The 57,046-nt window shown below is 62.9% G+C and carries 51 protein-coding genes and 1 tRNA gene (2 of these 52 cut by a window edge); 21 read left to right on the forward strand and 31 right to left on the reverse strand.

Translation table 11 applies throughout. From position 1 onward, the window contains the following. From ACSQ3I_RS11380 to ACSQ3I_RS11425, 10 genes are all read left to right on the forward strand, one after another. A protein-coding gene (locus ACSQ3I_RS11380; RefSeq protein ID WP_435998890.1) for a bifunctional 5-dehydro-2-deoxygluconokinase/5-dehydro-2-deoxyphosphogluconate aldolase crosses the window boundary here: on the forward strand, positions 1-547 show its final stretch. It extends 1,370 nt beyond the left edge of the window; the window shows 547 of its 1,917 coding nt (coding positions 1,371-1,917); its start codon lies off the left edge, out of view; it ends in the stop codon at positions 545-547. Then, positions 544-2,364 (forward strand): 3D-(3,5/4)-trihydroxycyclohexane-1,2-dione acylhydrolase (decyclizing), encoded by a 1,821-nt coding sequence (gene iolD, locus ACSQ3I_RS11385; protein ID WP_435998891.1) that lies wholly within the window; start codon positions 544-546, stop codon positions 2,362-2,364. The genes ACSQ3I_RS11380 and iolD overlap by 4 nt, the downstream gene beginning before the upstream one ends. A gap of 4 nt (positions 2,365-2,368) precedes the next feature. Further along, positions 2,369-3,274, forward strand: a complete 906-nt coding sequence (gene iolE, locus ACSQ3I_RS11390) for a myo-inosose-2 dehydratase (RefSeq protein ID WP_435998893.1) — start codon at positions 2,369-2,371, stop codon at positions 3,272-3,274. Continuing rightward, positions 3,274-4,083, forward strand: coding sequence for a 5-deoxy-glucuronate isomerase (gene iolB / locus ACSQ3I_RS11395; protein ID WP_435998894.1), 810 nt, complete (start codon positions 3,274-3,276; stop codon positions 4,081-4,083). The genes iolE and iolB overlap by 1 nt, the downstream gene beginning before the upstream one ends. Positions 4,084-4,358: 275 nt before the next feature. Next, complete coding sequence (locus tag ACSQ3I_RS11400) at positions 4,359-5,480, forward strand: Gfo/Idh/MocA family protein (RefSeq protein ID WP_435998896.1); 1,122 nt, start codon at positions 4,359-4,361, stop codon at positions 5,478-5,480. Between the two features lie 21 nt (positions 5,481-5,501). Further along, positions 5,502-5,711, forward strand: coding sequence for a hypothetical protein (locus ACSQ3I_RS11405; RefSeq protein ID WP_435998897.1), 210 nt, complete (start codon positions 5,502-5,504; stop codon positions 5,709-5,711). Between the two features lie 136 nt (positions 5,712-5,847). Next, complete coding sequence (locus ACSQ3I_RS11410) at positions 5,848-6,777, forward strand: sugar ABC transporter substrate-binding protein (protein ID WP_435998899.1); 930 nt, start codon at positions 5,848-5,850, stop codon at positions 6,775-6,777. A gap of 76 nt (positions 6,778-6,853) precedes the next feature. Then, positions 6,854-8,395, forward strand: a complete 1,542-nt coding sequence (locus ACSQ3I_RS11415; protein ID WP_435998901.1) for a sugar ABC transporter ATP-binding protein — start codon at positions 6,854-6,856, stop codon at positions 8,393-8,395. Between the two features lie 35 nt (positions 8,396-8,430). Continuing rightward, positions 8,431-9,456, forward strand: coding sequence for an ABC transporter permease (locus tag ACSQ3I_RS11420; RefSeq protein WP_435998903.1), 1,026 nt, complete (start codon positions 8,431-8,433; stop codon positions 9,454-9,456). Positions 9,457-9,548: 92 nt separating this feature from the next. Continuing rightward, on the forward strand, positions 9,549-10,361 hold the full coding sequence (locus ACSQ3I_RS11425) for a TIM barrel protein (RefSeq protein WP_435998905.1): 813 nt from the start codon (positions 9,549-9,551) through the stop codon (positions 10,359-10,361). Positions 10,362-10,377: 16 nt separating this feature from the next. Here the strand turns inward: ACSQ3I_RS11425 and dhaK are convergent, their stop codons facing one another. The 15 genes from dhaK to ACSQ3I_RS11500 form a co-directional block, all read right to left on the reverse strand. Next, entirely contained in the window at positions 10,378-11,373 is a 996-nt protein-coding gene (dhaK, locus tag ACSQ3I_RS11430; protein ID WP_435998906.1) for a dihydroxyacetone kinase subunit DhaK, read from the reverse strand. Positions 11,374-11,487: 114 nt separating this feature from the next. Next, positions 11,488-11,898: a hypothetical protein gene (locus tag ACSQ3I_RS11435; protein WP_435998908.1), complete on the reverse strand. Its 411-nt coding sequence runs from the start codon at positions 11,896-11,898 to the stop codon at positions 11,488-11,490. 1 nt (position 11,899) lies between these two features. Then, positions 11,900-13,789, reverse strand: coding sequence for a putative PEP-binding protein (locus ACSQ3I_RS11440; RefSeq protein WP_435998909.1), 1,890 nt, complete (start codon positions 13,787-13,789; stop codon positions 11,900-11,902). Further along, complete coding sequence (locus tag ACSQ3I_RS11445; protein ID WP_435998910.1) at positions 13,773-14,114, reverse strand: HPr family phosphocarrier protein; 342 nt, start codon at positions 14,112-14,114, stop codon at positions 13,773-13,775. The genes ACSQ3I_RS11440 and ACSQ3I_RS11445 overlap by 17 nt, the downstream gene beginning before the upstream one ends. Beyond that, a complete protein-coding gene (dhaM, locus tag ACSQ3I_RS11450) occupies positions 14,114-14,512 on the reverse strand; it encodes a dihydroxyacetone kinase phosphoryl donor subunit DhaM (RefSeq protein WP_435998912.1) in 399 nt (132 codons plus the stop codon). Before dhaM ends, ACSQ3I_RS11445 begins: the two co-directional genes overlap by 1 nt. After that, complete coding sequence (dhaL, locus tag ACSQ3I_RS11455; RefSeq protein WP_435998913.1) at positions 14,509-15,105, reverse strand: dihydroxyacetone kinase subunit DhaL; 597 nt, start codon at positions 15,103-15,105, stop codon at positions 14,509-14,511. The genes dhaM and dhaL overlap by 4 nt, the downstream gene beginning before the upstream one ends. A 40-nt stretch (positions 15,106-15,145) precedes the next feature. Beyond that, entirely contained in the window at positions 15,146-16,780 is a 1,635-nt protein-coding gene (locus ACSQ3I_RS11460) for a dihydroxyacetone kinase subunit DhaK (protein WP_435998915.1), read from the reverse strand. A gap of 58 nt (positions 16,781-16,838) precedes the next feature. Beyond that, entirely contained in the window at positions 16,839-17,846 is a 1,008-nt protein-coding gene (locus ACSQ3I_RS11465; RefSeq protein ID WP_435998917.1) for an ABC transporter ATP-binding protein, read from the reverse strand. Further along, the gene (locus tag ACSQ3I_RS11470; protein WP_435998919.1) at positions 17,839-18,936 is read right to left on the reverse strand and encodes an ABC transporter ATP-binding protein; all 1,098 of its coding nucleotides are present in this window, start codon (positions 18,934-18,936) and stop codon (positions 17,839-17,841) included. Before ACSQ3I_RS11470 ends, ACSQ3I_RS11465 begins: the two co-directional genes overlap by 8 nt. Positions 18,937-18,939: 3 nt before the next feature. Next, the gene (locus ACSQ3I_RS11475; RefSeq protein WP_435998921.1) at positions 18,940-19,152 is read right to left on the reverse strand and encodes a hypothetical protein; all 213 of its coding nucleotides are present in this window, start codon (positions 19,150-19,152) and stop codon (positions 18,940-18,942) included. Continuing rightward, positions 19,149-20,102, reverse strand: a complete 954-nt coding sequence (locus tag ACSQ3I_RS11480) for a carbohydrate ABC transporter permease (RefSeq protein ID WP_435998923.1) — start codon at positions 20,100-20,102, stop codon at positions 19,149-19,151. Before ACSQ3I_RS11480 ends, ACSQ3I_RS11475 begins: the two co-directional genes overlap by 4 nt. Beyond that, positions 20,099-21,067, reverse strand: a complete 969-nt coding sequence (locus ACSQ3I_RS11485; RefSeq protein ID WP_435998925.1) for a carbohydrate ABC transporter permease — start codon at positions 21,065-21,067, stop codon at positions 20,099-20,101. Before ACSQ3I_RS11485 ends, ACSQ3I_RS11480 begins: the two co-directional genes overlap by 4 nt. A gap of 279 nt (positions 21,068-21,346) precedes the next feature. Further along, entirely contained in the window at positions 21,347-22,672 is a 1,326-nt protein-coding gene (locus ACSQ3I_RS11490; RefSeq protein ID WP_435998927.1) for an ABC transporter substrate-binding protein, read from the reverse strand. A 216-nt stretch (positions 22,673-22,888) separates the two neighbouring features. After that, entirely contained in the window at positions 22,889-23,161 is a 273-nt protein-coding gene (locus tag ACSQ3I_RS11495; protein WP_435998928.1) for a hypothetical protein, read from the reverse strand. A gap of 97 nt (positions 23,162-23,258) precedes the next feature. Continuing rightward, positions 23,259-23,498 carry a YdcH family protein gene (locus ACSQ3I_RS11500; RefSeq protein ID WP_435998930.1) on the reverse strand — a complete coding sequence of 80 codons (240 nt, stop codon included), beginning with the start codon at positions 23,496-23,498 and terminating at the stop codon, positions 23,259-23,261. A 366-nt stretch (positions 23,499-23,864) separates the two neighbouring features. Between ACSQ3I_RS11500 and ACSQ3I_RS11505 the strand changes: the two genes are divergently transcribed. From ACSQ3I_RS11505 to ACSQ3I_RS11515, 3 genes are all read left to right on the forward strand, one after another. After that, on the forward strand, positions 23,865-25,511 hold the full coding sequence (locus ACSQ3I_RS11505) for a phosphoethanolamine transferase (protein WP_435998932.1): 1,647 nt from the start codon (positions 23,865-23,867) through the stop codon (positions 25,509-25,511). A gap of 65 nt (positions 25,512-25,576) precedes the next feature. Continuing rightward, positions 25,577-26,230, forward strand: a complete 654-nt coding sequence (locus ACSQ3I_RS11510) for a response regulator transcription factor (protein WP_435998933.1) — start codon at positions 25,577-25,579, stop codon at positions 26,228-26,230. A 5-nt stretch (positions 26,231-26,235) separates the two neighbouring features. Further along, complete coding sequence (locus tag ACSQ3I_RS11515; RefSeq protein ID WP_435998934.1) at positions 26,236-27,576, forward strand: sensor histidine kinase; 1,341 nt, start codon at positions 26,236-26,238, stop codon at positions 27,574-27,576. 342 nt (positions 27,577-27,918) lie between these two features. Here the strand turns inward: ACSQ3I_RS11515 and ACSQ3I_RS11520 are convergent. Together ACSQ3I_RS11520 and cpdR1 are read right to left on the reverse strand one after the other, a co-directional pair. Beyond that, positions 27,919-27,993 (reverse strand) — tRNA-Val (locus ACSQ3I_RS11520). 82 nt (positions 27,994-28,075) lie between these two features. Continuing rightward, the gene (gene cpdR1 / locus ACSQ3I_RS11525; RefSeq protein ID WP_435999009.1) at positions 28,076-28,438 is read right to left on the reverse strand and encodes a response regulator CpdR1; all 363 of its coding nucleotides are present in this window, start codon (positions 28,436-28,438) and stop codon (positions 28,076-28,078) included. A 204-nt stretch (positions 28,439-28,642) separates the two neighbouring features. On the opposite strand from cpdR1, the gene ACSQ3I_RS11530 reads away from it, so the two are divergent. Both ACSQ3I_RS11530 and hisN read left to right on the forward strand, forming a co-directional pair. Beyond that, complete coding sequence (locus ACSQ3I_RS11530) at positions 28,643-29,518, forward strand: N-formylglutamate amidohydrolase (RefSeq protein WP_435999011.1); 876 nt, start codon at positions 28,643-28,645, stop codon at positions 29,516-29,518. Between the two features lie 276 nt (positions 29,519-29,794). Then, positions 29,795-30,568 (forward strand): histidinol-phosphatase, encoded by a 774-nt coding sequence (hisN, locus tag ACSQ3I_RS11535; RefSeq protein ID WP_435998935.1) that lies wholly within the window; start codon positions 29,795-29,797, stop codon positions 30,566-30,568. 6 nt (positions 30,569-30,574) lie between these two features. Here the strand turns inward: hisN and ACSQ3I_RS11540 are convergent, their stop codons facing one another. Next, entirely contained in the window at positions 30,575-31,543 is a 969-nt protein-coding gene (locus ACSQ3I_RS11540; protein WP_435998936.1) for an alpha/beta fold hydrolase, read from the reverse strand. Between the two features lie 408 nt (positions 31,544-31,951). Between ACSQ3I_RS11540 and ACSQ3I_RS11545 the strand changes: the two genes are divergently transcribed. Continuing rightward, the gene (locus ACSQ3I_RS11545; RefSeq protein ID WP_435998938.1) at positions 31,952-32,434 is read left to right on the forward strand and encodes an Hsp20 family protein; all 483 of its coding nucleotides are present in this window, start codon (positions 31,952-31,954) and stop codon (positions 32,432-32,434) included. A gap of 56 nt (positions 32,435-32,490) precedes the next feature. On the opposite strand, the gene ACSQ3I_RS11550 is transcribed toward ACSQ3I_RS11545, so the two are convergent. Continuing rightward, complete coding sequence (locus ACSQ3I_RS11550) at positions 32,491-33,486, reverse strand: bile acid:sodium symporter family protein (RefSeq protein ID WP_435998940.1); 996 nt, start codon at positions 33,484-33,486, stop codon at positions 32,491-32,493. Between the two features lie 93 nt (positions 33,487-33,579). Between ACSQ3I_RS11550 and ACSQ3I_RS11555 the strand changes: the two genes are divergently transcribed. After that, positions 33,580-34,446, forward strand: a complete 867-nt coding sequence (locus tag ACSQ3I_RS11555; RefSeq protein WP_435998942.1) for a LysR substrate-binding domain-containing protein — start codon at positions 33,580-33,582, stop codon at positions 34,444-34,446. A 196-nt stretch (positions 34,447-34,642) separates the two neighbouring features. Here ACSQ3I_RS11555 and ACSQ3I_RS11560 read toward each other — a convergent pair whose 3' ends face one another. Next, positions 34,643-35,695 (reverse strand): threonine aldolase family protein, encoded by a 1,053-nt coding sequence (locus ACSQ3I_RS11560; RefSeq protein WP_435998943.1) that lies wholly within the window; start codon positions 35,693-35,695, stop codon positions 34,643-34,645. A gap of 536 nt (positions 35,696-36,231) precedes the next feature. Between ACSQ3I_RS11560 and gltB the strand changes: the two genes are divergently transcribed. Next, complete coding sequence (gltB, locus tag ACSQ3I_RS11565) at positions 36,232-40,956, forward strand: glutamate synthase large subunit (protein ID WP_435998945.1); 4,725 nt, start codon at positions 36,232-36,234, stop codon at positions 40,954-40,956. Between the two features lie 175 nt (positions 40,957-41,131). Further along, positions 41,132-42,586, forward strand: coding sequence for a glutamate synthase subunit beta (locus ACSQ3I_RS11570; protein ID WP_435998946.1), 1,455 nt, complete (start codon positions 41,132-41,134; stop codon positions 42,584-42,586). 303 nt (positions 42,587-42,889) lie between these two features. Here ACSQ3I_RS11570 and ACSQ3I_RS11575 read toward each other — a convergent pair whose 3' ends face one another. After that, positions 42,890-44,023 carry an SGNH/GDSL hydrolase family protein gene (locus tag ACSQ3I_RS11575; protein ID WP_435998948.1) on the reverse strand — a complete coding sequence of 378 codons (1,134 nt, stop codon included), beginning with the start codon at positions 44,021-44,023 and terminating at the stop codon, positions 42,890-42,892. A 72-nt stretch (positions 44,024-44,095) separates the two neighbouring features. Continuing rightward, positions 44,096-45,313, reverse strand: coding sequence for a lytic murein transglycosylase (locus tag ACSQ3I_RS11580; RefSeq protein WP_435998950.1), 1,218 nt, complete (start codon positions 45,311-45,313; stop codon positions 44,096-44,098). Positions 45,314-45,522: 209 nt separating this feature from the next. Here ACSQ3I_RS11580 and galU point away from each other — a divergent pair, with 209 nt between their 5' ends. Beyond that, entirely contained in the window at positions 45,523-46,410 is an 888-nt protein-coding gene (galU, locus tag ACSQ3I_RS11585; RefSeq protein ID WP_435998952.1) for a UTP--glucose-1-phosphate uridylyltransferase GalU, read from the forward strand. A gap of 163 nt (positions 46,411-46,573) precedes the next feature. Here the strand turns inward: galU and ACSQ3I_RS11590 are convergent, their stop codons facing one another. Further along, the gene (locus ACSQ3I_RS11590) at positions 46,574-48,118 is read right to left on the reverse strand and encodes an outer membrane beta-barrel protein (protein WP_435998953.1); all 1,545 of its coding nucleotides are present in this window, start codon (positions 48,116-48,118) and stop codon (positions 46,574-46,576) included. Between the two features lie 152 nt (positions 48,119-48,270). Between ACSQ3I_RS11590 and ACSQ3I_RS11595 the strand changes: the two genes are divergently transcribed. After that, positions 48,271-49,266 carry a KpsF/GutQ family sugar-phosphate isomerase gene (locus tag ACSQ3I_RS11595; RefSeq protein ID WP_435998955.1) on the forward strand — a complete coding sequence of 332 codons (996 nt, stop codon included), beginning with the start codon at positions 48,271-48,273 and terminating at the stop codon, positions 49,264-49,266. Positions 49,267-49,305: 39 nt separating this feature from the next. Here the strand turns inward: ACSQ3I_RS11595 and ACSQ3I_RS11600 are convergent, their stop codons facing one another. From ACSQ3I_RS11600 to ACSQ3I_RS11635, 8 genes are all read right to left on the reverse strand, one after another. Beyond that, on the reverse strand, positions 49,306-49,728 hold the full coding sequence (locus tag ACSQ3I_RS11600; protein WP_435998957.1) for a YciI family protein: 423 nt from the start codon (positions 49,726-49,728) through the stop codon (positions 49,306-49,308). Between the two features lie 104 nt (positions 49,729-49,832). Then, positions 49,833-50,291 carry an NfeD family protein gene (locus tag ACSQ3I_RS11605; protein WP_435998959.1) on the reverse strand — a complete coding sequence of 153 codons (459 nt, stop codon included), beginning with the start codon at positions 50,289-50,291 and terminating at the stop codon, positions 49,833-49,835. Positions 50,292-50,295: 4 nt separating this feature from the next. Further along, on the reverse strand, positions 50,296-51,297 hold the full coding sequence (locus ACSQ3I_RS11610; protein WP_435998961.1) for an SPFH domain-containing protein: 1,002 nt from the start codon (positions 51,295-51,297) through the stop codon (positions 50,296-50,298). Between the two features lie 110 nt (positions 51,298-51,407). After that, positions 51,408-52,442, reverse strand: coding sequence for a ferrochelatase (gene hemH / locus ACSQ3I_RS11615; protein WP_435998962.1), 1,035 nt, complete (start codon positions 52,440-52,442; stop codon positions 51,408-51,410). Between the two features lie 132 nt (positions 52,443-52,574). Next, entirely contained in the window at positions 52,575-54,593 is a 2,019-nt protein-coding gene (locus tag ACSQ3I_RS11620) for a 5'-nucleotidase C-terminal domain-containing protein (protein WP_435998964.1), read from the reverse strand. Between the two features lie 250 nt (positions 54,594-54,843). Then, entirely contained in the window at positions 54,844-55,212 is a 369-nt protein-coding gene (locus ACSQ3I_RS11625) for a hypothetical protein (RefSeq protein WP_435998966.1), read from the reverse strand. Positions 55,213-55,377: 165 nt separating this feature from the next. Further along, a complete protein-coding gene (locus tag ACSQ3I_RS11630; RefSeq protein WP_435999013.1) occupies positions 55,378-56,826 on the reverse strand; it encodes a homospermidine synthase in 1,449 nt (482 codons plus the stop codon). A gap of 148 nt (positions 56,827-56,974) precedes the next feature. Continuing rightward, positions 56,975-57,046 carry the end of a heme-dependent oxidative N-demethylase family protein gene (locus ACSQ3I_RS11635; RefSeq protein WP_435998967.1) on the reverse strand. 831 nt of this gene lie beyond the right edge of the window, so only the last 72 of its 903 coding nucleotides appear in the window; the start codon falls outside the window, past its right edge; it ends in the stop codon at positions 56,975-56,977.

Raw genomic sequence — 57,046 nt, forward strand, 5'->3', positions numbered from 1 at the left:
GCTGGAACACGTCGTCAAGGTGCTTGCTTTCTATCATCCTGAAGACCCGCCGGAACTGAGGCTAGAGCAGGAGCAGACCGTGCTCCGGCTGTTCACCGCCGCCCGCCGAAACCGGCTGGAAATGCTGCTGGAAGTGATCCCCAGCAAGGTCTCCGCCTGCGACGATCAGACGGTGGCGAAGATCATCGAGCGTTTTTACGAGATCGGCGTCTATCCCGACTGGTGGAAGCTGGAGCCGATGGTGAGCGCGGCCGCCTGGGCGAATGCCTGTTCCGCCATCGCCCGCAACGACCCTTATACGCGCGGCATCGTCGTGCTCGGGCTCGATGCGCCGGCGGCGGAGTTGGAGGCGAGTTTTGCCACGGCGGCGCAGTTCGACCTGGTCAAGGGTTTCGCCGTCGGCCGGACGATCTTCGGCGAGGCGGCGCGCAAATGGCTTTCGGGCGTGATCGGTGATCAGGAGGCGATCGATGACATGGCCCGCAAATATGGCGACCTCTGCGAGGTCTGGGACCGGGCACGCGCCCGGAAGGGAGAAGCAGCATGAAAACCGTAAGACTGACGGCGGCGCAGGCCACCGTTCGTTATCTTGCGAACCAGATGAACGGCGAGGGCGAAACCTTCATCGCCGGCGTCTGGGCGATCTTCGGCCACGGCAATGTCGCGGCACTCGGTGAGGCGCTGTACGGCATCCGCGAGGAGCTGCAGACGTTCCGCGGCCAGAACGAGCAGACGATGGCGCATGCGGCCATCGCTTATGCCAAGCAGCTGCGCCGCCGCCGCACCATGGCCGTCACCTCGTCCATCGGCCCCGGCGCGCTGAACATGGTGACTGCGGCGGGCGTGGCGCATGTCAACCGCCTGCCGGTGCTCTTCCTGCCCGGCGACGTCTTCGCCAATCGCGGCCCCGATCCGGTGCTGCAGCAGATCGAGGATTTTGGCGACGGCACGGTGAGCGTCAACGACTGCTTCCGTCCGGTCAGCCGGTATTTCGACCGCATCACCCGGCCGGAACAGCTGCTCACCGCTCTGCCCCGCGCCATGCGGTTGATGACCGATCCGGCTGAATGCGGCCCGGTGACGCTCTCCTTCTGCCAGGACGTCCAGGCGGAAGCCTATGACTATCCGGAAAGCTTCTTTGCCAGGAAGGTCTGGGGTGTTCGCCGACCGGAGCCGGATGCGGCGGAGTTCGAGGCAGCGGTCGCGGTGCTGAAGGGGGCGAAGAACCCGGTCATCGTCGCCGGCGGCGGCGTGCATTTTTCCGGCGCCACCGAGACGCTGAAGACCTTTGCCGAACAACACAAGATCCCGGTGGTGGAGACGCAGGCCGGCAAGTCGGTGCTTGCCTGGGACCATCCCTTGAATTTTGGCGCCGTCGGCGTCACCGGCACGGAATGCGCCAATATCGTTTCGGAAAAAGCCGACCTGGTGTTCGGCGTCGGAACGCGGTTCCAGGATTTCACCACCGGCTCCTGGGGCCTGTTCAGGAACCCATCGCGAAAAATCCTGGCGCTGAACGTTCAGCCCTATGACAGCCACAAGCACGATGCGATCCCGCTGGTGGCCGATGCCAAGATCGGGCTGGAACGCCTGTCGACCGCCCTCGGCAGCCACGTCTTCGGCGCGCCGGATGCTGCCATCAAGGATGGCTGGTTCGCCAAGGCGGATGCGGTGACGGCAGCACCCAAGGACAGCAATGCGCTGCCGACCGACATGCAGGTGATCGGCGCCGTGCAGCGTGCCTCGCGCGACAACACGGTGGTGATGTGCGCCGCCGGCACCATGCCGGGCGAATTGCACCAGCTCTGGAAGGCGAAGCTGCCGCTCTCCTACCACATGGAATACGGCTTCTCCTGCATGGGGTACGAGATCGCCGGCGGGCTCGGTATCAAGATGGCGGAGCCGGAACGCGACGTCATTGTCATGCTCGGCGACGGTTCCTACATGATGGCCAACTCGGAACTGGCCACCGCCGTGGCGATGGGCAAGAAGATCACCGTCGTCATCACCGACAACCGCGGCTACGGCTGCATCAACCGGCTGCAGATGGGCACCGGCGGGGCGGAGTTCAACAATCTCTACGCCCACACCAACGTTCACCCGATCGCCATCGATTTTGCCGCGCACGCGGCGGCGATGGGCGCCAAGGCGCACAAGGTGACGACCGTCGCCGAACTGGAAGCCGCGCTCGAAGCGGCGCGCTCGGCGAGCGAGACGACGGTGATCGTCATCGACACCGATCCCTATCCGACGCCAGGGGCCGGCGGTTTCTGGTGGGACGTCGCGGTTCCCGAGGTCTCCGACCGCAGCCAAGTCAACGATGCCCGCGCCCGCTACGAGGCGGCGCTGAAGGAAAGAAGCTGATCCGATGATTTTTTACGGCACCAATCCGATCGCCTGGTCGAACGATGACGACCGTTCGCTCGGCGCTCATATCTCGCTCGACCAATGCCTGGATGAGACCGCGAAGATCGGCTTCGACGGCATTGAGAAAGGCCACAAGTTCCCCGAGGACGCCGCCGGCCTCAAGGCGGTGCTGGAGCCGCGCGGGCTGCGTTACGTCTCCGGCTGGCATTCGCTGAACCTGCTGACCCAATCCATCGAGGACGAGAAAAAGGCGATGCAGCCGGCGCTCGACCTGTTGAAGGCCATGGGCTGCAAGGTCATCATCGTCTGCGAAACCTCCAACGCCATCCATGGCAACGATGCCGTGGCGCTGAAGGACCGGCCGAAGCTCGATGAGGGCCGCTGGGCCGAGTTTGGGGCCGGCGTCGAGGCGCTGGCGGCGTTCGCGGCGGAGCAGGGCATCCAGCTCGTCTACCACCATCACATGGGCACCATCGTCGAAAGCGAGGATGAGATCGACCGGTTGATGCGCCATACCGGCCCGAAGGCGAAGCTGCTGCTCGATACCGGCCATTGCCTGTTCGGCGGCGGCGATCCGGAGCGGGTGGCGAAGAACCACATGGCGCGCGTCGGCCATATCCACGCCAAGAACGTCCGTCCGGCGATTGCCGAGCAGGTGGCGGCGGAGGGCCTGTCCTTCCTCGAAGGCGTGCGGCGCGGCGTCTTCACCGTGCCCGGCGATGCCGAGGGCGGCGTATCTTTCGAACCGGTGCTGACGGTCGCCGCCGAGCATGGCTATCAGGGCTGGCTGGTGATCGAGGCGGAGCAGGACCCGGTCGTGCGCAATCCCTTCGAGTATCAGAGTCTTGGCCTGACATCGCTGAAGGCATTTGCGCAATCGGCCGGCCTCGACAAGGGGGATCGCTGATGGCGAACCTCCTGCGCAAGCCGACGGGCACAAGCGGCAAAGTTCACGACATCACGCCGGAAAGCGCCGATTGGGGTTATGTCGGTTTTGGCCTCTACCGGTTGAAGGCCGGCGAACGCGCCACCGAGGCGACGGGAGAGACGGAAGTCATCATCGTGCTGGTCGAGGGCAAGGCTGAGATTGCGGCGGCGGGCCAGGACTTTGGTTTGCTCGGCGACCGCATGAACGTGTTCGAACGCAAGGCGCCGCATTGCGTCTATGTGCCGGCAGGCGCCGACTGGTCGGCGGTCGCCGCCACGGATTGCACGCTGGCCGTCTGCACCGCGCCGGCAAAACCCGGCCGCGAGGCGCAGGTGATCGGCCCGGCCGGGCTGAACCTGGTTGAACGCGGCAAGGGCGCCAACACGCGCTACATCTTCCCGATCGCCATGGAGGAGCGCGATGTCGCCGACTCGCTCTTGGTGACGGAGGTGTTCACGCCTTCCGGCAACTGGTCTTCCTATCCGCCGCACCGGCATGACGAGGACAATTTTCCGGATATGACCTATCTGGAGGAAACCTATTACCACCGGCTGAACCCGGCGCAGGGTTTCGGTTTCCAGCGGGTGTTCACCGAGGACGGGTCGCTGGATGAAACGATGGCGGTCTCGGATGGCGACGTGGTGCTGGTACCGAAGGGGCATCACCCCTGCGGCGCGCCGTATGGCTACGAGATGTATTATCTCAACGTCATGGCCGGGCCACTGCGCAAGTGGCGCTTCAAGAACCATCCGGATCACGACTGGATTTTTCGGCGGGATAATCCTTGAGCCCTAACCTTCGCCCGCTTGCGGCAGGGTAGTCGTAAATGGAACGAGAGGGTGCCGTCTGCCCCTTCTGCCCAGCGGGGAGAAGGTCGCGGCAGCGGGATGAGGGGGCGCCACACGGCAAAACCTGTCCGTTTGGCCTCCCCCTCATCCGACCCTTCGGGCCACCTTCTCCCCCAGGGGAGAAGAGGAGGAGGCGTCGTCGCACCACAAGAAGGGTCCGTAGGACACAGGCGTACCATCCGATTTTCCAGAAAAACAATGACACGGAGGCATTTATGGCGGGTTTGGGCGTCGGGCTGATCGGCACCGGTTACATGGGCAAGTGCCACGCGCTCGCCTGGAATGCGGTGCGGCAGATTTTTGGTGATGTCGAGCGGCCGCGGCTGGTGCATCTGGCCGAAGCCAATGTCGACCTTGCCCGGGCAAGGGCCTCCGAATTCGGCTTCGACAAGGCGACGGGCAACTGGCGCGACCTGCTGACCGATCCGGATGTGCAGGTGATCTCCGTGACGACGCCGAACCAGTTCCACGCCGATATGGCGATTGCGGCGCTGCAGGCCGGCAAGCATATCTGGTGCGAAAAACCGATGGCGCCGGCGCTTGCCGATGCCGAACGCATGCTGGCTGCCGCCAAGGCGTCCGGCCGCGTGGCGATCATGGGGTACAACTATATCCAGAACCCGGTGATGCGGCGGATCAAACAGCTCATCGAAGCGGGCGCGATCGGCGACGTCAACCATGTCCGTGTCGAAATGGACGAGGATTTCATGGCCGATCCGCAGGCCCTGTTCTACTGGAAGAGCGAGGCGTCCTCCGGTTACGGCGCGCTCGACGATTTTGCCGTGCATCCGCTGTCGCTTTTGTGGTTCCTGTTCGGCCATGTCGAGGCCGTTATCGCCGACATGGTGAAACCCTATGCCGAGCGGCCATTGGCCGAAGGCGGCAGGCGCCCCGTGGAAAACCACGACATTGCCAGCGTGCTCATGCATCTGAACGGCGGCATTTCGGCGGTGCTGATGGCCAACCGCTCCGCCTGGGGCCGCAAGGGGCGCATCGCCCTGCAGATCTTCGGCTCGAAAGGCTCGATCCTGTTCGACCAGGAGCGGATGAACGAGTTCGAATTGTACCAGGCCTCCGGCGCGCGCGCCGAGCAGGGATATCGCAAGATCCTGTCGGCGCCGGTCCACAAGCCCTATGATCGCTTCATTCCCGCCCCTGGCCATGGCCTCGGCTTCAACGACCTGAAGATCATCGAATGCCGCGAGTTGCACCGGGCGATTGCCGGCGAGGAGTATTCCGCCATCGATTTCGTCCACGGATTGCAGATCGAGCGCAGCGTGCACGCCATGGCCCAGTCTTTTCGCGAGCAGCGATGGGTGTCGGTGCCGAAGGGTTGATCGCTCCGTCGCAGCCGTCCCATGGTCGCTGAAACAGATGATGGAACGTATATTCCATTTTTTCCAACAGGTGCAGTCTCTGGACGGCCGGTCATAAAACTGGCCGGAAAGCCCGTGTTTTCGGGGCGGAGTGACGTGAAAGCAATGTCACATCCGAATATTTCGGCCGAAGCCGCTGCAAAGGAGGTTGACGCTTTCATTAGAAAATGGAATAAACAATCCGAAAACTGAAAATTTCAGTTTGTTTATTCTGTTTTGGTCGAGGACTTGGGAGAAGCCCCGGCCGGATGAAGAAGGACCCTTCCGGAGGAGGAAGAGGTTCCGGTCAGTTTCGGTGCCACCGGACACCGTTTTGGAGGAGGAAATCATGAGAAAGTTTATTCTGAGCGCGGCTGCCGCCATGCTGATGTCCACCGCCGCCCATGCCGAAACCATCGGCGTGTCGATGGCGCAGTTCGACGACAACTTCCTGACCGTCCTGCGCAACGGCATGCAGGATTACGCCAAGACGCTCAATGGCGTCGAACTGCAGGTCGAGGATGCGCAGAACGACGTAGCCAAGCAGCAGAGCCAGATTCAGAACTTCATCGCATCCGGCGTCACCGCCATCATCGTCAATCCGGTCGATACGGATGCGACGGTGGCGATGTCGAAGATCGCCGCCGATGCCGGCATCCCGCTCGTCTATGTCAACCGCGAGCCGGTCAACGTCGACAGCCTGCCGGAGAAGCAGGCTTTTGTTGCCTCCAACGAAGTGGATTCCGGCACGCTGGAAGCCAAGGAAGTCTGCCGTCTTCTCGGCGGCAAGGGCAAGGCCGTTGTCATGATGGGCGAACTGTCGAACCAGGCCGCCCGCATGCGCACCAAGGACGTGCATGATGTCGTGGCGACCGAAGAATGCAAGGGCATCCAGATCGTCGAAGAGCAGACGGCCAACTGGTCGCGCACCCAGGGCGCCGACCTGATGACCAACTGGCTCTCCAGCGGCATTGAATTCGACGCCGTCATCTCCAACAACGACGAAATGGCGATCGGCGCCATCCAGGCGCTGAAGGCAGCTGGCCGTTCGATGGACAGCGTTGTCGTCGCCGGCGTCGATGCGACGCAGGACGCGCTCGCTGCCATGCAGGCCGGCGATCTCGACGTCACCGTCTTCCAGGATGCCGCCGGCCAGGGCAAGGGCGCGCTTGATGCGGCCCTGAAGATTGCCAAGGGCGAAGCGGTCGAGAAGAAGGTCTATATCCCCTTCCAGCTCGTCACGCCGGAAAACGTCAAGGATTTCGTCGCCAAGAACTGAGGCGGCCGTTGACATGAGGAATGCGGGCGATGCCCGCATTCCACCTATATCAAGTCAGTATCGGGAGGAGATGGAGATGGCTGTCAGCCCATCGACGATGGCTGCCGTTCGCCAGAGCGGCGCAATCCCCAATGCCGAATTCCTGCTGGCGGCCGAAGGTGTCCGCAAGGAATTTCCCGGCGTCGTCGCCCTCGATGATGTTTCCTTCCGCCTGAAACGCGGCACCGTGCATGCGCTGATGGGTGAAAACGGTGCCGGCAAGTCGACGCTGATGAAGATCCTCGCCGGCATCTACAGGCCCGACAGCGGCGAGGTCCGCCTGAAGGGCGTCGGCATCCGGCTGCAATCGCCCCTCGACGCGCTGGAAAACGGCATCGCCATGATCCATCAGGAACTGAACCTGATGCCGTTCATGACGGTGGCCGAAAACATATGGATTCGTCGCGAACCGAAAAACCGTTTCGGCTTCGTCGATCACGGCGCCATGCGGCGGATGACGCAGGACCTGCTCGACCGGCTGAACATCGCCATCGATCCGGAGATCGAGGTACGGCACCTTTCGGTCGCCAGCCGCCAGATGGTCGAGATCGCCAAGGCGGTGTCCTACAATTCCGACGTGCTGATCATGGATGAGCCGACCTCGGCGCTGACGGAAAAGGAGGTCGCCCACCTCTTTACCATCATCCGCGACCTGCGTGCCCAGGGCATCGGCATCGTCTACATCACCCATAAGATGAACGAGCTGTTCGAGATCGCCGACGAGTTTTCCGTCTTTCGCGACGGCCGCTACATCGGCACGCATGCCTCCTCCGAGGTCACCCGCGACGACATCATCCGCATGATGGTCGGGCGCGAGATCACCCAGATGTTTCCGAAGGAGGAGGTGCCGATCGGTGAGGTGGTGCTGTCGGTCAAGGGCCTGACGCTCAACGGTGTTTTCCGCGATGTTTCCTTCGATGTGCGCGCCGGCGAAATCCTCGGTGTTGCCGGGCTGGTCGGCTCCGGCCGGTCGAATGTGGCCGAGACGCTGTTTGGCGTCACGCCCGCCTCGTCGGGCACGATCGAATTGTTCGGCAAGCCTGTGGACATCACCTCGCCGACGGTGGCGATCCAGAACCGCATGGCCTTTCTCACCGAGGACCGCAAGGACACCGGCTGCCTGCTGATCCTCAACGTGCTCGAAAACATGCAGATCGCCGTTTTGCAGGACCGCTTCGTCAAGGCCGGTTTCGTGCAGGAAGGCGCGATCGAATCCACCTGCGAGGACATGGCCAGACGCTTGCGCGTCAAGACGCCCAACCTCGACGAGCGGGTGGAGAACCTCTCGGGCGGCAACCAGCAGAAGGTGCTGATCGGTCGCTGGCTGCTCACCGATCCGCGCATTCTCATTCTCGACGAACCGACGCGCGGCATCGATGTCGGCGCCAAAGCGGAAATCCACCGGCTGGTGACGGAGATGGCACGCAACGGCGTCGCCGTCATCATGATCTCGTCGGAGATGCCGGAAGTGCTCGGCATGAGCGACCGCATCATGGTGATGCATGAAGGCCGCGTCACCGGTTTCCTCAATCGCGACGAAGCAACGCAGATCAAAGTGATGGAACTGGCTGCGCAATAGACGCGCGCCGCCATCCGCCTCGAAGGGAGGGTCACATGAACACCAAGGCAGCAGAGGGTGCCGCCCCGCTTGCAACACGGCAACGCCGCCGCCGCGTGCCGCCGGAACTCAGCATCTTCCTGGTGCTGGTCGGCATCGCGCTGATCTATGAAATCCTCGGCTGGATCTTTGTCGGCCAGAGCTTTTTGATGAACAGCCAGCGCCTGACGATCATGATCCTGCAGGTCTCGGTCATCGGCATCATCGCCGTCGGCGTGACGCAGGTGATCATCACCGGCGGCATCGACTTGTCCTCCGGCTCGGTCGTCGGCATGACGGCGATGATCGCCGCCAGCCTCGCCCAGTCCTCCAGCTGGTCCCGGGCGCTCTATCCATCGCTCACCGACCTGCCGTTCTTCATCCCCATCGGCGTCGGCCTGCTGATCGGCCTGGCCGCCGGCTACATCAACGGCCAGCTGATCGCCAAGACCAAGATCCCGCCCTTCATCGCTACGCTCGGCATGATGGTTTCGGCCCGCGGTATTTCGAAGTGGTACACCAAGGGCCAGCCGGTCTCCGGCCTCACCGACCAGTTCAATTTCATCGGCACGGGCATCTGGCCGGTTATCGTTTTCCTCGTCGTAGCACTGATCTTCCACATCGCGCTGCGCTACACCCGCTACGGCAAGTTCACCTATGCCATTGGCGCCAACGTCCAGGCTGCCCGCGTCTCGGGCATCAACATCGAGGCGCATCTGATCAAGGTCTATGCCATTGCCGGGCTGCTGGCGGGGCTTGCCGGCGTCGTTACCGCCGCCCGGGCGCAGACGGCGCAAGCCGGCATGGGCGTGATGTACGAGCTGGATGCCATCGCCGCAGCCGTCATCGGCGGCACGTCCTTGACGGGCGGCATCGGCCGGATCACCGGCACGGTGATCGGCACCGTCATCCTTGGCGTCATGACCTCGGGTTTCACCTTCCTGCGTGTCGACGCCTATTACCAGGAGATCGTCAAGGGCCTGATCATCGTCGCCGCCGTGGTGATCGACGTCTACCGCCAGAAGAAGCGGACCAAGCACTGACTTCGGCCGGTGCGGTCCTCCTCCGGCCGCACCGGTTGATTTTCCCCTTTTTTAATTTTTCTCGGCACGACTGAGCCGGAGAAGGAAGGCCGATGACCCGCTTGCCCTTTGCTCTCAACCACATGGCCGCCCCCGGCCTGCCGCTCGACCGTTTCTTTGCCCTGGCGAAGGCGCTTGGCATCGACAGCGTCGAGATTCGCAACGACCTCGACGGCAATGCCATCCTCGACGGCACGCCGGCCGCGGAGGTGAAGGCGGCAGCACAGGCGCAAGGGTTGACGATCATCTCCATCAACGCGCTGCAGCGTTTCAACGAATGGAACGACACGCGTGCCGCCGAAGCGGAGGCGCTGGTCACCTATGCACGCGATTGCGGTGCCAAGGCGCTGGTGCTGGTGCCGGTCAACGATGGCAGCGGCCAGGCGGAGGGCGAGCGGCAGGCCAATTTACGCACCGCGCTCAAGGCCCTGCAGCCGATGCTGGCAAAGGCCGGCATCATCGGGCTGGTGGAGCCGCTCGGTTTTTCCATCTGCTCGTTGAGTTCCAAGCGCGAGGCCGAAGAGGCGATCCGCGAACTCGGGTTCACGGACACCTTCCGGCTGGTGCATGACACCTTTCACCACCATCTCGCCGGAGAGCCGGAGCTGTTTCCCGACCTGACGGGGCTGGTGCATATATCCGGCGTCAGCGATGTCGCGGTCTCCGTCGCCGATATGCGCGATCCGCACCGTGTGCTGGTCGATGCCAGTGACCGGCTGGACAATTGCGGCCAGATCCGCGCCCTGCGCGATTCAGGCTACATCGGACCGTTTTCTTTCGAGCCTTTCGCGCCTGACGTGCATGCCCTCAACGATCCCGCGGTCGCCTTGCAGGCCAGCATGGCGTTCATCGAAGCCAAGGTCTGATCGCTGCGGGCGGTGTCTACTCGCCCCAGCGCAACGCGGCGGTGTTGACCGGCGCATCCCACAGCGACAACTCGTCATCGGAGAGCAGGCACAGCGTCACCGACAGGCCGGACATGTCGAGCGAGGTCACGTAGGTGCCGACAAGTGACCTCCGGACAGCGATGCCGTGTGTCTCGACGATGCGGCGGGCGGCGTTGTAGGCGAGATAAAGTTCGGCTGGCGGCGTGGCGCCGAGGCCGTTGATCAGCAGCAGGCCATTCTTTCGGTTGTCTTTCGGCAGGTCGGCGACGATCGTTTCGCAGAGATGCCGGAGGATGTCGTCGGCCGGCCGGAAGGGCTCGCGTGTCTGGCCGGGTTCGCCGTGAATGCCGACGCCCATTTCCATCTCGTCCGGGCCAAGCGCAAAAGTCTTGCGCTGCGTCTGCGGCACGGTGACGCCGGTGAGGGCGACCCCCATGGTGCGGATGCGCGGTGCGAGATCGTCGCCGAGCGCCTTGAGGGTTTCGAGTGGCGCGCCGCGTTCCGCGGCCGCACCGAGGATCTTTTCGACGATGACGGCGCCGGCGACGCCGCGGCGTCCCTGGCTGCGCGGCAAGCCGGCCGCCTCGACATCGTCGCCGATCAGCACGGTCTCTATCTTATGGCGGTCGGCGGCCATTTCGGCAGCCATTTCGAAATTCATCACATCGCCGTCGTAATTCTTGACGATCAGCAGGCAGCCGGCGCCGGTATCGGTCGCCTCGATGGCGCGGACGATCTGGTCGGGCGTTGGCGATGTGAAGACATGCCCCTGGCAAGCGGCATCCAGCATGCCGCGGCCGACGAAACCGACATGCAACGGTTCGTGCCCGGAGCCGCCGCCGGAAACCAGAGCCACCTTGCCGGCCTTGATGTCGCGGCGGCGGACGAACTTGCGGTCGCTGTCGAACACGACGATATCCTCATGGGCGGCAACGAAGCCTGCGAGGCTTTCCGCGACCATGGTCTCCGCCGTGTTGATGAATTTCTTCATCTTGCCCCTCCCAAGGCATCGATCGTCTTGAGCATCTCCGGAGGCGCGACCCTGTTCCGCGCCTTAACCAGGGTCGTTGCCTGCATGCATCATTTCAGCGCTGCGTCACGTGCCTCAATCATTTTCCTGCGTCATCGCCACGATCTTTTGAACGAGATCGGCGATGGCTTCCTCCAGCAGCCTGTTCTTCCTGTCGTCACCCAGATCCGGGACCATCAGCGACAGGTGCCTCAGCTTTTCGGCATTGCCGAGATCCGGTAGCTTGCCGGGATGGGCGGCCTGGTAGGCGTCGAGGAAACGGTCCTGTTCCGCCGGGCTGAAATGGCAGACCCGAAAGATCGTCGCCAGATGCCGGGCCGGCAGCGGCGTCGAATAGGTCGGGCTGGTGACCTGCGTCACGAAACTGCGATGCTTGCCCAGCGCGGTCGCCAGCCGCTGCCGGGTGCCGGACGGCCGGTTGTCGATGATCTGCGCCAGCACGGTCTTGTAGGCGATGATGGCGTCTTCGGGGTTTTCGCGCGCCATCTTATACTCCTGCTGCCGTCGTTTCATCGGCGTTGCGGCCGATGAGCGCCGATCTTAGCCCGGCGAGCGCCGGCGGCGCCACGGAAAAATGCCGGATACCGGCGGCGAGCAGGCCCGGCAGGTTCTCCGGTTCGGCGGCCAGGTCGCCGCAGACGGCAAGCGGTTTGCCCATCGCCGCCGCCAGATCGGCCGTCTGCTGGGCCAGGCGCAGGATGGCCGGTGTGGCGCGCTTGTAATAGGATGCGGCGGCGGCATCGTCGCGAGAGGCGGCGCTCAGATATTGCGCCAGGTCGTTGGTGCCGATCGAGAAAAACGCCGCGGCGCCGAAGGCATCGAGCATCAGGGCGGCGGCAGGCACCTCTACCATGATGCCGACGGGGGCAAGCCGATGCGGGATCCTGCGGCTTGCCAGCGACGCCGCCTCCTCACCGAGGATCGCCTGCATCGCTTCCAGTTCGTCCGGATAGGTCACCATCGGCAAGAGGACACGCAGATCGCCGAAGGGCGCGGCGCGCAGTAGGGCGCGGGCCTGGACGCGAGCAAGTTCGGGCCGGGACAGCAGCAGGCGAATGCCACGCAGGTGTGGCGAGGTGCAGGCTTCGGAAGCGAGGCCGCGCAGGGGCTTGTCGCCGCCGAGGTCGAGCATGCGGATCGTCACCGGCCGGCCGGCGGCCCAATCGAGCACATGGCGATAGACGGCAAGCTGCCGCTCCTCGTCGGCGATCTCCGCAAGCGAGGAAAAGGCGAATTCCGAACGCATCAGGCCGATGCCGGCAATCCCGGTCGGGGGCAGCGCCGCAATCTCCTGGATAGTGTTGAGATTGATCGACAGCGTGATGCCGGCTTGCTCCCCCTTCGCCCCGGCGGGGAGAAGGTGGCTCGCAGCGCGGGATGAGGGGGCCTCTTGCTCCGCGTTTGTCGAGAGGTCGCCCCCCTCATCGCCTCGCATGCGCTCGGCACTTCTCCCCGCGGGGGAGAAGAGGGAGGTCGCGGCAGGCGTTTGCGCTTCATTGCTTACGAAGCCATGGTCGTCGAAGCCCCCGGCTTGCTCCCCCTTCGCCCCAGCGGGGAGAAGGTGGCGCGCAGCGCCGGATGAGGGGGTCTCTTGCTCTGCGTTTGCCGAGAGGTCGCCCCCCTCATCGCCTCGCATGCGTTCGGCACTTCTCCCCGCTGGAGAGAAGTGGGAGCTTGTGGCAGGTGTTTGCGCCCCATCGATATCAGCCGGCCCGAGACGGATGGTGCCGGTCCCGCCATCGGCCAGCACGTCCTCGCCGTCTGCGATGGCGAAAGGCCCGCTGGCGACCACCATGGGCACGGACCGGGAGCGCGCCAGCATGGCGACGTGGCTTGCGGCGCTGCCGGCAAACAGCGCGATGCCGCCACCCTGCGACCAGTCGTGGGCGAGGAAGCGGCTCGGTTCGATGTCGTGGCCGATAAAAACCGCCCCCTTGGGGAAATCCGCGAAAACCTCGCCGGCCAAAACACCCAGCACGCGGCTCTTGATGTCGATCACGTCGATGGCGCGGGCGCGGATCTGTTCATCCTCCGCCGCTTCCAGCTCGGCGACATAGGGATCGAGCACGCCGATCCAGGCAAAGGCGGCGCTTTCGCCGGCGGCCAGCCGTTGGGCGACGCGTTCGGTGATGGTTGGGTCTTCGAGCACTTCGATCTGGAAATCGAGCAGCGCAGCGCTGTCGGCATCCGTCGCTGCTGCGAGTGTCCGCAGGTCCATGGCGGCGCGTGTCACGGCGTTTTCGAGGGCGGCTACTTCGCTGCCGCCGGCCGTTTCGCCTGTTGTTGCCGGCCCGGCCGCCGGCTTTGCCAGGAAAGCGGGGCCGCGGGCGATGCCGGGCGAGGCGCCGGTGCCGCGGATCTCACGCAAGGCGGCCATGCTTCTTGTCCTCGTCGAAATTGCGCTCGACGAGGCCTTTCAGGGCGGCGATCGCCTCTTCGGCCCGGATGCCCTCGGCGCGGATACGCAAGAGCGAACCCTTGCGGATGCGGGCGCCCATGATCTTGATGATGCTCTTGCCGTTCAGCCAGATGTCGCTGCCATCGACGTCGATCTCGATGGTGCAGGGAAAGGATTTCGCCAGGCGGGTGAAGGTCACGGAGGGGCGGGCATGCAGGCCCACGCCATGGGTGATCTCAACCTCCGTCTGGCATCTGGCAAACACGGAACCGGCCTCCTGCCTTTCTGCTTGCGGGTCGCTCATCAGGGCGACAATTCCTCGGCTGTGGCGACGACGCGGGCAAGGGGTGCGCCGCCGGAAGCTTCCGCCGCGGCGACGACCGCGCCTTCCACCAGCGGCGCGTTGCAGATCGTCACCCGGTCCGAACGCGGCTGGCCGAGCATTTCGATCGCCATTTCGCTGTTGGTCTCGGCGCCGCCGAGATCGACGAAGACAGCGACGCCTTCATCCGACCAGGCCCGCTCGATCGCCTTGAGGATGCCGCCGGCATCGGTGCCGAGCCCGCCCTCGACATTGCCGCCCGACCAGGCGAGCGGCACGCAATCGCCGACCATCTGCCGCACCATGTCGGCGGTGCCCTGCGCCACCAGCGGCGAGTGCGAGACGATGACGATGCCCACATTGGCGGCCTTGGCATTCATGCCGGACGGTACTCCCCGAGATAACGGCAGATCGCCGTGGTCAAAAGCGCGCAACTGGAAGCGCCCGGATCGACATGGCCGATCGAACGATCCCCGAGATAGGCCGCCCGGCCGCGCATGGCCCGCATCGGTGCGGTGTCGTGTGCGGAATGCTCGGCCCGTTCGGCAATCTCTGTAAGCGCCGAACGACCCGCCAGAGCGGCGTGCACGGGATAGAGCACATCGAGCAGGGTCTTGTCACCCGCCTTGGCGCGGCCGCGGCGGGCCACCGCGTCGATTGCACGCTCCAGGACAGGGGCGAAGGCGGCGGCATCGCCTCCCGTGCGCAATTGCCGGCCGAGTTCGATCAGAAGCGTGCCGTAGAGCGGGCCGGCGGCGCCGCCGATGTTCATCACCAGCAGCATGCCGATCCGCTCCAGCGCGTCGGGCAGGGGAAGATCGGCCAAGGCGTGGCCATCAGCGCTGACGGCCTCGCAGCCACGGCGCATGTTGGTGCCGTGGTCGCCGTCGCCGATGGCGCTGTCGAGTTCGCAGAGATGATCGGCATGGGCGGCGATTGCCGCGCGGCATGCCTCGATCAGTCCCGATATCATGCTGCGATCCGCCTGCACCCTCTCCTCCATTCCCGATCGGTTACAGCCCGGCGGCCACCTCGAAGACGCCGGCAACCGCGACCGCGCCGGGATCGGCGACGCCGGCAAGATCTCGCTCCCCGACATAGGAGGCGCGGCCGGCGCGGGCCTTGGTCATCGTTTTGGTCGATTCGGCACCGGCAGCCGCCGCGTGGGCAGCGGCCGAAACGCCCTGTGCCGCCAGCGCGTTCAGCGCCGGTTCCAATGCATCGACCATGGTACGGTCGCCGATCCTGGCGCCGCCGTAGAAGGTCATGCGGTCCAGGCCGGCGAGCAGGGCGGCGGGGATATCCGCCTTTTCCGCCAAGGCCTTGGAAGCGGCGGTGAAGAAGATCGACAGGAGCACGCCGCTCGATCCGCCCATGCTGGTGCTCAGGGTCTCGCCGATGACGGCCAGCGTCGCCGCCCGGTTCTGGAGTGGCAATTGATCGAGCTTGGCCAGGATGCTGCGGGCACCGGTTGCCGCCGTCGAGCCGGTATCGCCGTCGCCGACGCGGCCGTCGAGGCGGTTGAGTTCGGCCTCCTGCGAAATGAGGTGGTTGCAGATGGCGGTGATCAGGGCGCGGGCGGCGGCATCGTCGCTTGCGGCCGCAGCGTTACCGGCCGAACCTGCCTTCGGTGCCGGAACGATGGCGATGGCGTTCTTCTTGACGGCAGGCACCCAGGCGTGTGGACCGACCGGCGCGGTCAAGGCGGCTTCGCGCTCGGCATCGAGGCGGATCAGCGACAGCGAGAAACCGTTCATGTTGAGCGCCGTCATCATTGCTGCCGGGCCGACGATCAGCTTTACCCGCGACGCCAATGGCGAGGCGAGCGTGGCATGAGCGATGACGCCCATTTCCAGCGGCGGGACGGCGCCGAGATTGTTGATCAGCAGCGCATAATCGCCCTCCGCCTTCAACGCCGCGGCAAGGCGCTCGCTCATGGTGGCGACGAGGTCGAGCACCGGCTGCAGGGCGATGCGCTCGACGCCGGGTTCGCCGTGGATGCCGAGGCCGAGTTCGCCTTCTTCCGGCCCGAGCCGGTCTTCATGGGCCTGGCCGGGGATCGAGCAGGAGGAGAGCGACATGCCGAGCGAAACGATGTCGGCGGCGGCAGCGGTTGCCGCAGCGGCAACCGTCTTCAGGTCCTTGCCTTCATCGGCCAGATGGCCGGCGATCTTGTGGACGAACAGCGTGCCGGCGACGCCGCGCGGCTGGTTGATGTCGGGCAAAGCAATGTCGTCGGCGACGATGACCATCTCGACGTCGAACCCCTCGGCGCGGGCCTTTTCCGCCGCCAGGCCGAAGTTCAGCCGGTCGCCGGTGTAATTCTTCACCACCAGCAGGCATCCGGGTGTGCCGGTGACAGCGCGGATCGCCGTCAGCACGGCATCGACGCTCGGCGAGGCGAAGATCTCGCCGGAGACGGCGGCCGTCAGCATGCCCTTACCGACAAACCCGGCATGCGAGGGTTCATGGCCGGCGCCACCGCCGGAAATCACCGCTACCTTCGACTTGTCCCAATCCGCGCGCACGATCACCTTGATCTCGGGATAGGTGTCGAGCCGGGCAAGCCGTCCTGCGGCGCTGGTCAGCAGCAAACCGTCCAGCGCCTCGGTGACGATTGTTTCCCGGCGGTTGTAGAAGTGTTTCATAAGGTCAGGTCCCGTCTGTTGTTGTTTTGTCGCGGCTAACTCACTCCGATAGGCGGTGTCAGGTCAAGCGATATCCGCCGGCATCGAAGTAGAGCGGATCGCGCAGCGTCAGGCTGATCCTGTCGCCCGGCTTGATGGATAGATAAGGATCGGCCAGCGTCACCAGCTTGTGGTCGCGCACCTTGATATGCAGGTGGTTCTGGTCGCCGAGATGTTCGATCCAGTCGATCTCGGCATTCGCCTCGCCGCCCTGGCCGATCTCCAGATGTTCGGTGCGGGCGCCGATGGTGCGCGTGCCGGCCGGCGGCTGGCCGCCGGGCAGCAGCCCTTCCGGCAAAAGGTTGATGTGCGGCTGGCCGAGGCGGGCGGCGACATGCAGGTTGGCAGGGTTGCCGTAGATGTCGCGCGGTGTGCCGACCTGCAGCAGGCGGCCTTCGGAAAAGATGCCGATGCGGTCGGCCATGGTCATCGCTTCCACCTGGTCGTGGGTGACGTAGAGCAGCGTCGAGCCCAGCTCCTTCTGGATGCGCTTGAGTTCCAGGCGCAGCTCGCCGCGCAGCTTCGCGTCGAGCGAGGACAGCGGCTCGTCCATCAGGTAGATCGACGGGCGACGCACCAGGGCACGGCCGATGGCGACGCGCTGCATTTCGCCGCCGGACAGCCGGGTCGAGCGGTTCTCCAGCTTGTGGTCGATGCGCACCATTTTCGCGATGTCGCGCACGCGGCGGTCGATTTCCTCAGCCGAGAGCTTTCGCACCGGCGCCTTCAGGGGAAAGGCGAGGTTTTCATAGACCGTCATGTGCGGATAGAGCGAATATTGCTGGAAGACGAAGGCGACGTCACGGCCGGCCGGCGCTTCGCCTGCGACATCGCGGCCGGCGATGCGGATCTGGCCGCTGTCCGGCCGTTCCAGCCCGGCGATCAGCCGCAGCGTCGTCGTCTTGCCGGCGCCGGTGGGGCCGAGCAGCACGACGAATTCGCCGTCGGCGATCGAGAGATTGAGGTCGCTCACCGCTTGTGTGTCGCCGAAACTCTTGTTGAGGCCTTTCAGGGTGACGTCAGCCATGCCGGGCCTCCGAATAGAGCGAGGAGGGAACGGCGAGGCCCGACTTGCAATCGAACAGCGCCAGCTTTTCCGGGTTGAATTCAAGGCCGACCGGCTCGCCGATGGCAAAATTGCGGTTGGCCGGCACGCGCGCTCTGACGAGGCCGGAGACGGTCTCGACGGCGACGATCTGGTTGGTGCCGAGATATTCGCTGCCGTAGACGGCGCCGCGCACCGGCGAGGCATCGCTGAAGCGGATATGCTCCGGCCGCACGCCGAGCGCCAGCTCGCCCTCGGCGAGATCCTGGTGCACCTCGGGCACGGCGACCTCGACGCCGCCCATGGAGACCGAACGCGCGCCTTTCTGCAGGCTGGACGTGAAGCGCATGAAATTCATCGGCGGCGACCCGATGAAATCGGCGACATACATGGTGGCCGGGCGGCTGTAGATTTCCTGCGGCGTGCCGAACTGCTCGATGACGCCGTGGTTCATCACGGCGATCTTGTCGGCCATTGCCATCGCCTCGTGCTGGTCGTGGGTGACGTAGACGGTGGTGGCGTGGATGCGGTTGTGCAGCTCGCGCAACTCATGCACCATCACTTCGCGGAATTCCGCGTCCAGCGTGCCGAGCGGTTCGTCCATCAGGAAACATTTCGGGCGGCGGACGATGGCGCGGCCGAGCGCAACGCGCTGCCTGTCGCCGCCGGCAAGCCCGGAAATCGGCCGGTCGAGGATATGGCCGATCTGCAGCAGCTTTGCCGTTTCCTCGACGCGCCGGCGGATTTCCGCCTTCGGCACGCCCTGCGACAACAGCGGAAAACCGATGTTCTTGCGCGCATTCATATGCGGGTAAAGCGCGAACAGCTGGAAGACGAAGGCGATGTCGCGGGCGCTGGCGCGATTGAAGGTGACGTCTTCGCCGCCGAGATGGATCTTGCCGCTGGTCGGCAGCTCCAGCCCGGCGATCATCCGCAGCGTCGTCGTTTTGCCGCAGCCCGACGGCCCGAGCAGCGCCAGGAACTCGCCGTCCTCGACGGTAAAGCTCGAATCCTGGACGGCGACGAAGCTGCCGAATTGCTTGCGCAGGTTTTCGATCCTGATTTCGGCCATGGGTCACTCCGGGAATTTCGAGACGACGATGAACATCGCCGTGCCGGCCAGCAGCGTCACCAGCGAATAGGTGTAGAGGCTGAGCAGGAAGGGTTGGAACAGCATCAGGAAGCCGATGGCGATGATGGCGGTGGCGATGTTTTCCATCGGCCCGCGCCGGAGCAGGAAGGGGCGCTTGCGGCGGGCGGGGTGCGGTGTTTCCGGAAGATGGCTCATTTGCGTACCGCCCCGAATGTGATGCCGCGCAGCAATTGCTTGCGCAGGAGGATGGTGAAGACGAGGATCGGGATCAGGAAGATCGTCGTGCCGGCGGCGACCGCCGGCCAGTCCTGCCCGCCTTCGCCGATGATGGTCGGGATGAAGGGCGGTGCTGTCTGCGCCTGGCCGGAGGTCAGGAGTGCCGCGAAGGCATATTCGTTCCAGGCGAAGATCAGGCAGAAGATCGCGGTGGCGGCGATGCCGGTCGTCGCCTGCGGCAGCACCACCTTGCGGAAGGCTTGCAGTCGCGTATAGCCGTCGATCATCGCCGCTTCCTCGTATTCGCGCGGGATCTCGTCGATGAAGCCCTTGAGCAGCCAGACGGCGAGCGAGACGTTGACGGCGGTATAGAGCAGGATCATGCCGAGCGCGGTGTCGGACAGGCCGAGTTCGCGGTACATCAGGTAGATCGGGATGGCGACGGCGATCGGCGGCATCATGCGCGTCGACAGGATGAAGAACAGCAGGTCGTCGGCAAGCGGCACCTTGAAGCGCGAAAAACCGTAAGCTGCCAGCGTGCCGAGGAAGACCGCCAGGAAGGTCGAGCCGAAGGCGATGACCAGCGAGTTGATGAAGCGCGGCAGGAAGTTCGACGGGCCGGCGATCACCATGTTGCGGCTGCGGGTGATCTCGTCGCAGGTGCCGGACGGCGGACCGAGCGACTGGATGTATTCCGGCGTCTGCCGCGTGCGGGTGGTGAACAGGTTGCAATAGCCTTCGAGCGTCGGCGAAAAGACGATCTTCGGCGGATAGCTGATCGAATCCGGTGGCGACTTGATGCTGGTGAGGAAGATCCAGACGAGCGGCACCAGGGTGATCAGCGCGTAGATGACGACGATGGTGCCGGCGATGCGCTTGCTGTTGACGCTCGGCTCGACGACCGAATGGGCGGCGTTGCTGGTGCTCATCGCTGTTTCACCTTGTTGAGGGCCTTCACATAGATGTTGGCGAGGCCGAACACCGCAACGAAAAGCACGATGGCGAAGGCCGAGGCGCGGCCGGTGGCCCAGCTCTCGAAGGCCTCGCGCTTGAGTGTGATGGAGGCGACTTCGGTGGTCGAGCCCGGCCCGCCGCCGGTCAGAAGCGTCACCATGTCGAACATCTTGAAGTTCTCGATGCCGCGGAAGAGCACCGCGAGCATGATGAAGGGTAGCGCCATCGGCACGGTGATCGACCAGAACTGCCGCCAGGGCGAGGCACGGTCGACTTCGGCCGCCTCGTAGATGTAGTCGGGGATCGAGCGCAGGCCGGCAAGGCAGATCAGCATCACATAGGGCGTCCACATCCAGGTATCGACGATGATGATAGCCCAGGGCGCCAGCGAGACGCTGCCGAGCATCTGGATCTGCGACGTCGGGATGCCGGAGAGAAACGAGACGGCGTAGGCGAACAGGCCGATCTGCGGCTCGTAGAGGAAACGCCAGAAATTGCCGACCACGGCCGGCGACAGCATCATCGGGATGAGGATGACGGTCGTCCAGAAGGCATGGCCGCGGAATTTCCGGTCGATCAGATAGGCGAGCGCAAAGCCGATGACGGTCTGCAGCAGGATCGTCCAGAAGACGAAATGCGCCGTCGTCTGCATTGCCTGCCAGATGTCAGGATCGGTCAGCACGCGTTCGTAGTTGCGCAGGCCGACGCCTTCGACATTGGCGTTCGGCCGATTGGCGCGGAAATTGGTAAACGACAGGTAGATCGCCCAGATCAGCGGGAAGATGTTGATGGCGAGAAGCAGGGTGATGGCCGGGGCGATGAACACCCAGGCGATCGACCGGTCCGACAGGCCGCGTACCTTGACGGCGATCGGTGGCGGGGTTGCCCGCGCTGCGGCTTCGGCCGCCTTGTCGACGATGGAAGAATTGGACATGCTCAAGATGGTTCACCTGGTCTTGATGGGCATGGGACACGGAGGCGGTCCGGCCGGATGCCGGTGCGGGCCGCCTCGTGGATGAGATCGTTGAGTTGGGCAGAGCGTGGCAGCCTTTTCCCCTTCCCCCCAGCGGGGAGAAGGTGGCCCGAAGGGTCGGATGAGGGGGAGCCAAACCGACGGGTCCTGCCGTGTGTCCCCCCTCATCCCGCTACCGCGACCTTCTCCCCGAGGGGAGAAGGAGGCAGGGGGCACCCTCTTGTTCCACTATTCTGCCGATGCCGCTCAGATCTTGCCTTCGTCCTGGAAGACTTCGGTCCAGTCGGCGACCAGGCCGTCGAGCGCTTCCTGTGCCGTGCCGTTGCCGGCGATGACGTAGTTGTGGACGCGCTTCTGCATTGCCTGCAGCAGTTCGGCATAGGAAGGTTCCGCCCAGAAATCCTTGACGATCGCCATGGAGTCGAGGAAGGCCTGGGCATAGGGCTGGCTCTTGGCGAAGTCGGGCGCCTCGACGACCGCCTTCAGGCAGGAGAAGCCGCCGAGCTGCCACCACTTGGCCTGCACATCAGGCTGGGCGAACCACTTGATGTATTGCAGCGCCGCCTCCTGCTTGTCGGAATAGGAGACGACCGAGATGCCCTGGCCGCCGAGCTGGGCGAAATGTTCCTTCTCCGCCGGATTGGGGAAGAAGCCGATGCGCTCGCCGCCGACCTTCTCGTCCTTGTAGAGGCCGGGCCAGGTGAAGGCGAAGTTCATTTGCATGGCGACTTGGCCGGATTTGAAGGCGTCGGCCGATTCCACCATGTAGACGTTGGAGCTGCCGGGCGGCGTGCAGCAATCATAGAGCGACTTGTAGAATTCCAGGCCCTTCACCGCATCGGCGGAGTTGACGAAACCCTGCATCTCGTAGGACTTTTCCGGGTTGTCGTACTTGAAGCCCCAGTCGTAGAGCACGTTGGTGACGCCCATGGTGATGCCTTCCGAACCGCGCTCGGTATAGATCGAGGCGCCGTAGACGGTCTGGCCGTCGATCTGGCGGTTCTGGAAGAATTCGGCGATCTGCTTCAGCTGGTCGTAGGTCTTCGGCGCATCCAGCTTCCAGCCGTATTTTTCCTGGAATTCCTTCTGGATCTCCGGCTTCTCGAACCAGTCCTTGCGGTAGGTCCAGCCGACGACGTCGCCCATGGCCGGCAGCGCCCAGTAGTTCGGCGTGTTCTTCGGCCATTGCGAATAGCCCACGACCGTCGCCGGCACGAAGTCATCCATCTTGATGCCTTCCTTGTCGAAGAAGTCGTTGAGCTTGACGTAGTGGCCGTTCTCCGCCGAACCGCCGATCCACTGGCTGTCGCCGATGATCAGGTCGCAGAGCTTGCCCTTGGAGTTGAGTTCGTTGAGGAAGCGGTCGGCGTAGCTCGTCCACGGCACGAATTCGAATTTCATCGTCGTGCCGGTCTTGGCGGTGAAATCCTTCGACAGTTCCACCAGCGCATTGGCCGGGTCCCAGGCGGCCCAGCACAGGGTCAGTTCTTCGGATTTCGCCATATTCGGCATTGCCGTCGACAGGAGCAGCGCTCCCGCCAGCCCGAGCAGGGTCTTCGATCCAGTTTGCATGCGTTCCTCCCAGAACAAATGCCAGCCCGCGGCCGGCGTTGCAAAGTCACCCTTCACACGATGCCGCCCACGACCCTCACTCTGTCGTGTTTAGCAATATGTTTAGTGATATGGATTTTTATAAACATTGCAAGCAACAATCGTCGCTGCGCCGCACACGACAAAGGTGTGGGGCCGCAAAACCTTGATGCATGTCAGGTTACGGTGGCGAAAAGCCTATTCGTCGTGGGGACGGATGCGCCAATAGCGGGAACTGCGCCTCATGCGTCGGTCGGCGAGCCAGGAGGCGACGACGAAGCCGGTGCCGAGGCCGAGCGCCAGCGAATACCAGTGAAACGGGATATAGACGAGATACCAGACCCACAGCACCACGACGAATGCCAGGACTCCCAGCCACGGGCCGACGCTGCGGTCGGTTTGCGGTTCGTCGGGGTCATGGTCGATCTGCGGCATGGGCGCACATTTGCGTGGCCGCCGCGATTTCGTCAAGGCCTTTCAGGGCGATGCGGAGCGTCAAGCAGGCGCAGGTGAGTGCACCCGGACGGCTGTCGCGACCGCCGGGGAGGGGCGGCCGCGACAGAGGGCATCAGGCTTGGGCAAGGGCTGTGGCGATCGTGTCCTTGAGGGCCAGGCGTTGTTTGCGCAGCGCCGTTTCCGCATCGTCGGACAGCGGTTCGATACGCGTTTCCGACCTGTGGATGCGGTCGTTCACGTCGTCGTAATCCTCCAGCGTCCTGGCAAACCGGCTGTCTTTTGCCTTGAGGGCGTGGATGGCGTCGAGCTGGCCGGGAAATTCTTCGCCCAGCGTGTGCGGTGTATTCGACATGTCGTCTCCTTGTCGTTGTCGGAGCCGATCATAGGACGGGGGCGGTGGGCAGGGCTTTGATCGAGCGCAAAGCGACGCCGTGGGAAATGCCGCACATCAATAGTCCTTGTCATCGGGAAATCGCGGCGGTCTGTCGAAGAAAAGCACGATTGCGAGCGCTGCGACCAACGTGTTGACGATAGCCTTGAGCATGATGATCCTCCGAGCAAGATTGCTCACAGGCCGGAGGGTGGCATGGGCATTTCGCCCGACCTGTTCCTTTGGATACAGGCCGTTTGCCCGCGCGACGTTGACTTCCAGCCGTTCAGTTTTCTGTCAGCAAGCCTCTGCATGGTCCGCCCGATTTCGAAGACCCTGAGAGCAGTGATGACAGCGACACCGATCAAACGCATTTTTTCCAACCGTCCGACAATCGGCAGCGTACCCTTGAGCGTCATGGCCGCCGTTTATGTGCTTTTCGCCACCAACTATACATTCTGGTACCGTGCGGCGAACTATCTGGCGGATGATCAGAGTGCGCTGATCGCGCTCGCCGTCGGGCTGTCGGCGGCCTTCATCGCGCTGTTCACCGCGCTTTCGACGAAGTATCTCATCAAACCCGCCTTCATCGCGCTCATCATGGTGGGAACGCTGGCATCCTGGTTTACCGACCGGTTCGGCGTGGTGATCGACATCGACATGATCGGCAACGCCGCCGAGACGACGGAGGCGGAGGCCGGTCACCTCCTGACGACGGGCTTCTTCCTGCATGTCCTGCTGGTGGGCATCGTGCCGTCGCTGTTGATCGCCTGGATCCGCATCGAGCACCGCCCGATTCTGAGCAAGGTCGGGCGCAATCTGGCGCTGATCATTCCGTGCCTGACGGTGTTTACGGTTGCCGGCTACGGTCACTTCAAGACGTTTGCCGCCACTTTCCGCGAACACAACGATCTCATGAGCATTCTCAATCCCATCATGCCGGTTGCAAGCGCGGTCAAGTATGCCGTGCGGCAGACTGAGGAACGGCATGTCGTCGTGCAGCCCCTCGGGACGGATGCGCGCCGCCTGGTCGCGGAAAACGGATCGACCAAGCCGCGCGTGCTCATCCTCGTTGCCGGCGAGACGGCGCGTGCGGCGAACTTTGCGCTGAACGGTTATGGCCGGCAGACCAATCCGGAGCTCGAGACGCAGGACATCACCTATTTCCCGGATACGGTCAGCTGCGGCACGGCGACGGCCGTTTCCCTGCCGTGCATGTTTTCGGTCTATGGCCGTGATGACTATACCCACGAGAAGGGACGCTCGACCGAAAATCTCATGGACGTGCTGACCCATGCCGGCATCAAGGCGGAATGGTGGGACAACAATACCGGGCCGAAAGGCATCGCCGACCGCATTGCCTCGGTGAACCTGTCCACCTCCGGCGACACGCGTTTCTGCGTCAACGACGAATGCCAGGACGGTATCTTTCTCGATCGCCTCGATGCCTGGCTCGATAGCGTGAAACAGGACAGCGTGCTCGTGCTGCATCAACTCGGCAGCCATGGGCCGGCCTATTACCAGCGTTATCCGGAGGCGTTCCGGCATTTCAAGCCGGATTGCCGTACCGCCGAATTCAGCAAGTGCACGCCGGAAGAGATCGTCAACGCCTACGACAATTCCATCCTCTATACCGATCATATCCTGTCGGCCTTGATCGACAAGCTCAAGGGCCGGTCGTCGACGCTCGCCGGCGCCATGGTCTATGTCTCCGACCACGGCGAGTCGCTGGGGGAAAACGGCATATACCTGCATGGTGCCCCATACGTCTTTGCGCCGGCCGAACAGACGCATGTGCCGTTCCTCGTCTGGCTGGACCAGGATTTCGCTGCCGCCTTCGGCCTCGACCGTCCGTGTTTCGACGGCTCGTCCGTGCAGCCGCGCTCGCAGGACAATCTGTTCCATAGCGTGCTCGGCATGATGAACGTCTCCACCAAGGCTTACGATCGTTCGCTCGACATCTTTGCCGCCTGTGCCGGGAAGCCGACCTCCTGACCGCTGCACTTGACGCACGTGCCATGAACTCGCTACGGCATTGCTCTTACAGCAAGGATGCCGGCATGAGAGTTCTTCTGGTGGAAGATGATGCCATTCTCGGCGAAGCCGTGCACGACCACGTCGCCGCCAATGGCCATGCCGTCGACTGGTTCCGGCTGTTGGACGATGCGCGCAGCGCGACGCTGACCACCCAATACGGGCTGATCCTGCTCGACCTGCGCCTTCCCGATGGCAGCGGCCTGGAGCTGTTGCGGGTTCTGCGGGCGAAAGGCGATGCGACGCCGGTGATCATCCTGACGGCGCATGACCAGATTTCCGACCGCATCGAAGGGCTGAACAGCGGTGCCGACGACTATCTGGTGAAGCCGTTCGACCTTGGGGAACTGACGGCACGCATGCTCGCCGTCTCCCGCCGGCATGGCGGCAATTCCGTTTCCCTCATCCGCCTTGCCGGCCTGGAGATCGACCAGCGTTCGCGAAGCCTGCGTGTCGATGGCCGCGAGGTGCCGCTCAGCAGCCGCGAATGGTCGGTACTCGACACGCTGTGCGGCCGCATCGGCGCCATCGTCTCGAAAGCGCAGATCGAGGAAGCGCTGTATGCCTTCGGTTCGGAGATCGAAAGCAACACGGTGGAAGTCTATGTCAGTCGCTTGCGCAAGAAGATCGGACGAGACCGGGTGCAGACCGTGCGCGGCGTCGGCTACAGCCTGAAATGAAACGAATGGCAAAACGCAGCTTCAGCATCACCCGCCGCCTGACAATCACCCTCACCGCCGTCGTGACCGTGTTCTGGCTGATGGCAGCCGGTTTCGGCATGATGGTCATGCAGGACGAATTCACCGAGATATTCGACAGTTCCCTGAAAGAAACCGGCGAGCGCCTGATGCCGCTGGTCGTCGACGACCTGTTGCAGCAGGAAGCCTCGGGCGGCCCGCGCCGGCTGGAGGCGCCCACCATCGCCCATGGCGAGGATTACCTGATCTACCAGGTGCGCGATTCGGCCGGCAGCGTCATCCTGCATTCGCACGATGCGACGCAGGCGCCTTTCGACGCGCCGTTGCAGCAGGGGTTCCACGACACGAGCGACTACCGGATCTATACGGCCGCTTCGGTGGACGGCAGCATCTTCGTCCAGATCGCCGATGCCTTCGACCATCGCAGCGAAGCGATGATCGAGGGTGGTTTTGCGCTGTTGCTGCCGCTTCTGATCCTGTTGCCCGCCAGCATCTTCGCCATCCGCTTTACCGTGCGGCGGCTGCTGTCTCCGATCGACGATCTCCGGCTGGCCATCGGCACCAAGGACGGCGGTAACATGGCGCCGGTCGAAAGAGAGACGCTGCCGCGCGAATTGCAGCCGATCGCCCATTCGGTCAACCTGCTCTTGACGCGTCTGCGGGCCGCGCTGGAAGCGGAGCGGGAGTTTACCGCCAATAGCGCCCACGAACTGCGCACGCCGATTGCCGGCGCCCTGGCGCAGACCCAGCGGCTGGTCGAGGAATTGCCGCCCGGCGCCTTGCAGGGCCGGGCCCGGCAGGTGGAAACATCCCTCGGCAAGCTGGCCCGGCTGTCGGAAAAGCTGCTGCAACTGTCGCGTGCCGAAGCCGGCATCGGCGGTGGCGAACCCGTCGATCTTTCGCCAATCCTGTCGCTGTTCGTCGAAGATGCACGGCGGAGCCCGCTTGGTCAGGGACGGCTCAATGTTCAGCCGGAAACGCTCCCGCGCCTGGAGCGTCCGGTCAATGCGGATGCCTTCGCCATTGTCGTCCGCAACCTGGTTGAAAATGCGCTGCTGCACAGCCCGCCGGACAGCCCGGTCGAGATCGAGCTTCAGCCGCAGGGCGTGATCCGCATCCTCAACCGGGGAGCGGCTCTGGCTCCCGACGTGCTGGCCGGTATCCGCAGCCGTTTCAGCCGAGGACCGACAACCGCCGCGGGTTCCGGCCTCGGCCTTGCCATCGTCTCCAGCCTCGTGGAGCAGATGAATGGCGAGTTGCAGCTTCTTTCTCCCCCGGACGGACGTCGCGACGGTTTCGAGGCAAGGATCGTTTTGACCGCTCGCTGACGGCTGAGCATCCGCACTACGGATATTGGTGGATCGTGTGGGGGTCTTTCCAAGCCGCATATTGCGGCCGGGCTTTCAGCTCGTGCGCGCGGCTGAGGGGGATCAGCGCCAGGACAGCCGCGAATGTCGCGCCAATGACAAGTATTGGAAGATTCTTCAGAAACATCGGCCACCCTGTGAATGGGATGGTTCTGCACGGTTTTCCTGACACGCAGCTGAATATCGAACTGACGATTTTTGGGGAGGATCGTCGGCGATTTCAGCAGGCGCAAAACCCTGAAGGTACAAAAGCGAAAAAGGCCTCCGATTTCTCAGAAGCCCTGGCTTTTCAGCGAATTAGGATGGTGGGCGTGACAGGGATTGAACCTGTGACCCCTACGATGTCAACGTAGTGCTCTCCCGCTGAGCTACACGCCCATCCGATGAGGCGCATACATCACAAAACCGGTTGGAGCGTCAACTGCTTTTTTTCCGGTTTGTGATGATTTTTTGAAAAGCCCTAGGCCACAAGGAGTTTGTTGACCTCGTTGACGAGGTCGCGCAGGTGGAAAGGCTTGGAAAGGACCTTCGCATCCTTCGGAGCCTTCGAATCAGGGTTCAATGCAACGGCCGCAAAACCGGTGATGAACATCACCTTGAGGTCCGGATCCAGTTCCGTCGCCCGGCGGGCCAGCTCGATGCCGTCCATTTCGGGCATGACGATGTCGGTCAAGAGCAACGAGAAGGGCTCTTCGCGCAACCGGTCGTAGGCGCTCGCCCCGTTGTCGAAGGAGGAGACCTTATATCCTGCTTTTTCCAGGGCTTTGACCAAAAAGCGACGCATATCGTTGTCGTCTTCGGCGAGAAGAATTTTCTGACTCATCAAATTGACCGTTATTCGATTCTTATAGGGGTGTATCAGCGCATCAAGATAGATGGCCCGCGGTAAAGATCCGGTGAATCCTGCCGCGTACGCAAACGAATTCACTGGATAGATAGTATGGACTTGCCGTCGGGCAACTGGCAACATACGCGAAGCATCGACTTTATGACATGGTAAAGACAAAAAAGAGGCTGAATGGAGCACATGCCGAGCGATTGCGGCCTGTTCGAGGTCCGGGAACCCGAGGCGCAACGCATTCCTTTCGTCTATAACTCGCCTCACAGCGGCCGCGCCTATCCTGTCGATTTCGTCGAACAGTCCCGTCTTGATCCATCCTCGCTCCGCCGGTCCGAAGATCATTTTGTGGATGAACTGTTTTCCTCCGCCGTCGAACTCGGCGCCCCGCTTCTCCTCGCCCATTTTCCGCGTGCCTTCGTCGATGTGAATCGCGAGCCTTACGAACTCGATCCGCGCATGTTCGACGGCAGCCTGCCGCCCTATGCCAATATCGGCTCGGTGCGGGTCGCCGGCGGGCTCGGCACCATTCCGCGTATCGTCGCCGAAAACATGGAGATCTATTCGAGGCGCCTCTCCGTCGAGGAGGGGCTGGCGCGGGTCGAGGCGATCTACAAGCCCTACCATGCCTGCCTAAGGCGGCTAATTGCCCGTACGCACGTGCAGTTCGGTTTCGGGGTGCTGATCGACTGCCACTCCATGCCGGGCAACATCCGTGTCGCCGGCAGCAACATCCGGCCGGATTTTATCATCGGCGACCGCTACGGCACCAGCGCCTCTGCCGATCTGTCCCGCACGGCCATGCACATTCTCGAAGATCTCGGCTTCACCGCCGTGCGCAACAAGCCCTATGCCGGTGGTTTCATCACCGAACATTACGGACGCCCGGCGCGGGGCTTGCACGCGCTGCAGATCGAGGTGAACCGGTCGCTGTATGTCGATGAGACGAGCCTGCTGAAACGCCCGCAATTTCCGGCGATCGCCGCAGCGATTGCGTCCTTCATGCGGCAGATGGCCGATTATGTCGACCTCTATGCCTCGCACGGCGCCCTGGCCGCCGAATAAGGCGCATCTTCCCCGGATACCTTCGAAACAGGCTGCGCCGCGGGCAAAAAAAACCGCGCTTTGCGGCGCGGCTAAGTCTAGGGAGGAAACACCCAAGGAGGGTATTTACAGTCAGAAGACTGTGAGTGAACAATAATTTTGCACTGCACAAATGTCAAGCAGAAATGTGGCTTTTGTGTTGCGATGCCAAAAGTGCGCCTGGTGGTCGTGCTGCATTTGCAATCGCGCGCTTTTGCTCTAATGAATGCTGACCCCTCCCTGTTGCCGGATTTCCCCATGTTTCCAGATCGCGCTTTCTTCTACCGACTGGCGGATGCCGCCAAGGCCGAAACCCTGCCGCGTTTCCGCACGGGGCTTGATGTCGTCAACAAGCAGGCCTCGGGTTTCGACCCGGTGACCGAAGGTGATCAGGCTGCGGAGGCTGCGATCCGCGCGCTCATAACCGAGCGTTTTCCCGAGCACGGCATCCTGGGCGAAGAGCATGGCAATGTCGGCCTCGACCGCGACCACATCTGGGTCATCGATCCGATCGACGGCACGCGCGCCTTCATTTCCGGCGTGCCGGTATGGGGAACGCTGATCGGCCTGCAGGATAAGGGCCGTTCGGTGATGGGGCTGATGGACCAGCCGTTTACCGGCGAACGCTATTTCGCCGATGGTACCGCCTCCTGGTATGCCGGTCCGGACGGCGAGCGGCAAATTCACACGCGCGATTGCGGCGCGCTATCGAACGCGATCATGTTCACCACGTCGCCGCATATGTTCGTTGGCAACGATATCAACCGCTACCGTGTCATTGAGGACCGGGTGCGGCTGTTCCGCTATGGCATCGATTGTTATGCCTATGCGCTGCTGGCGGCCGGCCATATCGATCTGGTGATCGAGACCGGCCTGAAACCTTACGATGTCGGCGCACTGATCCCGCTCATCGAGCAGGCCGGCGGCGTCTTCACCAATTGGGAGGGCGGCCGTCCGGAAGCCGGTGGCAGGGTCATCGCTGCAGGCAGTGCGGCGGTGCATCGCGAGGCGCTCGACCTTCTGGCCGGCTGAGAGATTTCAGTCCGCCAGGGCGGTCGGCTGTTCGACGGCGTCGCTGCCGGGAATGAAGGCATGGATCGCGGCCAGCGCCTGGGCGCGATAGACATCTCTTTCTTGCAGGATCTCGTGGCGTGAGCCGTAGACCGTCACCAGCTGCGAAGCGCGGAAATAACGGGTCAGGCGTTCCTGCACGGCATAAGGGATGACGCCGTCGAGTGTCGGCGCAATCACCAGCGACGGGATGCGGATACGTGTCAGGTGTTCAGGCCGGGTGACACGGCGGATCGCCGTCACCGCCTCGCGCAGCCAGAGCGCTGTGGGCAGGCCGATGCCGAGTTCGGGGTGATTGACGAGGAAGGTGGCATTGCGGTTGAAGCGCCGCTCGTCGCTGGTCAGCGGATTGTTCTCGAAGCCGGAACGGATGGTCTTGCCGCCGACCTGCAACTTGCCGAGGCCGGCGAAGCAATAGAGCCGCGCCAGGCAATGAATAGCCGGCAACGACAGCGAGCGATGGGCGATGCCGATGAACGGCGCACATAGCACCATGCGTTCAATGCGGCTTTCCAGCCGGGCGGCGGCGGAAAGGGCGATCAGGCTGCCGGTGGAATGGCCGAGCAGGAAAAACGGCATGCGCGTATCCGGCAACACCACGTCTTCCAGGAAGGTCAACAGGTCGCGTTCGTAATCGGAGAAGCGGCGGACATGGCCGCGCATGCCGTCGCGCAGCAACCGCTGTGAACCGCCCTGTCCGCGAAGGTCGTAGGTGGCGACCCAGAGACCCCGGTCGTTGAGATCGCGGATCGTCTCGAAATATTTCTCGATGCATTCGTTGCGACCGCCCAACAGGACCACGGTCCCGCGCGCCGGCACGACAGCCGAACGGAACACGCCGTATCGCAGCCGGGTGCCGTCATGGGCGGTAAAATAGGAAGCGGTGTAATTGTCCGGTGCCGGATTGTCCGGCGTGGCAAAAAACGTGGCGCCCATGAATTCGGATCGTCCTTCTGCAAGTCGGCAGCGGCCTTCTGTGCCTTGAGCCGTATCGTAACAGCAAAAAATTAAAAGAAAAAAGGCCGGCCACGCGAACTTGAGGGGGGAGGGGGAGCGTGGGCCGGCCGGAAGAGGACTGAAGGGGGACGTTTACTTCAGTCGTCAGGAGCAGTCCGCTCCCAATGACGACCTTTTTAGCGCGGTGAAGCTGAACCGGCGCCGAAGAGGCCATTCATGTTGGGTTCATGCCGGAAAATGCGGAAAAAACCTCTTGAACGGCCCAAAAGACATCCCCATCTCTTGGGAGCGGGCGCCAATAAGGGTCCGCAGAGAAATGCTCCGCCATCGCCCCATGCGGGATGCCGGATGTTGAAAACCGCAAACCGTCGCTCAAAGGAGGACACCATGCGTCACGTTGATTTTTCCCCCCTCTACCGTTCCACCGTCGGCTTCGACCGCCTGTTCAATATGCTTGATGGCATCGGCCAGCCGGAGCAGGCGCAGACCTATCCGCCCTACAATATCGAGCGGACCGGCGAGAACACCTACCGCATCACCATGGCCGTTGCCGGTTTCGACGAAGCTGAACTCAGCATCGAAGCCCGCGCCCATGTCCTGACCGTCAAGGGTGAAAAGGCCGAAGAAACCGCCGGGGAAAGCGAATACCTCTATCGCGGTATCGCCAAGCGTGCCTTCGAGCGCCGCTTCCAGCTCGCAGACCACGTCGAAGTCAAGACCGCTTCCCTGAAGAACGGCCTTCTCCATATCGATCTTCTGCGCAACATTCCGGAAGCGATGAAGCCGCGGCGCATTGCAATTGCTGCCGAGCCGGTCGAGACAACGAAGGCCATCGAAGGCAATGTGGTGAGCGAGCAGCTCACCCACTAACATCCTCCCAAGGTGAGACTGTATGGCGGCGTCCCGTTGGGGCGCCGCTTTTCGTTTCAGGCCTTGGCGACGGCAGGCGTGTCGGTTGCGGCGAGCGCGCGCCTGCTGGCGTAACGCTGGGCGATGACGGCGCAGGCCATCAGCTGGATCTGGTGGAACAGCATCAGCGGCAGGACGATGGCGCCGATCGACTGGCCGGCAAAGATGGCGCTGGCCATCGGCACGCCGCTCGCCAGGCTCTTCTTCGAACCGCAGAAGGTGATGGTGATCTCGTCCTCCTTGGAAAAGCCGAGCAGGCGGCTGCCGAACATCGTGACGCACAGCACGATGGCGAGCAGGACGATATCGAGGACAACCACGGCGCCGAGCTCCAGCGCCGAAAAATTGTGCCACAGCCCTTCCACGACGGCTTCGCTGAAGGCGAGGTAGACAACCATCAGGATCGAGCCGCGATCGACCGGCGTCAGCAGTTTTTTCCGGGCGCGGATCCAGCCGCCGATCCACGGCTGCAGGATCTGGCCGACGACGAAGGGGGCGAGCAATTGCAGCAGGATCTGTTCCAGCGCGTCCAGCGAAAAACCGCCATGGCCGCCGATGGAAAACAGCACGCCGACCAGCAGCGGCGTCAGGAACATGCCGAAAATGTTGGACGCCGATGCGGAGCAGATCGCCGCCGGTACATTGCCGCCTGCCATCGAGGTGAAGGCGATCGAGGATTGTACCGTCGAGGGTAGAACGCAGAGGAAGAGGATGCCGGTATAGAGCTCCGGCGGCAGCACAGACGGCACCAGCACGCCGGCCGCCAGGCCGAGGATCGGGAAAAGCACGAAGGTGGAGGCGAGGATCGCCAGATGCAGCCGCCAGTGCAGGATGCCGGCAACGACGACATCACGCGGCAGCCGCGCCCCGTGCAGGAAGAACAGCAGGGCGATGGCAATCTTGGTCGCCACGCCGAAATAGTCGGCGAAAGCGCCGCTCGCCGGCAGCAGCGAGGCAAGGATGACGGTGCAAACCAGCAGGATGGTAAAGGTATCGGGGAGAAAACGGCGCATGGGCGTCTCGCGGCGTTGATCGAGTTTTCCGTGCATCGCTCATTATGATAAAGGATGCAAGGAATAACAGTTATCGTAAAACCGGATGATGATATGCTCGACCTCACGCAATTGCGCAGTTTTGTCGCTGTCGAACAGTTGGGCAGCTTTACGCTGGCCGCCGAGCGTCTCGGGCTTGGACAGTCCACCGTGAGCCAGCATATCCAGCGACTGGAGACGGCGCTCGGGCGCAGGCTACTGGCCCGCGACACCCACCGGGTGGTGCTGACCGGGGATGGCGAGGCGCTGCTCGGCCACGCCCGCGCCTTGTTGTCGATCGAAGGGCAGGTGCAGGCGCTGTTCAGCGACAGCAGCCTGCGCGGCAGCATTCGCCTCGGTGTCTCCGAGGATTTTGTGACCAGCCAGTTGCCGGCGGTGCTTGAGGATTTCGTCCGCTCCCACCCCTCCGTCGACCTGGAATTGACGGTGGCGCTTTCCGGCGTGCTTTACGAGATGCAGGATAATGGCGAGATCGACCTGGTGCTGGCCAAGCGCCGGCTGGGCGATGCGCTGGGGCGGCTGATCTATCGCGAACCGCTGGTGTGGCTGGCACGCGATCCCGAACATGTATTGTCCTCCGGCCCGCTGCCGCTGATCGCCTTTCCGCCGCCGAGCGTCACGCGCGCCATCGCGCTGGAGGCGCTCGGCCGGCATCAGGTGCCGTGGCGGATCGTCTGCACCTGCGGCAGCCTGAGCGGCCTGACGGCGGCGGCGCTGGCCGGCATGGGTGTGCTGGTGCAGCCGCGCAGCATGGCGCCGGCGGGCCTGAAGGAGATCGCCCCGGAAAAATTGCCGCCGCTGGAGGATGTCGAATTCGTGCTGGTGCCGCGCAAGGGGGCGGACCAGGCACTGGTTTCGGCACTGTCGGAGGATATTTTGCGCAAGGTCCGCGGTCTGCGGTTGGGGGATGCACGGGGGTGAGGATGGGATTTAGGGCGCCTTGCGGCGCCTGGCCCTCACCCTAACCCTCTCCCCGTTTTGACGGGGAGAGGGGACGTGCCCCACCCAATGGTCAAAGCCAGGCAAAACGGTGCGGCATATCCCCTTCTCCCCGTCAAAACGGGGAGAAGGTGCCGGCAGGCGGATGAGGGGCTTCTCAGCCCACCAACCCAAAACCTCACCCCGCCAGGCACGCCAGCAGACCGTCCACATCGTCCTTGCTTGTTGCAAAGCTGGTGACGAGGCGGATGAGCATTTCGTTGTCGCCGAGCAGATCAGGCGTCTCTGCCGGCACCGGCCAGTCGTAGAATTTCGCGCCGCGTTCCTCGGCGGTCTTGGCCGCATCCTTGGTGACGACGGCAAACACTTCGTTGGACACCGTGTCCCAGGCGAGCCGCGCCCGGTTGGAGGCGGAGAGGCCGGCGCGCAGTTCGTCCGCCATGCCGTTGGCGTGGCGGGCAAGGTCGAGCCAGAGGCCGCCCTTGAAATAGGCGTCGAACTGCGCGGCGATGAAGCGCGACTTGGAGAAGAGCTGCGCCGAGCGTTTGCGCAGGAAAGGCATCTCCCGCGCCATCTCCGGCTTGAAGAACACCAGCGCCTCGGCGCACCAGCAGCCGTTCTTGGTGCCGCCAAAGGACAGAATATCGACGCCGCGTTTCCAGGTCATGTCGGCTGGCGTCGCATCGAGCGAAACCAGCGCATTGGCGAAGCGGGCGCCGTCCATGTGCAGCGGCAGGTTATGGGCGCGGGTGATCTCGGCAATCGCCTCGATCTCGTCGAGCGAATAGACCGTGCCGATCTCGCTCGCCTGGGTGATGGTGACGGCAGTCGGCTGGCCCTGGTGCACGGCGCCGGGTGGAAAGCGGCCGATCTTCGCCTTGAGGTCGGTCGGATCGATCTTGCCATGCGCGCCACCGACGGCAACAAGCCGGGCCGCGCCGCTGAAAAATTCCGGCGCGCCGCATTCGTCGGCCATCACATGCGCTTCGTCATGACAGAAGGAAATGCCGCCGGGGCGGGTGACGCTGGCCAACGCCAGCGAATTGGCCGCCGTGCCGGTGCCGACGAAAAAGACGGCGACATCGTGCTGGAAGACGTCGCGAAAATGGTCCTCGACCTTCCGGTCGAGATCGCTGGTGCCATAGGCGGAGGCAAAACCGCCGGACTCCTGGAAGAGACGTTCGGCAATGAGGGGGTGGGCGCCGGCCCAGTTGTCGGAAGCGAAAAACATGAAATCTACCCGGCTGGAAATCACGGAAAGTGCGATCGGCGGACGACCTTAAGGGAAAGTCCGGTACATGCAATCTCTCGCCCGGCTTGGGTGGGGCAAAAACCCAAGTAAGCAATCAAAGGGAAGATTATTTGCCGCAAGTGAAATATTCTTTCGTCTTGTTTTCAAATGTCGCAATCTTCCGTCTCTATCGGTGGATATTTTTCCGTTTGCACCCTTGCGGTCCCGGCCCGTTTCTGGCATAGAACGATGGAAATAGGACAGGTTTGCTGTCCTATTTCGGTCTTGGAGGCCGAAATGCGTGGAAGGCGCCTTAACCTTAGGGCAATTCGCGCTATAGTCTGCCGATCTCGTACCCTCGGTGCGATTGAGGCGATGCAAGGCAAGATCCGCCAAGGTGTGTGCCGGAAGGCAGGCCGAGCCAGCGGGTTCAATGGAAATGCAACGCAGTTGTTACGCGCCGGGTCCAGAGTAACGGGTGCCGCGCGGAACACGGGTCTGCCCGCGGCTTGCGGGCTTCGAACGGAGGGAAGACGATGACGAAGATGACGCCGTCAGAAGGTTTTGGGCAGATTGTCGAAAGCGAGATCAAAGCCGCCGACAAAACGCCGGCCCGTCCCACCGGCCTTCCGCGGAAACAGGGCCTTTACGATCCGCGAAACGAGCACGATGCCTGCGGCGTCGGTTTCATCGCCCATATGAAGGGCAAGAAGTCGCACCAGATCGTCCGTGATGGCCTGTTCATCCTCGAAAACCTGACGCATCGCGGTGCTGTCGGTGCCGACCCGCTGATGGGCGACGGCGCGGGCATCCTCGTGCAGATCCCCGACCGCTTCTTCCGCGAAGAAATGGCCAAGCAGGGCGTCACCCTGCCGAAGGCCGGCGAGTATGGCGTCGGCCATATCTTCATGCCGCGCGACGACAAGCAGATTGCCCACTTCAAGGCGATCATCAAGCAGGTGGTCGAAGAAGAAGGTCAGGTGCTGATCGGTTACCGCGACGTTCCGGTCGACAATTCGTCGCTGTCCAAGGCGCCTGATATCGCCGCCACCGAGCCGCATCACGTGCAGATCTTCATCGGCGCCGGCAAGCGGGCCGCCGCGAACGACGAGTTCGAGCGCCGCCTCTTCACCCTGCGCAAGGTGATCTCCAACCGCATCTATGCCGAATTCGAAGGTGCGGAGAGCAATTTCTACCCGGTGTCGCTGTCGAGCGCGACCATCGTCTACAAGGGCATGTTCCTGGCCTATCAGGTCGGCGCCTATTACAAGGACCTGTCGGATCCGCGTTTCGAGTCCGCCGTCGCCCTCGTGCACCAGCGGTTTTCGACCAACACCTTCCCGTCCTGGAAGCTGGCGCATCCCTACCGAATGGTCGCCCACAACGGCGAAATCAACACACTGCGCTCCAACGTCAACTGGATGGCGGCACGCCAGGCCTCGGTATCGTCGCCGCTGTTCGGCTCCGACATCGAGAAGCTGTGGCCGATCTCTTATGAAGGCCAGTCGGATACGGCCTGTTTCGACAACGCGCTCGAATTCCTCGTGCGCGGCGGTTATTCCATGGCCCATGCCGTCATGATGCTGATCCCGGAAGCCTGGGCCGGCAACCAGTCGATGTCGCCGGAACGCAAGGCGTTCTACGAATATCACGCCGCCCTGATGGAGCCGTGGGATGGCCCTGCCGCCGTCTGCTTCACCGATGGCCGGCAGATCGGTGCGACGCTCGACCGCAACGGCTTGCGTCCGGCCCGTTATCTCGTCACCGATGATGATCGCGTCATCCTCGCTTCGGAAGCCGGCACGCTGCCGGTGCCGGAAGAAAACATCGTCCAGAAGTGGCGCCTGCAGCCGGGCAAGATGCTGCTCATCGACATGGAGCAGGGCCGCATCGTCTCCGACGACGAGGTGAAGTCGCAGCTCGCCACCAAGCATCCCTATCGCAACTGGCTGGACCGCACCCAGCTTATCCTCGAAGAGCTGAAGCCGGTGGAGCCGCGGGCGTTGCGCCGCGACGTGTCGCTGCTCGACCGCCAGCAGGCGTTCGGCTACACGCAGGAAGACACCAAGCTCCTGATGTCGCCGATGGCGACCACCGGGCAGGAAGCGATTGGCTCGATGGGCACCGACACGCCGATTTCGGCGATGTCGACCAAGAACAAGCTGCTCTACACCTATTTCAAGCAGAACTTCGCGCAGGTCACCAACCCGCCGATCGACCCGATCCGCGAAGAGCTGGTGATGAGCCTCGTCTCCTTCATCGGTCCGCGTCCGAACATTCTCGACCACGAAGGCATGGCCAACGCCAAGCGCCTGGAAGTGCGCCAGCCGATCCTGACCAACGGCGACCTGGAAAAGATCCGCTCCATCGGCCACACCGAGGATCGTTTCGACACCAAGACGCTTGATTTCACCTACGACGTTTCCCGTGGCTCCGAGGGCCTGCCGGAAATGCTCGACCGGCTGTGCGAGCGGGCGGAAGCCGCCGTTCGCGGCGGCTATAACATCATCGTGCTCTCCGACCGCCAGGTCGGACCGGACCGCATCGCGCTTCCGGCGCTGCTGGCAACAGCGGCCGTGCACCACCACCTGATCCGTAAGGGGCTGCGCACCTCGGTCGGCATCGTCGTCGAATCCGGCGAGCCGCGTGAGGTGCACCACTTCTGTCTCCTCGCCGGTTATGGCGCGGAAGCGATAAACCCGTACCTGGCTTTCGACACGCTGCTCGACATGCATGCCCGTGGCGAGTTTCCCAAGGAGGTCGATGCCAGTGAAGTTGTCTATCGCTACATCAAGGCGGTCGGCAAAGGCATCCTCAAGGTCATGTCCAAAATGGGCATCTCGACCTACCAGTCCTATTGCGGCGGCCAGATCTTCGACGCCATCGGCCTGAAGTCGGAGCTGGTCGACAAATATTTCTTCGGCACGGCCACGACCATCGAAGGCGTCGGCCTGGAAGAGATTGCCCGCGAGACCGTGGCACGCCATGCGGCTGCCTTCGGCAAGGATCCGCTGCTGGCCAAGACGCTCGATATCGGCGGCGAATATGCCTTCCGCATGCGCGGCGAGGACCACGCCTGGACGCCCGACGTCGTCGCTTCTCTGCAGCATGCGGTGCGCGGCAATGCCGAGGATCGCTACCGCGAATTCGCCGAGATGGTGAACGCCTCGTCGCTGCGGCTCAACACCATCCGCGGCCTGTTCACGATCAAGAGCGCCGAGGCACTCGGCCGCAAGCCGGTGCCGCTCGATGAAGTCGAGTCCGCTGCCGATATCGTCAAGCGTTTCTCGACGGGTGCGATGTCCTTCGGCTCGATCAGCCGCGAGGCGCATACGACGCTGGCGATCGCCATGAACCGCATCGGCGGTAAGTCGAACACCGGCGAGGGCGGCGAAGAATCCGATCGTTACCTGCCGCTGCATGACGGTTCGGCCAATCCGGAGCGTTCCGCCATCAAGCAGGTGGCCTCCGGCCGCTTCGGTGTCACTACGGAATATCTCGTCAACGCCGACATGCTGCAGATCAAGGTGGCGCAGGGTGCCAAGCCCGGCGAAGGCGGCCAGCTGCCCGGCCACAAGGTAGATGCGACCATTGCCAAGACCCGGCATTCGACGCCGGGCGTCGGCCTGATCTCGCCGCCGCCGCACCACGATATCTATTCGATCGAAGATCTGGCGCAGCTGATCTATGACCTGAAAAACGTCAACCCGACGGCGGATGTTTCGGTCAAGCTGGTGTCGGAAGTCGGTGTCGGCACGGTTGCCGCCGGCGTCGCCAAGGCGCGCGCCGACCATATCACCATCTCCGGTTTCGATGGCGGCACCGGCGCTTCGCCGCTGACCTCGCTGAAACATGCCGGCAGCCCCTGGGAAATCGGCCTGGCCGAAACCCAGCAGACGCTGGTGCTGAACGGCCTGCGCTCGCGCGTCGCCCTGCAGGTTGATGGTGGCTTGAAGACCGGCCGCGACGTCATCATCGGCGCCTTGCTCGGTGCCGACGAGTTCGGTTTCGCCACGGCGCCGCTGATCGCCGCCGGCTGCATCATGATGCGCAAGTGCCATCTGAACACCTGCCCGGTCGGCGTCGCCACCCAGGATCCGGTGCTGCGCAAGCGCTTCAAGGGATCGCCGGAACACGTCGTCAACTACTTCTTCTTCATCGCCGAAGAAGTGCGTGAAATCCTCGCTTCGCTCGGCGTGCGCAGGCTGGACGAGATCATCGGTGCGTCCGAACTGCTCGAAAAGGACGGGATGATCGCGCACTGGAAGACGCGTGGCCTCGATTTCTCGAGGATCTTCCACAAGGTGGAGGCTCCGAAGGAAGAGACCTACTGGACGACCCGCCAGAAGCATCCAATCGACGATGTCCTCGACCGCACCCTGATCGAGCAGGCGGAAGCCGCCCTGACCTCGAAGACGCCGGTTGCCTTTGCTGTGGACATCAAGAACGTCGACCGTTCGGCGGGCGCCATGCTCTCCGGCGAAGTGGCGAAGCGTTTCGGCCATCGCGGGCTGAAGGACGACACCATCCGCGTGACGCTCAACGGTACGGCCGGCCAGTCCTTTGCCGCCTTCCTGGCACAGGGCATCACCTTCGATCTCGTTGGTGACGGCAACGACTATGTCGGCAAGGGGCTTTCGGGCGGCCGCATCATCGTCCGTCCGCCGGCGAACTCACAGATCGTCGCGGAAAAATCGATCATCGTCGGCAACACCGTGATGTACGGCGCCATCGCCGGTGAAAGCTACTTCAACGGCGTGGCCGGCGAACGTTTCGCGGTGCGCAACTCTGGCGCCATCGCCGTCGTCGAAGGTGTCGGTGACCACGGTTGCGAATACATGACCGGCGGTGTCGTCGTCGTCATCGGCGAAACGGGCCGCAACTTCGCGGCCGGCATGTCGGGCGGTGTTGCCTATGTGCTGGACGAAACGGGTGACTTCGCCAAGCGCTGCAATATGGCGATGGTCGAGCTTGAGCCGGTACCGGAAGAAGACGACATGCTGGAGAAGCTGCACCATCACGGCGGCGATCTCATGCACAAGGGCCGCGTCGACGTGTCGGAAGACATGACGCGCCATGACGAGGAACGTCTCTACCAGCTGATTTCGAACCACCTGCACTACACCGGTTCGAAACGTGCCAAGGAGATCCTCGACAACTGGGCCGAGTTCCGCCCGAAATTCCGCAAGGTCATGCCGGTCGAATATCGCCGGGCGCTCGAGGAAATGGAGCGGATGCGCATGGGCATCGCGGCGGAGTGATCCTGTCGGGATCGCACGTTTCCGATGCTGCCAGGCACTGCGGCCGCCTTCGGGCGGTCGTGTCTGTCGCCGGCGGCAACGTCGTCATGAAATTGAATGTGCCGGATGCGTCTTTGGGTTTGCGCTTCCAGGCACCGGTGTCCAGCGGACACACTGCTTCGAAGAGGGAAGTAATATGGGCAAGGTAACGGGTTTCCTCGAAATCGATCGCCAGGTGGCGAAGTATCAGCCGGCGTCGGATCGCATTCGCCATTTCCGCGAATTCACGATCCCGATGTCGGAACCGGAAGTGCAGAAACAGGCCGCCCGTTGCATGGACTGCGGCATCCCCTATTGCCATGGCCCGACCGGTTGTCCGGTGCACAACCAGATCCCGGATTGGAATGACCTCGTCTACAACAACAACTGGGAAGAGGCGATCCGCAACCTGCATTCGACCAACAACTTCCCGGAATTCACCGGCCGCGTCTGCCCGGCGCCCTGCGAGGAAGCCTGCACGCTGAACCTTGAAGATGCGCCGGTGGCGATCAAGACCGTCGAACAGGCCATCGCCGACAAGGCCTATGAACTGGGCTTCATCGTGCCGCAGCCGGCGACGGTGCATACCGGCAAGAAGGTCGCGGTCATCGGTTCCGGTCCCTCCGGCCTTGCCGCCGCCCAGCAGCTTGGCCGCGCCGGTCATGAGGTGCATGTCTACGAGCGCGAATCCAAGGCCGGCGGCCTGCTGCGCTACGGCATTCCCGACTTCAAGATGGAGAAGAACTTCATCGACCGTCGTGTCGAGCAGATCAAGGGCGAGGGCGTCACCTTCCACTACGGCGTCAATGTTGGCGTCGATATCAAGGTCGAGCAGCTGCTCGCCGATTATGATGCCGTGCTCTATTGCGGCGGTTCGGAAACGCCGCGCGAAGCCGGCATCCCGGGCGTCGATCTTTTCGGCGTGCATGACGCCATGCCCTATCTGGTGCAGCAGAACCGCCGCGTCGGTCGCGAAAACATCGACAGCGTCGGCTGGCCGTCCGATCCGATCCTCGCCGGCGGCAAGCACGTTGTTGTCGTCGGTGGCGGCGATACCGCTTCCGACTGCGTCGGCACCGCCTTCCGTCAGGGCGCCGTCAAGGTAACCCAGCTCGACATCCGTCCGCAGCCGCCGGAAAAGGAAGACAAGCTCGCCGTCTGGCCGTTCTGGGCGACGAAGATGCGCACCTCCTCGTCGCAGGCCGAAGGCGCCAACCGCGAATTCCAGGTCGCAACGCTGGAATTCGTCGGCGAGGACGGACAGCTGACAGGCGTGAAGTGCTGCGAGGTGGATGAGCGCCGCAAGCCGATCGCCGGCACGGAATTTGTCATCAAGGCCGACCTCGCTTTCATCGCCATCGGCTTCAGCGGCCCCTTCACCAACAGCGTCCTGAAGGACCTGGAAGGCAAGTTGACGCTGAACGTCGACCGCCGCGGCTCGACCAACGTCGTCGCCAACGAAAAGGACTACAAGACCTCGGTCGACAAGCTGTGGACCGCCGGCGACGTTCGCCGCGGCCAGTCGCTGGTCGTCTGGGCGATCCGCGAAGGCCGTCAGGCTGCGCGGGCGATCGACGAGGCGCTGATGGGATCGAGCATCCTGCCGCGGTAAGCGGAAGACATCGCCAAGCTTGGCATGTCGGCCGCCTTTAGAGCAATTCCAGCAAAAGTGCGCAGCGGTTTTGCTGGAATTGTGTAGAAACAAAAGGATAGACCGCTTCTCCGTCATGCTCGGCCTTGTGCCGAGCATCCAGGCACGCCAAGTAGAGCCTTTGCCGTAAACGGCTTGGCGGGCGAAGTCAGATCCTCGGGACGAGCCCGAGGATGACGTCATCAAGGAAATTGGTGGCTTATCGACAAATGGGCGGATGGGTCGTCGGGCGCCGCGGCGCTTTCCGCAATTGCTGGATGGCTTTTACTTCATCCGATAGTCGTCGATGCGCCCCGCCGGCGCCGCTTCCATTTCGCCCTTTTCGATCAGCAGCCGGCGGGCGGACTGGTCGAGCATGACCGGCATGGCGCGGGCGCCCAGCAATTCCTTGCCGCCGTCGAGTTCGGGGTCGATCAGGCTGATCGGCTGCGTGCGGACGATCCGGTTGTTTTCCGCCGGCGGCAGGTTAATCAGCTCGGGCAGATTGCTGGCATCGAGGCGAACGAGTTCGGGCGACGTCGTATCGCCGAGAAGCCGCTTGGCCGATTTTTCGACATAGAAGGCGAGCTTGCGCCGGCCGGCGCGCGTCAGGTTCAGGCCGTCGGAATTGCGCAGGCGCACCTGCTGGCCGTTGACGTCCGAGCCGGTGATGACGAATTTTCCGTTCTCGTCGACAAAACCGTCCCACACGTCGATGAATTCGCCGCCGGCACGCTCCACCTGGGTGCGGAACAGGCCGTTGAACTGCAGGACATCGGCGGTCATCGACGGTGACTGGAAGGCCGGCAGGCCGACCCACAGCAGCGGCAGATTGCGGGAACGCACGACAGCGGCCAGTTTTGCGGCGCGGTTTTCGTATTCTTTCAGCCAGGCGTCCGTGCGGAATTTTTCGCGCGTGCCACCCACCGACATCTGCTGCCGGTCGTTGGTGCCGATCATGATCACCACCATCGCCGGCTTGATTTCGTCGATGAAGATCGGCAGCTGCGCCTGCCAGTCGTAGTGGTCGTCGCGCACCAGGCCGGAAGCGACGCTGTTGCGATTTTCGATGACGACATTCGGCGAGGTTTCGAAGGCGGCCGTCAGTCCGTCGCCAAGGCTGTTTGCCAGGAAATCGCCGACCACGAGGATCTTCTTGGCGTTTTCCGCCTTGGTGACCGGTTGCGGCTTGTTTTCGTTGGTCGCGGTGGATGTGCTGGCGGCAGGGTTGCGCTTGCGGTTGCGGTTGCGCGTTTGCCGCGGCGTGGTGATCTCCTCGACCGAGGCCTTCTTGGGTTTCTTGCCGAACAGCAACTGCAACAGCGTCTTGCGCTCGCCGCGGTCCTGGGCGTAGGCCGGCGGCAGCAGGCAGGAAAAGCCAAACAGCAATGCCAGCAGAGCCGCAAGGCTCCGCTGCATCAGACCCGTCGATGAGGATGAGCGTGTCTTCATCCCGTTTTGATTACGCCGTTCGCCCGGTGAGAGCCAGCGCTATTTTCGGAGCGCATTGAGCAGCGCCTGCGACGGTTCGCCGTTCTGCTCCATGCCGAGGCGCTGTTGGATGCTGGTGATCGCCGCCTTGGAGCCGGAACCGAAATTGCCGTCCACCTCGCCGTCGTAATAACCGAGCGCCTTGAGGCGGGTCTGCAGTTCGAACTTTTCCTTGACGTCGAGCGTGCCGTCCGGGCGTGGCCAACGCTGCTGCATGCCGCCGTAACCGGCGATCTCGTCGGCCAGCAGGCCGACGGCGAGCGCATAGGTGTCGGCGGCGTTGTACTTCTTGATGGTGAAGAAGTTCTTGGTCATCAGGAAGCCGGGGCCGCCGGCGCCCGCCATCAGCTTCAGTGAAGCGCGGTCCTTGCCGTTCTTGAAGCCCTTGCCGCTCGGACGGATGAAGCCGAGCTTTTCCCATTCCGCCAGCGTCAGCGTCTTGCCGGAATATTTGTTGCCGCCCGCGGGCACGACCACTTCGTAACCCCAGGTCTTGCCGCTCTGCCAGCCGTTTTTCATCAACAGATTGGCGGAGGTCGCCAGCGCATCCGGCACGGAATTCCAGATGTCGCGATGGCCATTTCCATCAGCGTCGATGGCATACAGCAGGTAGCTCGTCGGGATGAACTGCGTATGGCCCATGGCGCCCGCCCATGAACCGGTCAGGCCATTGGCGCTGATATCGCCGTTCTGCAGGATTTTCAGCGCGGCGACCAGCTGGGTCCGGGCAAATTTCGCCCGCTTCTTGTCGGCATAGGCAAGCGTGGCCAAAGCGCGCGGAACATAGTGGAGACGGTCTTCCTTCTCCAAAACTGCGCCATAATTAGATTCCATCGACCAGATGGCGAGGAGGATATTTTTATCGACACCGAAATGACGTTCCAGTGCCTTCAGCGTCTGCCCATGCTTGGCGGCCATTTCGCGGCCGATCTTGACGGTATACGGATTGACACGGGAATCGACGTAGTCCCACACTCTCGACTTGAATTCCGGCTGGTAGCGCGCCTTTTCCAGCACGTCCGGATCGGGGTCGGTGACACCGGCAAAAGCTTTGCGGTAGGTCGCGCGGGTAATCCCGCTCTGCGACGCCGTCGCATAGAAATTGTCGATCCACTGCCTGAAACCGGCATCGGCGCGTGCGGGCGCGGGCGTTACGGTCGATGCGACCACGAACGCCAGAGCGAGACCGAGGAGGGAGAACTTTCGATTGTTGGTCATCAACTGTCCTGTCCGTTTCTCTCATGAGTTGCGGTTCGGAAGGCGAAATACACATCCGGCTCAAACGCGAAGATTACAAGAATGAAGTCAACAAACTCTTTACCATGAAACCGGCAGCCGGTCATCCTTTGCAAAAAAGTAGCAAATTTGTACTAGGTCGAAACACAAGGTCATGAGCGAGACCCCGAAAAACGCCTGAGGAGGCATGTGTGAATCAGCATCAAAAAGTGCGTAAGGCAGTCTTTCCCGTTGCAGGCCTGGGAACCCGGTTCCTGCCCGCCACCAAATCGGTGCCGAAGGAAATGCTGACCGTCGTCGACAAGCCGGTCATCCAGTATGTGGTCGAGGAGGCCGTCGCGGCCGGGATCGAACACCTGGTCTTCGTCACCGGACGCAGCAAGCATGTGATCGAGGATTATTTCGACATCCAGTTCGAGCTCGAGCAGACGCTGCGCGAGCGCAACAAGAATGCCGAACTGACGCTTCTGTCCGGCCTGTTGCCCAAGGCCGGCACGACCAGCTTCACCCGCCAGCAGGAACCGCTCGGCCTCGGCCACGCCGTCTGGTGCGCCCGCGAGATCATCGGCAACGAGCCGTTTGCGCTGCTTTTGCCCGACATGATCATGCGTGGCGAAAAGGGCTGCATGAAGAGCATGGTCGAACTCTACGATCATAGCGGCGGCAATGTCATCGCCGTCGAGGAATGCGCCCCCGACCAGACCCACAAATATGGCATCGTCGGTGTCGGCGACCCGATCGGCAACGGCTTCAAGATCACCGGCATGGTGGAAAAGCCGGCCAAGGGAACGGCGCCGTCCAACTTCTTCATCAACGGCCGCTACATCCTGCAGCCGGAAATCTTCAAGATCCTGGAAACCCAGGAGCGCGGTGCAGGCAACGAGATCCAGCTGACGGATGCGATGCTGAAGCTCTCCACCTCGCAGGATTTCGCAGGTTACCATTTCCGCGGTGAAACCTTCGACTGCGGTGCCAAGGACGGGTTCATCCTCGCCAACGTCGCTTTTGCGCTGGACCGCGCCGATATCCGCGCCACCGTCGAGGAGCCGCTGAAGGCGCTGCTGGCCGGGTTGAAGTAAGGCTCGCTTGCGGTTGTTTCCTTAGTCAGAAAACCTCTCCGACGTTATCCTCGGGCTTGTCCCGAGGATCTGCCTTCGCCCGCCAAGCCAGCGACGGTAGGGGACCCATCCGGCGGGCTTGGATGCTCGGCACAGGGCCGAGCATGAGAGAAGGCCAGCGCGCCTATTTCTTCACCGTCAGGCCGACGCCGGCGCGCAGGACATCCGTATCGGAGCCGCTTTCGCGGACCGTGCGCTCGTAAGAAATGTCGCCGGTCAGGTCGAGATAGCGGTTGAGACCCCAGGTCAGGCCGGTGCCGACGAGATAGACCGTTTCGTTCTGCGAGCCGCCGCTCGGATAGTCACGCAGCGTTGCCGCACCGGTGAGGCGGGCGACGACGTTGTCGCGAACTTCATGGGCGATGCCGGCATTGATGCCATAGGCCATGTAGCCGCTTTGGCCAGCCGCAGTCGAGGGTTCGACCGTCGTCGTCAGGCCGATCGTCACGTCGGTGCCGCGCTGCGGCGACCAGGCGACATTGCCTTCGACAAGCGCGCCGTCGAGGCTCTTCAGCCGGTCGTCGTCGAAGCGCGAGGTTTCGTAGCCGACACCCAGTTCGCCCCGCAGCTTTTCGCCGAGATCGACTTCCACGCCGACCTTGCCGGCATAGGTCCAGTAGGAGCGGGCGTAACCCAGCGTATCCGTCCTGAGGTCGTAGCGGGAACGGCCGACAGATGCTTCGACGAACGGAATGAGCGAGGGCGACAGTTCGTAGCCGACGCGGCCGCGCAGGTCGCCGTTCCAGCGGTCGCGGTCGCGCAGCGAAAGCTCGCTGCCATCGGTCAGTTCCACATCCGAATAGACCCGTCGTTCCAGTTCGGCGCCGATCGCGCCGCGGATGACGCCCATATCGCGTTTCAGTTCGACGCCGGTATTGAATGTATGGACGCCGGCCTGCGTCTTGGCGTCGCTGATGGCGTTCGGATCGTCGGCATCCTCGCGGGAGAAGCTGTAGCCGCCGGTGATGTTCATGATCGTGCTGTCGGCAAGATCGAGGCGCAGCAGGGCGTCGATGTTGGCCGACGGTTCGGTCTCGGCATTGCCGCTGATGTTGCGCTGCCAGACGCCGTCGCCGGTGACGGTCAGCGCGTGCCGGGACCAGTCGGAGGATAGCGTTCCCTTGATGCCGGTCTGCAGGAAGGTGCGGTTATCTTTGGAGCCTCCGCTGCGGGTCGATTCCGTGCCGATCGACTGGGTGATCGACGGGCGCAGCGTGAAGGTGCCGAGGCGAACGCCCTGGGCGTCGTTGCGGGTGAGATCCTGGCGGGCGCCCAGCCCGTCCTCGGTGGTTTCGCGCAGGTTCATGCGTCCCAGATCTTCGGCCGCCAGATTGTCTTCCTGGCCTGTGAGCCGGCGGGCACGCTCGTTGATACCGCCGGGGACTTCTTCCTGGCTTTCGATCGAACCTGTGGTCAGCTTGGATGGTTTGGCCGTGTTGTTTCCTGCCGCGGCGCCGGTTGCCGTGTCGCCGTTGGCGTCCAGACCAGACGTATCCGTGCTGTCGAACGCCGTCGTTGCCGGGCGCAGTTTCAGCGCGGTGTCGCGGGTTGCCGATTGCGCAAACAGCATCGCCGGTGCGCAAAGCACCGTGCAGCCGATCAGCAGCGCCGCGCCGCGCGCCGTCGAACGGCGGGACGATTTTCCGCCATGGGATGCTGTCTGTGTCATGCGTTCATGCCCGGCGATCGCTGGAAAGATTACGCAATCGTAAAGCCTCGTGGTTAACGTTTCCTTTATCGATGCTGTCGGCGGCTGTGATGTTTGCGAGCGTCCGGCCATTGCCGATGGACTTGACCCCGGAAAAGCGCTAACTCATCGCCATGATCAAGCGTGCGATAAAACTGGTCGAAAGCAATGCGGTCGAATCCGCCTTGCGGACGATCGCGACCGAAAAGAACGGGCTGCAATCGATCGAAAATGCCCTTTCGAATGGATTGGCCGAGCCGTTTACCCGGGCTGTGGAAATCATCGGCGGCATCAGCGGCCGGGTTATCGTCACCGGCATCGGCAAGAGCGGCCATATCGGCTCGAAGCTCGCCGCGACTTTCGCTTCGACCGGCACGCCGTCCTTCTTCGTCCATCCGGTCGAAGCCAATCACGGCGATCTCGGCATGATCACCCAGGACGACGTTATCATCGCTTTGTCCTGGAGTGGTGAAAGCGCCGAGCTGCGCGGCATTATCGCCTTTTCCCGCCGTTTCGCCATTCCGCTGATTGCCATCACTTCGGGCGCCAACTCGACGCTGGCGCGCGAGTCGGATGTCCGCCTGCTGTTGCCCAACGAGCAGGAAGCCTGTCCGCATGGGCTGGCGCCGACCACCTCGACCTTGATGCAATTGGCCATCGGCGATGCGCTGGCGGTTGCGCTGCTCGAAGCGCGCGGTTTTACCGCCCATGATTTCCGCACCTTCCATCCGGGCGGTAAGCTGGGGGCGAGCCTGACCCATGTCGCCGACATCATGCACAAGGGCGACCGCGTGCCGCTGGTGCCGCTCGGCTGCTCGATGCAGGTGGCTGTCGAGACATTGTCTCATATGCGCTTCGGCTGCGTCGGCGTTATCGATGCGGACGGGCGCCTGTGCGGTATCGTCACCGATGGCGATATCGCCCGCAACCTCGGTCGCAACCTGAGCGAACTCAACGTCGACGATATCATGACACGCACGCCGAAGACGGTAAGCGAACAGACGCTGGCGACCGGCGCCATGGCGCTGCTGCAGAAGCACAATATCTCGGCGCTGATGGTTGTCGATGCCGACAGTTTCCCCATCGGCATCATTCATTTCCATGATCTGCTGCGGATCGGCGTCGCCTGACGCGTAGGTGCCGGGCGCACGACCCGGCACGAACTGCCGTCATTGACCGGCGATCCTGTCGCGCAGGCGGTCTTCCTGTTCTTTCAGCTCAGGCGTCATGGCTTCGCCAAAATCGGCGGCCTCGTAGATGCGGCGGATTTCGATTTCGCTGGGGCCGGGCATGGGGTTGGGGCAGCGTTTTACCCAGGCGACGGCTTCGTCCATGTCCTTGACCTGCCAGATCCAGAAGCCGGCGACAAGTTCGCCTGTTTCGGAGAATGGGCCGTCGATGACGGTCCGTGCTGCACCGTCGAAGGCGATACGTTTGCCTTTGGAGGAAGGATGCAGCCCTTCGCCGGCCAGCATCAGCCCGGCATCGACCAGTTCTTCGTTAAACTTGCTCATGGCTTCCAAGAGCTCGACCGGCGGCATCAAACCGGCTTCACTGTCTTTCGTCGCCTTGACCAGAACCATCACGCGCATCGTCTTTCTCCCTTGATCCACGAAGGCGTTCTTGCCTTCCTGTCTTAAAGACGAGCCGGGCACGGACCAGCCGACAATGGCAGCCAAATTTTCCGGGCAACCGATCAGATGGCTTCGATCGTCAGGTCGCGGCCGTTGCTGGTGGTGACGCGGACGCGGGTGCCGGCCGGCAGGTCCGGTCCCATCACCGGCCAGAAGGTGTCGTCGAGGCGAATGCGGCCCCGGCCTTCCACGACTGGCTCCTGCAGGGTTGCCGTGCGTCCAACCAGGCTTGCGCTGCGTTGATTGAGCAGCGGTTCGTCGGTGACGGCATTGCCGTTGGACAGCAGGCGCCGGCCGAGAAGGGCGCTCACCACGGAGAGCGCGGCAAAGACCAGTAGCTGGACCTGCCAGAGCCAGAAGGAGGTTTCCCACAACAGCAGCGACAGGGCGCCGACGACAATGGCCGCCGCGCCGATCCAGACGAGGAAGACGCCCGGCATGACAAGCTCGGCGGCCAGCAGCACCAGGCCGAGCAGCCACCATGCCCACGGCCCGAGTTCCTCGGCAAGCGCATGGATCATCGGCTCAGCTCTCCTGTGACTGGGTCGGCGAGGTCACCTGCGGCGTGGTGCGCACGATGTTGCGGTTGCGCTGCGGCGTGGCCGAGCCTTCGCCGAAGACTTCCTTGGCGATGGCGCCGATGCCGCCGAGCGAGCCGATCAGCGACGAGGCTTCCATCGGCATCAGCACCACTTTCGAATTCGGCGCGGAGCCGACGGATGCCAGGGCTTCCGTGTATTTCTGGGCGACGAAGTAGTTGATCGCCTGAACGTCGCCGGCGGCGATGGCCTCGGAGACCATGCGGGTCGCCTTGGCTTCGGCTTCGGCCAGACGTTCGCGGGCTTCGGCGTCACGGAAAGCGGCTTCGCGCTGGCCTTCGGCCTGTAGGATTGCCGCCTGCTTGGCGCCCTCCGCCTTGAGGATCTGCGCATTGCGCAGGCCTTCCGCCTCCAGAACCTGGGCGCGCTTCTCGCGCTCCGCCTTCATCTGCCGCGCCATCGCATCGACGAGATCGACGGGCGGGCGGATGTCCTTGATTTCGACGCGCGTGACCTTGATGCCCCACGGGCCGACTGCATCGTCCACCACATGCAGCAAACGCTCGTTGATCGTCTCGCGATTGGACAGCAACTCGTCGAGATCCATCGAACCCATGACCGAGCGGATGTTGGTCATGCTGAGGTTCAAGATGGCGTTTTCGAGATCGGCGACCTGATAGGCTGCCTGGGCGGCATTGAGGATCTGATAAAATGCCACGGCGTCGGCGGTGACGCTGGCATTGTCCTTGGTGATCACTTCCTGGGTCGGCACGTCGAGCACCTGCTCCATGACGTTCAGCTTGGAGCCGATGCGTTCGATGAAAGGCACGATCAGGTTGAGGCCGGGTTCCAGCGTGCGGGTGTAGCGGCCGAAACGCTCGATGGTATAGCGAAAGCCCTGTGGTACCGTCTTGATGCCTGCAAACAGGACCAGGACGACGAGAACGACCACCGCGATGACGACGATATCAAACCCCGTGAATTCCATAACTCCCCCTCGTGACGATTGCCGTAGCCGTTGCGGCCACTCTGTTCACGCAACGGCTTAGCATTTTATTCGGGAATGGTGTCGGGCTTTTTGCAAAAGTGCAGTTGTGGTCAGCTCCAGCCCTGCAATTCGCGGCGCACGACGTTTTCAAGTACCGCCATGCCGTCGGCGCTGTCGTTGAGGCAGGGGATATGGGTGAATTTTTCGCCACCATTGTGCAGGAAGATCTCTCCCGCCTCGCCGGCGATTTCTTCCAACGTTTCCAGACAGTCGGAGACGAAGCCGGGATTCATGATGGCGACGCGCTTGACGCCGTCCTGCGCCAGCTTCTCCACCGTCTTGTCGGTATAGGGCTGCAGCCACTCCTCCGGCCCGAAGCGGGACTGGAAGGTGACCATGAACTTGTTTTCGGGCAGGCCGAGTTTTTCGCGCAGCAGCCGGGCGGTTTTCATGCACTGGCAATAATAGGGGTCGCCCTTTTCGAAATAGCTTTTCGGGATGCCGTGGAACGAAGTGATCAGCAAGTCCGGCTCCCAGTCGAGTGTGGCGAAGTGGCGGTTGACGGAATTGGCCAGCGCCTCGATGTAGGCCGGATCGTCGTGATAGGGCGGGACGGTGCGCAAGGCCGGCTGCCAGCGCATCTTCAACAGCGTCTCGAACACCTTGTCGTTGACGGTGGCGGTGGTGGCGGCGGCATATTGCGGATAGAGCGGGAAGACGAGGATGCGGTCGCAGCCCGCCTCCTTCAGCGCCGTGACGCGCGAGGCGATCGACGGCTGGCCGTAACGCATCGCCCAGTCCACCTGGACGTTGGGTAGGTCCTTGAAGGTCTCGGCCAGCAGATCCGACTGGTTGCGCGTGTAGGTGCGCAGGAAGCTTTCGTTCTTTTCCTTGTTCCAGATCAGCTCATAGGCCTTGCCGACCTTGCCGGGGCGGGTGTTGAGCACGATGCCGAACAGGATCGGATACCAGAAGAACCGCGACCACTCGATGACGCGCCGGTCGGTCAGGAATTCCTTCAGGTAACGGCGCATGGAGGTGTAATCCGTGCCGTCGGGCGTTCCGAGATTGACCAGGAGCACTCCGACCTTGCCGTTGCGAACAGACGGGTGATTGGCGGGCAGGACGGACGGATCGTTGTTCATGCTTCTCTCTGTTTTGAAAGCCAAGGAGGACATCGCCTTATTTAGGCGTCATCTGCAATCGTTGTATCTCCCTAGAAATAAAAACCGGCCCGGGGAAGCCCGGACCGGCAGGATCGGTGAGACAAATCGTCCTTACTTCGCCGGAATCTCCAGTTCGCTACCGACGAGAAGCCGCTTCGGGTTCGGCTTGCCGTTGGCGGTGGCAATCTTCTTCCAGAGTTCGCCGTTGCCATAAACCTTGACGGCAATGTCCCACAGCGTGTCGCCCTTGACGATGACATGCTTGGTGGGCGCGATCGACGCATCGGCTGCCGGCTTGGCATCGACGGCCGTGTCGACGGGTTTCGCCTCGGTCGTGGTGGTGGCCTGCTCTGTCGTGGTTGCCTGTTCGGTGGTTGCCGGTGCCGTTGCGGTGTCGGCCGGTTTTGCTTCCGTCGTGGTGTCCGCAGGCTTGGCTTCCGTTGCCGTCTCGGCGGGTTTTGCCTCGGTGCTGGTGGTCGACTGTTCCGTCGTTGCCGGTGCGGTCGCCGTATCGGCCGCGGCCACTTCGACGGCCTTCACGCGGCCATCGGTGTAGGGCTGGTAGGGGCTGTGCGCGGCGATGTAATCGGCAACCGTGGTTTCCAGGCTCGGGCCGTAATCATAGGGGTTGATCGCCTTCGAGGCGAAGACGTCGTAGCCGTCGCCGCCCTTGCGGGTGTAGTCGTTGGCGGCAACCGTGTAGGTCTTGTTCGGGTCGAGCGCCACGAAGGCGTCGCCGTCCTTCACCTCGACGGAGACGATGCGGCTACCGGCCGGCTTCGACTTGTCGAAGGTGTATTTCAGGCCGGCGACCTGTGTGAAGCGGCCGGCGCCTTCCTCGATCTTGCTGGCACCGTTTTCAAGTGCTGCGACGATATCGGAGCCCTTGAGCTGGAAGGTCGCCAGCGTGTTCTGGAAGGGCAGAACGGTCAGAACGTCGCCCATCGTCACGTTGCCGGCATTGATGGAGGCGCGCAGGCCGCCGCTGTTGGCGAAGGCGATGGTGACGCCCTGGTCCTTGACGCGGTCGAGCATGGCGTCGGCGACGAGGTTGCCCATCGAGCACTCCTCGACACGGCAAATTTCGCGCGCGCCTTCGATGGCGGCTGCGGACGAGCCGACGACCTTCTTCTTCAGTTCTTCGATCGGCGCGCCGAGTTCCTTGATGCGGGCGAGAACGGCTTCATCCGGCTTGAAGGTCGAATCGACGAGGATCGGATCGCCCTTGGCTTCCTTCACCACGCCATTGTCGTCGAAGGTGACGACGAGGTCGCCGAGATATTTGCTGTAGGACTTGGCCTGCACCACCGGCACCTTGTAGCCGCCGGGGTTGTCGACCAGTGTCGGATACGGACCTTCGGCCTTCTCGTCGGTGTTGGAGAGCAGGCTGTGCGAATGGCCGCCGACGACGACGTCGACATCCGGCAGCTTGGCGATCGCCTCGACATCGCGCGGATAACCGACATGGGTCAGCGCGATGATCTTGTTGACGCCTTCGGCCTTGAGCGCCTGTACCGCCTCGTTGATGGTGGCGATGTCCTGGGCGATCATCACGTTCGGGCCAGGCGAGGAGATTTCTTCCGTATCGTTGGCGACGGCGCCGACGATGCCGATCTTCTGGCCGCCGATTTCGAGCACGATCGAGGGCTTGATGCGGTCCTTCAGCTTGGAGCTGTCGCCGGCCAGTACGTTGGCGCTGATGACCGGGAACGTCACCTTGTCGAGGAAGGTGGCCAGCCCGTCCTCGCTGTCGTCGAATTCATGGTTGCCGACGGTCATGGCGTCGAACTTCATCAGGTTGAGCATTTCCGCCTCGGCGGCGCCCTTGTAGGTCGTATAAAAAAGCGAACCCTGGAAATTGTCGCCGCCATTCAGAAGCACGACGTTCTTGCCGGCGAGCGCGGCGCGGCGTGTCTCGATCGCCACCTTCAGGCGCGCGGCGCCGCCGAAGCATTCGTTCTTGCCTTCTTCTTCCGCCGAGCAGGTCGAATCGTACTTGTTGATCGATTCGATACGCGAGTGGAAATCGTTGATGTGGAGGATGTTGAGCTCGTAGTCGGCAAACGCGGCGCTCGATGACAGCGCGACGATCGACGCCGTCAGAAGGCCGAAAGTGAAGGACTTGGTCATCTGTTTCTCCAGTGTTTTCCGGAAGCACGTGGCCCCCGCCCGGGCTTATGAACGGCCGGACCGCGACCGTTTCCCGGGGCGGATGTTTTCACCAAGAGAGCCGGACTTCAAGAGAAAAACACGCGGCATGGTTTACGCGGCGGATGCCGGCGCAGGCCATGTCAAGCGGATGGAACAGGGGGAGGCAGCGGTAGAAAAACAAAAGGCTCCCGCCGGAGCGGAAGCCTTCTCAGGAGAATGTCCCGGGATATCAGCCGCGGCGGGCCAGAGAGAACTGCGTGCCGGAATCGGCGGTGCAATTCAGCTGGTTGGTACCGGCCAGGCTGCAGTTGACGCGCGAGGTCGTCTTCTTGAGGTTCGAGAACAGGCTGATTTCAACGACGCCGTTCGGCTGCGTGATGTAGGTGCCGGAGGCAAGGATCGCGTTCGAGCCGTCGGTCGTGCGCGTGTCGAACTTGCCGGCGGAGAAGGTCGAGATCAGGCCGTTGGGGTCGCTCCACGTGCCGTCGACGGTCGGCGCACTCGCAATGGTCGGGAGGGCGCGCGGTCCAGGGGAGGACTGACAGGCCGAAAGTGCTGCTGCGGTTGCGAGCAACAGGATGCTTGTCTTGATCTTCATGTTTTCTCCTGCGATTCTTTGCCAGCCCTATGGCAAAACCATGCCGCGAAGGCCAGTCCAAAGCAAGAGTATAGCGGGCTTTGCAGTTGTACTCTTTTGGCGACCGTTGCGAAAATGCCCGCAACTTGCGTCGCGGGCATCTCTTTTTGTCAGGCTCGGCCGCTGTTAGCGAACGAGGATGTTGCGGAACTGCCAGGGATCCTTGGTGTCCAGGTCTTCCGGGAAGAGGCCCGGGCGACCGTCGAGCGGCGTCCAGTCGGTGTAGTGACCTTCGACCGGGCCGAGATACGGCGTCTGGACTTCGAGGCAGCGCTTGTAATCGACTTCGTCGGCTTCGACGATGCCGGCAGTCGGGTTTTCCAGCGCCCAGACCATGCCGGCGAGCACGGCCGAGGTTACCTGCAGGCCGGTGGCGTTCTGGTAAGGAGCGATCCGGCGGGTTTCTTCCAGCGACAGGCGCGAACCGTACCAGTAGGCGTTCTTGTCGTGGCCGTAGAGCAGCACGCCGAGTTCGTCGACGCCGTCGACCAGCTCGTTCTCATCGAGGACGTGCAGAACCGGCTGGGCAGTGCCGCCGTTGCCGAACATCTCGTGCAGCGACAGCACGGCGTCGTTGGCCGGGTGGTAGGCGTAGTGGCAGGTCGGACGGAAGACGACTTCGCCGTCCTTCTCGACCGTGAAGTAATCGGCGATCGAGATCGACTCGTTGTGGGTCACCAGGAAGCCGTATTGCGGGCCCGGGGTCGGGCACCAGCTGCGCACGCGGGTGTTGGCGCCGGGCTGCTCCAGGTAGATGGCCGCCTTGCAGCCCTTCTTGTGCTTCTTGGCGTTCTTCGGCATCCATTCTTCATGAGTGCCCCAGCCGAGTTCGGCGGGCTGCAGGCCTTCGGAAATGAAGCCTTCGACCGACCAGGTGTTCCAGAAGACGTTGAACGGCTTCGGGTTCTTGGTGCGCTGCGTGTCGCGCTCGGCAATGTGGATGCCCTTGACGCCGACCTTCTTCATCAGCTTGGCCCAGCCTTCGCGGTCATGCTGGTCCGGCTCGTCGAACTTGATGTCGAGATCGTTGGCGAGGTTCACCAGCGCCTGCTTGACGAACCAGGAGACCATGCCCGGGTTGGCACCGCAGGTGGAAACGGCCGTCGCGCCGCCCGGGTTCTTGCGCTTCTCGTGGCGAAGGGTTTCGCGCAGCGCATAGTTGGTGCGGTCGGCGTTCTTCATGTTCTTGTCGAAATAGAAGCCGAGCCACGGCTCGATGACCGTGTCGATGTAGAGAACGTCAAGCTTGCGGCAGAGCTTGATCAGGTCGACCGAGCCGGTATCGACGGAGAGATTGACGCAGAAGCCCTGGCCTTCGCCGGCGGTCAGCAGCGGCTTCAGGAGTTCCTTGTAATTGTCCTTGGTGACATGCGCCTTGATGTGCTTGATGCCATGCTTTTCGAGGATCGCCATGTCGGCGGCATCGTCGCGCGGATCGATGACGACCATCCGGCTCTTGTCGAACTTGAAATGGCGCTCGATCAGCGGCAGCGTGCCGCGACCGATGGAACCGAAACCGATCATGACGATCGGGCCGGTGATTTCGCCATAAACCGGATAGGCTTTTTCTGTCATCATTGTCTCCTTGACACGACGGAACGGGGTCCGCTTTGCAATTTTTTCGGGATTTTCAGCCGCCAAAAGGGGCTATTCATGGTTGGACGGCTCTAGAGCATAAAATCTCGTCACAATAAAGAGCATATGACGGTTGGATGACAATTGTTTAGCAGTCGCTGATTGCCGCCGCCGCAGCGCGCAAATGTTCGACCAGCGCCGCCTTCTTTGCCGTCATGCC

This window comes from Rhizobium sp. LjRoot30 (assembly GCF_964253915.1).
Taxonomy (GTDB): domain Bacteria; phylum Pseudomonadota; class Alphaproteobacteria; order Rhizobiales; family Rhizobiaceae; genus Metarhizobium.

Bases quoted from the DNA above. Each gene is read 5' to 3' on its own strand.
- iolD (WP_435998891.1), top strand. From the start codon at position 544: ATGAAAACCGTAAGACTGACGGCGGCGCAGGCCACCGTTCGTTATCTT.
- iolE (WP_435998893.1), top strand. From the start codon at position 2,369: ATGATTTTTTACGGCACCAATCCGATCGCCTGGTCGAACGATGACGAC.
- iolB (WP_435998894.1), top strand. From the start codon at position 3,274: ATGGCGAACCTCCTGCGCAAGCCGACGGGCACAAGCGGCAAAGTTCAC.
- ACSQ3I_RS11400 (WP_435998896.1), top strand. From the start codon at position 4,359: ATGGCGGGTTTGGGCGTCGGGCTGATCGGCACCGGTTACATGGGCAAG.
- ACSQ3I_RS11405 (WP_435998897.1), top strand. From the start codon at position 5,502: ATGGTCGCTGAAACAGATGATGGAACGTATATTCCATTTTTTCCAACA.
- ACSQ3I_RS11410 (WP_435998899.1), top strand. From the start codon at position 5,848: ATGAGAAAGTTTATTCTGAGCGCGGCTGCCGCCATGCTGATGTCCACC.
- ACSQ3I_RS11415 (WP_435998901.1), top strand. From the start codon at position 6,854: ATGGCTGTCAGCCCATCGACGATGGCTGCCGTTCGCCAGAGCGGCGCA.
- ACSQ3I_RS11420 (WP_435998903.1), top strand. From the start codon at position 8,431: ATGAACACCAAGGCAGCAGAGGGTGCCGCCCCGCTTGCAACACGGCAA.
- ACSQ3I_RS11425 (WP_435998905.1), top strand. From the start codon at position 9,549: ATGACCCGCTTGCCCTTTGCTCTCAACCACATGGCCGCCCCCGGCCTG.
- dhaK (WP_435998906.1), bottom strand. From the start codon at position 11,373: ATGAAGAAATTCATCAACACGGCGGAGACCATGGTCGCGGAAAGCCTC.
- ACSQ3I_RS11435 (WP_435998908.1), bottom strand. From the start codon at position 11,898: ATGGCGCGCGAAAACCCCGAAGACGCCATCATCGCCTACAAGACCGTG.
- ACSQ3I_RS11440 (WP_435998909.1), bottom strand. From the start codon at position 13,789: ATGGCCGCCTTGCGTGAGATCCGCGGCACCGGCGCCTCGCCCGGCATC.
- ACSQ3I_RS11445 (WP_435998910.1), bottom strand. From the start codon at position 14,114: ATGAGCGACCCGCAAGCAGAAAGGCAGGAGGCCGGTTCCGTGTTTGCC.
- dhaM (WP_435998912.1), bottom strand. From the start codon at position 14,512: ATGAATGCCAAGGCCGCCAATGTGGGCATCGTCATCGTCTCGCACTCG.
- dhaL (WP_435998913.1), bottom strand. From the start codon at position 15,105: ATGATATCGGGACTGATCGAGGCATGCCGCGCGGCAATCGCCGCCCAT.
- ACSQ3I_RS11460 (WP_435998915.1), bottom strand. From the start codon at position 16,780: ATGAAACACTTCTACAACCGCCGGGAAACAATCGTCACCGAGGCGCTG.
- ACSQ3I_RS11465 (WP_435998917.1), bottom strand. From the start codon at position 17,846: ATGGCTGACGTCACCCTGAAAGGCCTCAACAAGAGTTTCGGCGACACA.
- ACSQ3I_RS11470 (WP_435998919.1), bottom strand. From the start codon at position 18,936: ATGGCCGAAATCAGGATCGAAAACCTGCGCAAGCAATTCGGCAGCTTC.
- ACSQ3I_RS11475 (WP_435998921.1), bottom strand. From the start codon at position 19,152: ATGAGCCATCTTCCGGAAACACCGCACCCCGCCCGCCGCAAGCGCCCC.
- ACSQ3I_RS11480 (WP_435998923.1), bottom strand. From the start codon at position 20,102: ATGAGCACCAGCAACGCCGCCCATTCGGTCGTCGAGCCGAGCGTCAAC.
- ACSQ3I_RS11490 (WP_435998927.1), bottom strand. From the start codon at position 22,672: ATGCAAACTGGATCGAAGACCCTGCTCGGGCTGGCGGGAGCGCTGCTC.
- ACSQ3I_RS11500 (WP_435998930.1), bottom strand. From the start codon at position 23,498: ATGTCGAATACACCGCACACGCTGGGCGAAGAATTTCCCGGCCAGCTC.
- ACSQ3I_RS11505 (WP_435998932.1), top strand. From the start codon at position 23,865: ATGACAGCGACACCGATCAAACGCATTTTTTCCAACCGTCCGACAATC.
- ACSQ3I_RS11510 (WP_435998933.1), top strand. From the start codon at position 25,577: ATGAGAGTTCTTCTGGTGGAAGATGATGCCATTCTCGGCGAAGCCGTG.
- ACSQ3I_RS11515 (WP_435998934.1), top strand. From the start codon at position 26,236: ATGGCAAAACGCAGCTTCAGCATCACCCGCCGCCTGACAATCACCCTC.
- cpdR1 (WP_435999009.1), bottom strand. From the start codon at position 28,438: ATGAGTCAGAAAATTCTTCTCGCCGAAGACGACAACGATATGCGTCGC.
- ACSQ3I_RS11530 (WP_435999011.1), top strand. From the start codon at position 28,643: ATGCCGAGCGATTGCGGCCTGTTCGAGGTCCGGGAACCCGAGGCGCAA.
- hisN (WP_435998935.1), top strand. From the start codon at position 29,795: ATGTTTCCAGATCGCGCTTTCTTCTACCGACTGGCGGATGCCGCCAAG.
- ACSQ3I_RS11540 (WP_435998936.1), bottom strand. From the start codon at position 31,543: ATGGGCGCCACGTTTTTTGCCACGCCGGACAATCCGGCACCGGACAAT.
- ACSQ3I_RS11545 (WP_435998938.1), top strand. From the start codon at position 31,952: ATGCGTCACGTTGATTTTTCCCCCCTCTACCGTTCCACCGTCGGCTTC.
- ACSQ3I_RS11550 (WP_435998940.1), bottom strand. From the start codon at position 33,486: ATGCGCCGTTTTCTCCCCGATACCTTTACCATCCTGCTGGTTTGCACC.
- ACSQ3I_RS11555 (WP_435998942.1), top strand. From the start codon at position 33,580: ATGCTCGACCTCACGCAATTGCGCAGTTTTGTCGCTGTCGAACAGTTG.
- ACSQ3I_RS11560 (WP_435998943.1), bottom strand. From the start codon at position 35,695: ATGTTTTTCGCTTCCGACAACTGGGCCGGCGCCCACCCCCTCATTGCC.
- gltB (WP_435998945.1), top strand. From the start codon at position 36,232: ATGACGAAGATGACGCCGTCAGAAGGTTTTGGGCAGATTGTCGAAAGC.
- ACSQ3I_RS11570 (WP_435998946.1), top strand. From the start codon at position 41,132: ATGGGCAAGGTAACGGGTTTCCTCGAAATCGATCGCCAGGTGGCGAAG.
- ACSQ3I_RS11575 (WP_435998948.1), bottom strand. From the start codon at position 44,023: ATGCAGCGGAGCCTTGCGGCTCTGCTGGCATTGCTGTTTGGCTTTTCC.
- ACSQ3I_RS11580 (WP_435998950.1), bottom strand. From the start codon at position 45,313: ATGACCAACAATCGAAAGTTCTCCCTCCTCGGTCTCGCTCTGGCGTTC.
- ACSQ3I_RS11590 (WP_435998953.1), bottom strand. From the start codon at position 48,118: ATGACACAGACAGCATCCCATGGCGGAAAATCGTCCCGCCGTTCGACG.
- ACSQ3I_RS11595 (WP_435998955.1), top strand. From the start codon at position 48,271: ATGATCAAGCGTGCGATAAAACTGGTCGAAAGCAATGCGGTCGAATCC.
- ACSQ3I_RS11600 (WP_435998957.1), bottom strand. From the start codon at position 49,728: ATGCGCGTGATGGTTCTGGTCAAGGCGACGAAAGACAGTGAAGCCGGT.
- ACSQ3I_RS11605 (WP_435998959.1), bottom strand. From the start codon at position 50,291: ATGATCCATGCGCTTGCCGAGGAACTCGGGCCGTGGGCATGGTGGCTG.
- ACSQ3I_RS11610 (WP_435998961.1), bottom strand. From the start codon at position 51,297: ATGGAATTCACGGGGTTTGATATCGTCGTCATCGCGGTGGTCGTTCTC.
- hemH (WP_435998962.1), bottom strand. From the start codon at position 52,442: ATGAACAACGATCCGTCCGTCCTGCCCGCCAATCACCCGTCTGTTCGC.
- ACSQ3I_RS11620 (WP_435998964.1), bottom strand. From the start codon at position 54,593: ATGACCAAGTCCTTCACTTTCGGCCTTCTGACGGCGTCGATCGTCGCG.
- ACSQ3I_RS11625 (WP_435998966.1), bottom strand. From the start codon at position 55,212: ATGAAGATCAAGACAAGCATCCTGTTGCTCGCAACCGCAGCAGCACTT.
- ACSQ3I_RS11630 (WP_435999013.1), bottom strand. From the start codon at position 56,826: ATGACAGAAAAAGCCTATCCGGTTTATGGCGAAATCACCGGCCCGATC.